This window comes from Acinetobacter sp. LMB-5 (genome assembly GCF_001541635.1).
Taxonomy (GTDB): domain Bacteria; phylum Pseudomonadota; class Gammaproteobacteria; order Pseudomonadales; family Moraxellaceae; genus Acinetobacter; species Acinetobacter pittii.
The window spans coordinates 55,716-96,691 of the sequence record NZ_LRDR01000002.1 but is presented as its reverse complement, the minus strand read 5'-3'; the positions used below and the strand labels follow the sequence as shown (position 1 = coordinate 96,691).

General features: G+C 39.4%; 38 protein-coding genes (1 of these 38 only partly in view). 21 read left to right on the top strand and 17 right to left on the bottom strand.

The window, feature by feature from the left end; genetic code table 11:
• Window positions 1-130: 130 nt before the first annotated feature.
• The 3 genes from glyS to AW165_RS03365 form a co-directional block, all read right to left on the bottom strand.
• Window positions 131-2,200 carry a glycine--tRNA ligase subunit beta gene (gene glyS / locus AW165_RS03380; protein ID WP_060464949.1) on the bottom strand — a complete coding sequence of 690 codons (2,070 nt, stop codon included), beginning with the start codon at window positions 2,198-2,200 and terminating at the stop codon, window positions 131-133.
• A complete protein-coding gene (gene glyQ, locus AW165_RS03375; RefSeq protein ID WP_002044989.1) occupies window positions 2,200-3,177 on the bottom strand; it encodes a glycine--tRNA ligase subunit alpha in 978 nt (325 codons plus the stop codon). Before glyQ ends, glyS begins: the two co-directional genes overlap by 1 nt.
• A gap of 700 nt (window positions 3,178-3,877) precedes the next feature.
• Window positions 3,878-4,303: a hypothetical protein gene (locus AW165_RS03365; protein ID WP_046811847.1), complete on the bottom strand. Its 426-nt coding sequence runs from the start codon at window positions 4,301-4,303 to the stop codon at window positions 3,878-3,880.
• Window positions 4,304-4,332: 29 nt separating this feature from the next.
• On the opposite strand from AW165_RS03365, the gene AW165_RS03360 reads away from it, so the two are divergent.
• From AW165_RS03360 to AW165_RS03345, 4 genes are all read left to right on the top strand, one after another.
• Window positions 4,333-4,749, top strand: coding sequence for a lysozyme inhibitor LprI family protein (locus AW165_RS03360; protein WP_060464948.1), 417 nt, complete (start codon window positions 4,333-4,335; stop codon window positions 4,747-4,749).
• A 109-nt stretch (window positions 4,750-4,858) separates the two neighbouring features.
• Entirely contained in the window at window positions 4,859-6,121 is a 1,263-nt protein-coding gene (locus tag AW165_RS03355) for a putative DNA modification/repair radical SAM protein (protein ID WP_033848824.1), read from the top strand.
• Between the two features lie 2 nt (window positions 6,122-6,123).
• Window positions 6,124-6,921 (top strand): TIGR03915 family putative DNA repair protein, encoded by a 798-nt coding sequence (locus AW165_RS03350; RefSeq protein ID WP_060464947.1) that lies wholly within the window; start codon window positions 6,124-6,126, stop codon window positions 6,919-6,921.
• A gap of 132 nt (window positions 6,922-7,053) precedes the next feature.
• Window positions 7,054-8,154: an HPP family protein gene (locus tag AW165_RS03345; protein WP_060464946.1), complete on the top strand. Its 1,101-nt coding sequence runs from the start codon at window positions 7,054-7,056 to the stop codon at window positions 8,152-8,154.
• Between the two features lie 63 nt (window positions 8,155-8,217).
• Here AW165_RS03345 and AW165_RS03340 read toward each other — a convergent pair whose 3' ends face one another.
• Window positions 8,218-8,472 carry a PspC domain-containing protein gene (locus AW165_RS03340; RefSeq protein ID WP_002116779.1) on the bottom strand — a complete coding sequence of 85 codons (255 nt, stop codon included), beginning with the start codon at window positions 8,470-8,472 and terminating at the stop codon, window positions 8,218-8,220.
• A 248-nt stretch (window positions 8,473-8,720) separates the two neighbouring features.
• Here AW165_RS03340 and AW165_RS03335 point away from each other — a divergent pair, with 248 nt between their 5' ends.
• Complete coding sequence (locus tag AW165_RS03335; protein ID WP_014207770.1) at window positions 8,721-9,368, top strand: hypothetical protein; 648 nt, start codon at window positions 8,721-8,723, stop codon at window positions 9,366-9,368.
• A 68-nt stretch (window positions 9,369-9,436) separates the two neighbouring features.
• Here AW165_RS03335 and AW165_RS03330 read toward each other — a convergent pair whose 3' ends face one another.
• Window positions 9,437-11,260 carry an acyl-CoA dehydrogenase C-terminal domain-containing protein gene (locus tag AW165_RS03330; RefSeq protein WP_060464945.1) on the bottom strand — a complete coding sequence of 608 codons (1,824 nt, stop codon included), beginning with the start codon at window positions 11,258-11,260 and terminating at the stop codon, window positions 9,437-9,439.
• A 257-nt stretch (window positions 11,261-11,517) separates the two neighbouring features.
• On the opposite strand from AW165_RS03330, the gene AW165_RS03325 reads away from it, so the two are divergent.
• Window positions 11,518-13,860, top strand: a complete 2,343-nt coding sequence (locus tag AW165_RS03325; protein ID WP_060464944.1) for a hypothetical protein — start codon at window positions 11,518-11,520, stop codon at window positions 13,858-13,860.
• A 48-nt stretch (window positions 13,861-13,908) separates the two neighbouring features.
• Here AW165_RS03325 and aroE read toward each other — a convergent pair whose 3' ends face one another.
• The 3 genes from aroE to ribA form a co-directional block, all read right to left on the bottom strand.
• Window positions 13,909-14,697: a shikimate dehydrogenase gene (gene aroE, locus AW165_RS03320; RefSeq protein ID WP_060464943.1), complete on the bottom strand. Its 789-nt coding sequence runs from the start codon at window positions 14,695-14,697 to the stop codon at window positions 13,909-13,911.
• Window positions 14,698-14,876: 179 nt separating this feature from the next.
• Entirely contained in the window at window positions 14,877-15,827 is a 951-nt protein-coding gene (hemF, locus tag AW165_RS03315; RefSeq protein ID WP_017387002.1) for an oxygen-dependent coproporphyrinogen oxidase, read from the bottom strand.
• Between the two features lie 128 nt (window positions 15,828-15,955).
• Complete coding sequence (ribA, locus tag AW165_RS03310; protein WP_002116908.1) at window positions 15,956-16,558, bottom strand: GTP cyclohydrolase II; 603 nt, start codon at window positions 16,556-16,558, stop codon at window positions 15,956-15,958.
• A 303-nt stretch (window positions 16,559-16,861) separates the two neighbouring features.
• Between ribA and dxs the strand changes: the two genes are divergently transcribed.
• The 9 genes from dxs to AW165_RS03265 all read left to right on the top strand — a co-directional run bounded on the left by dxs (window position 16,862) and on the right by AW165_RS03265 (window position 25,633).
• Window positions 16,862-18,766 carry a 1-deoxy-D-xylulose-5-phosphate synthase gene (gene dxs, locus AW165_RS03305; RefSeq protein ID WP_044100003.1) on the top strand — a complete coding sequence of 635 codons (1,905 nt, stop codon included), beginning with the start codon at window positions 16,862-16,864 and terminating at the stop codon, window positions 18,764-18,766.
• A gap of 121 nt (window positions 18,767-18,887) precedes the next feature.
• Window positions 18,888-19,718, top strand: coding sequence for an inositol monophosphatase family protein (locus AW165_RS03300; RefSeq protein ID WP_002117045.1), 831 nt, complete (start codon window positions 18,888-18,890; stop codon window positions 19,716-19,718).
• Between the two features lie 405 nt (window positions 19,719-20,123).
• The gene (locus tag AW165_RS03295; RefSeq protein WP_016143582.1) at window positions 20,124-21,986 is read left to right on the top strand and encodes a DEAD/DEAH box helicase; all 1,863 of its coding nucleotides are present in this window, start codon (window positions 20,124-20,126) and stop codon (window positions 21,984-21,986) included.
• Between the two features lie 106 nt (window positions 21,987-22,092).
• The gene (locus AW165_RS03290) at window positions 22,093-22,302 is read left to right on the top strand and encodes a hypothetical protein (protein ID WP_005067237.1); all 210 of its coding nucleotides are present in this window, start codon (window positions 22,093-22,095) and stop codon (window positions 22,300-22,302) included.
• A 90-nt stretch (window positions 22,303-22,392) separates the two neighbouring features.
• Entirely contained in the window at window positions 22,393-23,211 is an 819-nt protein-coding gene (locus tag AW165_RS03285; protein ID WP_002116999.1) for an ABC transporter ATP-binding protein, read from the top strand.
• A complete protein-coding gene (mlaE, locus tag AW165_RS03280) occupies window positions 23,208-23,984 on the top strand; it encodes a lipid asymmetry maintenance ABC transporter permease subunit MlaE (RefSeq protein WP_002117010.1) in 777 nt (258 codons plus the stop codon). Before AW165_RS03285 ends, mlaE begins: the two co-directional genes overlap by 4 nt.
• On the top strand, window positions 23,984-24,667 hold the full coding sequence (locus AW165_RS03275) for an outer membrane lipid asymmetry maintenance protein MlaD (protein ID WP_014207762.1): 684 nt from the start codon (window positions 23,984-23,986) through the stop codon (window positions 24,665-24,667). The genes mlaE and AW165_RS03275 overlap by 1 nt, the downstream gene beginning before the upstream one ends.
• A gap of 25 nt (window positions 24,668-24,692) precedes the next feature.
• Window positions 24,693-25,334, top strand: coding sequence for an MlaC/ttg2D family ABC transporter substrate-binding protein (locus AW165_RS03270; protein ID WP_032054643.1), 642 nt, complete (start codon window positions 24,693-24,695; stop codon window positions 25,332-25,334).
• A gap of 11 nt (window positions 25,335-25,345) precedes the next feature.
• Complete coding sequence (locus AW165_RS03265) at window positions 25,346-25,633, top strand: STAS domain-containing protein (RefSeq protein ID WP_005078357.1); 288 nt, start codon at window positions 25,346-25,348, stop codon at window positions 25,631-25,633.
• Window positions 25,634-25,705: 72 nt separating this feature from the next.
• Here the strand turns inward: AW165_RS03265 and AW165_RS03260 are convergent, their stop codons facing one another.
• Window positions 25,706-26,719: a magnesium and cobalt transport protein CorA gene (locus tag AW165_RS03260; protein ID WP_002116978.1), complete on the bottom strand. Its 1,014-nt coding sequence runs from the start codon at window positions 26,717-26,719 to the stop codon at window positions 25,706-25,708.
• 158 nt (window positions 26,720-26,877) lie between these two features.
• On the opposite strand from AW165_RS03260, the gene AW165_RS03255 reads away from it, so the two are divergent.
• Both AW165_RS03255 and AW165_RS03250 read left to right on the top strand, forming a co-directional pair.
• Window positions 26,878-27,459: a TIGR00730 family Rossman fold protein gene (locus AW165_RS03255; RefSeq protein WP_005067248.1), complete on the top strand. Its 582-nt coding sequence runs from the start codon at window positions 26,878-26,880 to the stop codon at window positions 27,457-27,459.
• A 14-nt stretch (window positions 27,460-27,473) separates the two neighbouring features.
• The gene (locus tag AW165_RS03250) at window positions 27,474-27,875 is read left to right on the top strand and encodes an NUDIX hydrolase (protein ID WP_033848810.1); all 402 of its coding nucleotides are present in this window, start codon (window positions 27,474-27,476) and stop codon (window positions 27,873-27,875) included.
• 1 nt (window position 27,876) lies between these two features.
• Here AW165_RS03250 and AW165_RS03245 read toward each other — a convergent pair whose 3' ends face one another.
• Window positions 27,877-28,506, bottom strand: a complete 630-nt coding sequence (locus AW165_RS03245) for a ComF family protein (protein WP_017481676.1) — start codon at window positions 28,504-28,506, stop codon at window positions 27,877-27,879.
• Window positions 28,499-30,544 carry an ATP-dependent DNA helicase RecG gene (gene recG / locus AW165_RS03240; RefSeq protein WP_046811835.1) on the bottom strand — a complete coding sequence of 682 codons (2,046 nt, stop codon included), beginning with the start codon at window positions 30,542-30,544 and terminating at the stop codon, window positions 28,499-28,501. Before recG ends, AW165_RS03245 begins: the two co-directional genes overlap by 8 nt.
• Window positions 30,545-30,564: 20 nt before the next feature.
• On the opposite strand from recG, the gene AW165_RS03235 reads away from it, so the two are divergent.
• The gene (locus AW165_RS03235; protein WP_060464942.1) at window positions 30,565-31,380 is read left to right on the top strand and encodes an NAD-dependent epimerase/dehydratase family protein; all 816 of its coding nucleotides are present in this window, start codon (window positions 30,565-30,567) and stop codon (window positions 31,378-31,380) included.
• A gap of 79 nt (window positions 31,381-31,459) precedes the next feature.
• Window positions 31,460-32,443 carry a putative solute-binding protein gene (locus AW165_RS03230; protein WP_081410525.1) on the top strand — a complete coding sequence of 328 codons (984 nt, stop codon included), beginning with the start codon at window positions 31,460-31,462 and terminating at the stop codon, window positions 32,441-32,443.
• A 46-nt stretch (window positions 32,444-32,489) separates the two neighbouring features.
• Here AW165_RS03230 and plsB read toward each other — a convergent pair whose 3' ends face one another.
• The gene (gene plsB / locus AW165_RS03225) at window positions 32,490-35,063 is read right to left on the bottom strand and encodes a glycerol-3-phosphate 1-O-acyltransferase PlsB (protein WP_005067259.1); all 2,574 of its coding nucleotides are present in this window, start codon (window positions 35,061-35,063) and stop codon (window positions 32,490-32,492) included.
• Window positions 35,064-35,339: 276 nt separating this feature from the next.
• Between plsB and AW165_RS03220 the strand changes: the two genes are divergently transcribed.
• Window positions 35,340-36,212, top strand: a complete 873-nt coding sequence (locus AW165_RS03220; RefSeq protein ID WP_060464940.1) for an acyl-CoA thioesterase — start codon at window positions 35,340-35,342, stop codon at window positions 36,210-36,212.
• Window positions 36,213-36,321: 109 nt separating this feature from the next.
• A complete protein-coding gene (locus AW165_RS03215; RefSeq protein WP_031945274.1) occupies window positions 36,322-37,587 on the top strand; it encodes a dicarboxylate/amino acid:cation symporter in 1,266 nt (421 codons plus the stop codon).
• Window positions 37,588-37,633: 46 nt separating this feature from the next.
• On the opposite strand, the gene AW165_RS03210 is transcribed toward AW165_RS03215, so the two are convergent.
• The 5 genes from AW165_RS03210 to AW165_RS19615 all read right to left on the bottom strand — a co-directional run.
• Entirely contained in the window at window positions 37,634-38,584 is a 951-nt protein-coding gene (locus AW165_RS03210; RefSeq protein ID WP_081035459.1) for a metal-dependent hydrolase, read from the bottom strand.
• 124 nt (window positions 38,585-38,708) lie between these two features.
• Window positions 38,709-39,485: a ribosome biogenesis GTP-binding protein YihA/YsxC gene (yihA, locus tag AW165_RS03205; RefSeq protein ID WP_005067265.1), complete on the bottom strand. Its 777-nt coding sequence runs from the start codon at window positions 39,483-39,485 to the stop codon at window positions 38,709-38,711.
• A gap of 100 nt (window positions 39,486-39,585) precedes the next feature.
• A complete protein-coding gene (locus AW165_RS03200) occupies window positions 39,586-40,023 on the bottom strand; it encodes an RrF2 family transcriptional regulator (RefSeq protein ID WP_002116968.1) in 438 nt (145 codons plus the stop codon).
• An 87-nt stretch (window positions 40,024-40,110) separates the two neighbouring features.
• Window positions 40,111-40,875, bottom strand: coding sequence for a globin domain-containing protein (locus tag AW165_RS03195; RefSeq protein ID WP_014207751.1), 765 nt, complete (start codon window positions 40,873-40,875; stop codon window positions 40,111-40,113).
• Window positions 40,876-40,877: 2 nt separating this feature from the next.
• Window positions 40,878-40,976, bottom strand: the 3' portion of a protein-coding gene (locus tag AW165_RS19615; protein WP_014207750.1) for a hypothetical protein. The gene runs 54 nt beyond the window's last position; 99 of the gene's 153 nt are visible here — the last part of the coding sequence; its start codon lies beyond the right edge, outside the window; the stop codon is at window positions 40,878-40,880.

Genomic DNA, 40,976 nt, shown 5'->3' with positions numbered 1-40,976 from the left:
ATAAGCATCTATACGATAAAAATTTTTAATTGAAGTGGTATTCATTATGATGACTGCGGATTTATTTTTAATATTAAAAAACCCCACTAATCTATAGAGGGGTTCTCATTAATTTACAACTAATAAAGGCTTAGCCCTGCAACACGCTCACATCAGCCACTGCAGTAAACAAGTTACGTAACTGAGCCAATAAACGTAAACGGTTTGCTTTTAGGTCAGCATCATCTGCCATTACCATTACGCCATCAAAGAATGCATCAATCGGCGCGCGAAGTGCTGCAAGCTTAGAAAGGGCAGCTGTGTAATCTTTTGCTGCAAGTAATGGTTCAACCACAGGTGTCACTGCTTGAAGTTCAGCAAATAATGCTTTTTCAGCGTCTTCAACCAAGTTTGCTTCAACTACAGAACCTTCAGGTGTTGCTTCTTTTGCAAGAATGTTCGCAACACGTTTATTTGCAGCAGCAAGTGCAGCAGCTTCAGGTAGTGTACGGAAGTGGTTAACAGCATTTACACGCTTGTCAAAATCAAGTGGAGATTTTGGTGCAAGAGCTTGAACGGCTTGAAGTACGTCAACAGCAACGCCTTGGTCTTCATACTTGGCACGGTAACGACCTTCCAAGAATGCAACCGCATCAGCACGAGTTTTGTCGTGGTCTTTAACGATGTCGCCATAACCTTGAAGTGCAAGATTTACCAGTTCTTCAATCGTTACATCTAATTCATTTTCAATGATTAAACGTAAGATACCAATTGCTGAACGGCGAAGAGCAAACGGGTCTTTAGAACCTGTAGGTGCTTGTCCAATACCAAAAATACCAACAAGTGTATCTAAACGGTCAGCAAGAGCAATCGTTGTACCTGTTTTAGTTTTAGGTAAAACATCACCCGCAAATTTTGGTAAATATTGCTCACCTAAAGCTTCTGAAACTTCAGTGTTTTCACCTTCAATACGTGCGTAGTAAGTACCCGCAATACCTTGAAGTTCTGGGAATTCACCAACAAGCTCGGAGGTTAAGTCGCATTTAGCAAGTAATGCAGCTTTTTCAGCATCTGCTGGGTTTGCACCAGTGATTGAAGATAATGCAACTGCAAGTTTTGCAATACGTGTTGATTTGTCCCAAAGCGTACCAAGCTGTGCTTGGAATACCATGTTTGCTAATTTTTCTTTACGAGATGCAAGCGGTTGCTTTTGATCTTGTAAGAAGAAGAATTCAGCATCAGACAAACGAGGACGAACAACTTTTTCGTTACCTTCAATAATTTGAGTCGGATCTTTAGACTCAATATTTGAAACAGTAATGAAGTAAGGCTGTAATTTACCTTCGCTATTGATCAAACAGAAATACTTCTGGTTGTCTTGCATTGTCGTAATAAGAGCTTCTTGAGGAACAGCTAAGTAGCGTTCTTCAAAAGTTGCACGTAAAGCCACAGGCCATTCAACCAGACTTGTTACTTCGTCAAGTAAATCAGCTGGAACAATCGCAGTTGCATTCACTTCATCAGCTAACTTTTTCACTTGTTCTTGAATAGTTGCTTGACGCTTTTCAAAGTTCGCAACAACATAAGCTTTTTCTAAAGCAGCTAAATAGTCATTTGCATGCACTAAAGTCACAGCTTCAGGTGCATGGAAACGGTGACCATAAGTCACATTGCCAGCTTTGTGATCTTGAATAGTGGCGTCAACAATTTGGTCATCTTTAAGTAAGAGAACCCATTTCACTGGACGTACAAATTCGGTACGGCTTGCAGCAGAACGCATACGCTTAGCAATTGGTAAATTGTCTAATGCGGTTTGTAAAATCTGTGGAAGTAAAGCATCAAGGCTTTGACCTTTCACATCTTTTAAATAACAAACTTTTTCAACTTTACCTGCTTGGAAAGTAGAAAGCTGATCAACTGTAATCCCTTGACCACGCATAAAGCCTTCGAGTGCTTTAGTTGGTTTGCCTTCTGCATCGTAAGCCGCTTGAACAGCAGGGCCGTCAAAACGTTTTTGTGTATCAGCTTGAGCAGCATCGATATCAACAATTTTAAGCGCTAAACGACGGGGGGCTGCATAAGCTTCAATTGATACGAAGTTTAAGCCCGCATCTTTTAAGCCTTTTACCGTTTCTGCCTGTAAGGCATCACGTAAAGTTTTTAAGCTTTTTGGTGGAAGCTCTTCACAGCCAAGTTCGAATAAAACAGTATGTTTGCTCATTAGTTTTTCTCCGCCTTTGCTGCTTCACTTTCAGCTTGTGCTTTTAGCTGTGCCAATACTTCATCACGCAAATGTGGTTCTGCCATTGGGAAGCCAAGCTCTGCACGTGCTTGTACATAACTTTGTGCAATAGCACGCGCTAAAGTACGTACACGTAAAATGTAACGTTGACGCTCAGTCACAGAAATTGCGCCACGTGCATCAAGTAAGTTAAAGGTATGAGACGCTTTAACCACTTGCTCATAAGCAGGAAGAGAAAGTTTTGCTTCAATTAAACGGTTTGCTTCTGATTCGTAAAAATCAAACAGTTCAAATAGTTTCTCAACTGGAGCGTATTCAAAGTTATAAGTCGATTGCTCAACTTCATTTTGATGGAATACGTCGCCGTAAGTCACAGTACCAAATTGGCCTTTGGTCCAAACAAGGTCATAAACCGAGTCAACACCTTGAAGGTACATTGCAAGACGTTCTAAACCGTAAGTGATTTCACCTGTTACTGGGTAACATTCAACACCACCAACTTGTTGGAAGTAAGTGAACTGAGTTACTTCCATACCGTTAAGCCAAACTTCCCAACCTAAGCCCCAAGCACCTAGCGTTGGAGATTCCCAGTTGTCTTCTACGAAGCGAATATCGTGAGTAAGAGTATCAATCCCGATTGCTTTTAAAGAATCAAGATATAGCTGTTGGATGTTGTCTGGGTTTGGCTTAAGTACCACTTGGAACTGGTAGTAGTGTTGCAAACGGTTCGGGTTTTCACCATAGCGGCCATCTTTTGGACGGCGTGAAGGTTGAACGTATGCAGCATTCCAAGTTTCAGGCCCTAAAGCACGTAAGAATGTTGCGGTGTGGAATGTTCCAGCGCCCATTTCCATGTCGTAAGGTTGTAGTACGACGCAGCCTTGTTCGGCCCAATAGTTTTGTAGGGCAAGAATTAAGCCCTGAAATGTATCAATGTGCGAGATGGCGCGACTCATGTAGCATCCACGAATTTATGAGAAAAATTGCCACTAAGTATAAGGATTTTGTGGGGGAGTGGCAAAGGCTAGTTTGGGAATTTCAGATTTGATGGTTTAGCTGCTTTTTTTAAAGTTTTGAGTAGTAAAATCCAATAAGTGATAGCGAAAGTTAGAGAAAATAAACTGACCATACATATGATTTCTATTGGAAGGATTTGCCATGGGTCCATAAATAAAATTGCTAAAATATTTGGAATTAAAAAAGTAAGAAAAATTGCGCTAACAAGAATAGAAACGAAATTAAGGAAATTGAATTTCAATAAAAATAGTTGTAAAAAATAAGCAGGTATAAAAACCAATATGTAATAAATGGCTGCAATAAAGAGTAGTCCGACAGGAGTGTTTAGTAAGATCTCAAAAGAAAAATCTTTATGGATGATTAAAGAGCTTAAAAATATGAATAAAGTAACTATGTATAAATAGATGGGTGTCATGATTAGACAATGCCAAATTTGATCTTTATCTGGATCTAAATTTTGAGTGAAGATTTTAAAACTATTAAAGATAGATATTTTCATTTAAATCAATGTAACTTTGAATCTTGTAATTATGTATATAGTATAAGCAAGGGTAATACATTTGAAAAATATAATCTAATAAAAATGATTAATTACTATCACTATCCTTACAAAAAATGCCAGATAAAAGTACTACGGGATTAGCCTATTTGTTTTCGCCTCAGCCATTCCAAGCCTAGCCAGTAGCAAAAGCTGGTAAATAAAATCATAAGATAAAAACTATAGATCTTATAAATATGCCACCAAGGAGAAGGGAATGAACCGACAAAAATTAAGCGTGTAATAGGGCTAATCAAAATCCAGATGACAGTTGCGCAGATAAAAATACTCATCAGATTTAAACGATTTTTACGCGCGAGAAAATATGAAGTGATATATGCGAAAGGAATAACCAGAAGGCCATAAAAAAGTAAATAAAATAAGAAATGGGCCAGAAAAATAACTGCAACCGAATAAAGACTAAATTCCGCATTGAAGATGATTATTCCTAAGGCAGATATACTCAACAAAGGGATGGGAGCTAGCGCAAGTGCGCGAATGATCATTTTTTTGTTATATTGAAGCATATTAAAAATTATAGAATCGAGAATAAATTATGCTGAAATTTTGCTGCAAACTCATTGTTTTATCCAGCCTTTTTTGTAGTCACTGGTTGTATGCGCAGATCGATGCTGACGAGCAAGACGAGTACAACCAATGTGTAGAGCAGACCATTAAAGAAATGCAGCTTGAGAGTATTAACAATATGGTTGTGCATAGCTGTTCTGAACAAGCTAAAAAGACTTATGAAGAAAAAATAGTTGCTTTGATTGATCAAATTCGTACACAAAGCGAAGAATATAAACAGCCAGAGCGTTATCAAGATATTCTAAAATCTCAACGACTTTGGAAAGCTTATGTAGATCAGGAGTGTAGTAATGCAGGCTCATACATTGGCTCACCGATGTATTCATATTGCCCAATGCAAGAGTATGCCGAGCGTGTAAAGCAACTAGAAGAATATGTTAATTAAGACGGATTATTTTAAACGTCACCTCATGACGCCGAGCGTACTTCACTGGATTAAATTTAAGAATGCAAAATGATATTTTTTAAACGATGCCATAAATGAGTCGTTTGATATGTCTGATCGCATTCGGGAAAAACTACAGATTCTTGCTGATGCTGCTAAATATGATGTGTCTTGTTCATCAAGTGGCAGTGACCGTAAAAATAAAGATAAAGGTTTGGGAGATGCCAGTCATTCAGGAATTTGCCATAGCTATACTGAAGATGGCCGCTGTGTATCTCTCTTAAAAATTCTATTTAGTAATGTTTGTATTTTTGACTGTGCCTATTGTGTTTCACGCCGTTCTAACGACGTCCAGCGTGCAGCATTTACGGTGCAAGAGGTTGTAGATTTAACCATTAATTTTTATCGCCGTAATTATATCGAAGGCTTATTTTTAAGCTCAGGCATTTTTAAATCGGCAGATCACACGATGGAGCGTATGCTTCAAGTTGTAAAGAAGTTACGCCTTGAAGAAAACTTTAATGGTTATATTCATCTAAAAACTATTCCAGGAGCATCGCCTGAACTGATTCATGAAGCAGGTTTATATGCTGATCGGATGAGTATTAATTTAGAGATGCCGACCGAGGTTGGGCTAAAAACTTTTGCACCAGAAAAATCACATCAGGAAGTGCAAAAAGATTTAGGTTTGGTCCGTGACAGGCTCATTCAGCTTAAAGATGAGCGACAAATCATTAAGCATGTGCCGAAATATGTGCCAGCAGGGCAGACCACACAAATGGTAGTGGGGGCCCATCAAGAGTCAGACCAAGATGTCTTGTTTATGGCAGACAAACACTACAAAGAATTTAAACTCAAGCGCGTCTATTTTTCGGGTTATATCCCAATTAATACCGAAAATAATTACTTGCCCGCCGTTGGTTCTGCACCACCGTTGCTTCGTGAAAATCGACTCTATCAAAGCGATTGGCTAATGCGTTTTTATGGTTTTCAGGTCAATGAAATCGTCAATGAAAAACACCCAAACTTAGACCTTGATGTAGACCCGAAATTAAGCTGGGCTTTAAGGCATCCTGAACAGTTTCCAGTAGATTTAAATCGTGCCGATTACCAAATGATTTTGCGTGTACCGGGCATTGGCGTGAAATCGGCTAAGAAAATTGTGCAGGCTCGCCGTTTTGGAAAAATTCATATCGATTTACTTAAAAAACTAGGCGTGGCTTACCAACGTGCAAAATTCTTTATTCGCTGTGAAGACAGTCCTAAATTCCAAAAAGAATTATCCTCAAGTTTTATTCGGCAGCAGATTTTAACGCAGGGATCTTCGAAATATGTGCAGCAACTCTCGCCACAATTAAGCCTTGGGTTTTAGTCATGTTTAATGATGAAGTAGCTTACTATTTTGATGGTTCGATGGTTGGGTTGCTGAGCTGTGTGTTTCGTGCTTTTCAATTTAAAGAATTACAGGTCAGGCTCCATCTGAATGATGCAGCTCAACATGGCTTATTTGCCGATAAAATTGAGGTTGCAAATAACGAGCAGCATGCTGAGCGTGTGTGGTCTGCGCTACAAAAAAAGCTTTCATCTTCTTCGTTAAAACAATTTTATTTTGCATCTTTATCTGAATCTTTAGATGCCTATCAGCATTTATTTAATTATTGTATCTATGTGTTTACTAACCATGTTTCTATAGAAAAAGATTATTCAAATCCAAGTGTTTTAGCGATTGCACAGTGGTCGAAAAAGGTCGGGCGAGAGAAGCATCGGATGGAAGCTTTTATTCGGTTTAAGAAAACCAAGGATGAACTTTTTTTAAGTTTAGTGCGTCCTGATTTTAATGTTTTACCGCTTATTCAGCCACATTTTAAACGGCGCTATCAAGATCAGCGTTGGCTTATTTATGACGAGCAACGCAAGTTCGGGCTTTATTATGATTTATGTGAAATACATGAAGTTTTACTCGAAGCCTCTGAGGTTGACCGCAATTTAAAAAATGGGATGAGTCAAAGCTTTCAGCTTGAGCTTGATGAGCAGGAAGTTTTATATGATCAGCTTTGGAAGGATTATTTTAACAGTGTAAATATTACTGAACGCCAGAATATAAAACTTCATGTGCAATATTTGCCGAAGCGGTATTGGCGTTATTTAAATGAAAAATTGATGGAATATTAAAGTTTTAAAATCATAAAGAATAATTCAGCCAGTTTTCTTATTGTTGAAAGGTATAATTTAAATGCACTTTATGTGGCTTTGGGCGTATACTTTTGCCCGTTATAAATGACGGCATATCCCCTAAGGTGTACTGTGAGTGTTATACAGCGAGAATGGTTACAGATTTTAAAGCCAAATTTTAAGGTTTTACCCTTAAAAGAACGGTTACTTTGCGGTATTGGAGCGTTGTGTGGTTTAGCAATTTCCTCCTTAATTAGCTGGTATGTTCTCGGGGGAATTAATGCATGGTACATCGCCCCAATGGGTGCCTCATCTGTTCTTCTTTTTGCTGTGCCGACCAGTCCTTTGGCCCAACCATGGAATGTAATTGTTGGTAATACCTTAGCCGGCATAATTGGCGTTGCCTGTGCACAGTGGATTCCTGATTTAACTACAGCTTTTAGTGTGGCTGTGGGTTTTGCTATATTTTTAATGATGACTACCGACTCTTTGCACCCACCGAGTGGTGCAGTCGCAATTACGGCTGTGTTGGGCGGTGCTGCAATTCATAAATTAGGCTTTTATTTTATTTTTTATCCAGTTTTACTCAATTCGTTCCTTTTACTTGGGTTTGCTGTTTTCTTTAATCGATTGATTGGGCGACATTATCCGGTTACCGCGCATTTAAATGAACGTAGTAAAGACCCAACGCCAACTCAAAAAGTATCAATTCAGCCGAAAGATATTGAGTATGCATTAGGGCATCACACTGAACTTTTAGATATTAGCCAATACGACTTAGAAAAAATCATTTTAGAAGCTCAGGAACATGCCAATGAGCGTATGGTAAATCAATATATCTGTCAGGATATTATGAGCCGTGATGTGATTAAACTACATGAAGATGACGATATTCATCAGGCACTCGATAAGTTTAAACAAGTGAACTTAATGAGCCTCCCTGTAGTAAATGCAGAAAACCATTTGGTCGGAACTTTAGCGTTATATGAAGTCGTAGAGTGGTTTAAAGGTGCAGCCGATCCAAGAAATTCTTGGCAGCATTATGTAAAACAAATCATGAGCCGTAGAGTGGTTACCGTACTGCCAACTCAACCTATTCAAGATTTGGTGCCATACTTTGTTGAAAAGTCTTTTAATTACATTCCTGTTGTTGAAGATCGTAAGCTTATAGGAATGATTAGCCGTGCAGATATGATTGCTGCATTACAGCAACAGTTAAATCGAAAGCTATAATTTTTAGAATAAAAAAAGCTACGGTTGATTAGGGGATGCAACCGTAGCGACCAAAGTTATGAATTAACGTACTTGTTCTTCATTTACTGTTCGGACGGATTGTCGATAGCCTTCAATATGTTCTGGCTGTTTTTTCGGAATTACTAACCATAAAACCAGATAAACTAAAATTCCTGGAAAGGCAGCACTCATAATTGAGATCAAAACAAAAATGACACGTAGTAAAGTTACGTTCCAACCAAAACGTTCAGCAATACCACCCATTACACCGGCGATCATGCTGTGTCGGTTCGAGCGATATAAACCAGAACTGGCCATCTAATTCTCCTTAAAGATAAAAGTTACAAGAAGCTATTGCTCTTGCTTAATAAAAATATGGAGACGAAATAACGGGTTTAAAGCCCTTTAAAAAGTAAAATAGTTAAAATATGTAAAGGATTGAAAGGAACGAAACCAACATCTACTAAAATGCACCCTTTCAGGGCTTAAGAGTTTAAAGCGGCAATCAGCTAATACTTGATTTGAAGTGTAAATAGAGCTGTTGCTGTTATCTGTGAATAATGTATATGTCTTTGAAGTGGTCTCGTTTTTCAGTTAAGCATGTGGTTGTAGTGGCTGCGATGTGCATGACACTGAGTGCTTGCGATATAAACCATACCAATTCAAAAGATCACTCAACTACAAGTTCTAGTTCTAATCATGAAGAAAACTTAATAAAAAGTAGTACATCTATAAAAACATTGGATTATGTCGCTGGACGAACTTTCTTACCTGAAGATACCTCAGATCAAACCCAAAAATTAAACGCAGCGTCATTGCAATATGTAGGACGATATCATACTCGTATTTCATGCGAGGATGCTTTTGCTGATTGTGAATCAGGCGAAGCAGAGTACATTTTAAATTTATTACCAAATGGGTCGGCTTATTGGAATGTTGTTCATTTTGGTCGTGTGGGAAGTAAAGACGGGGCTAAAAGTGCCGCTGTAAATCAATTATGTCCTACTCTAAATTGGAAAGTGGATGAAAAAGAGCGTGAGTTAACGATTCAATGTCCATTATCTAAAGTTAATTTTTATTTTAATATTGATTCAAATAAAAGATTGGTCACAAATTTAGAAAAGTTACTTTATAGCGACTATGGAAAAAATCGTGAATTTTTAGAGCAAAATTATTTTGTTCCAAATCAGGCTTATGTTTTAACTAAAGAATAGATATCCGAAAAATATAAAAAAGAGCGCAATATAAATTGCGCTCTTTTTATTTCAAAACTTAAAAATCATTAGTAGTCGAAGCTAAAGTGTTCAACTGGTAATGATGTTAGTGTGCGAGATGTTGTCACCATCGATTCTGCATGACCTTGAGCGCGTGGCAATAAACGATCAAAGTAGAAATCAGCAACTTTGATTTTTGCTTTATAGAACTCAGCAGTTTCTTGGCCGTTACCTGCTTCTAATTTTTCAGAAGCAACCACAGCTTGTTGAGCCCAGAAATAAGCCATCATCACGTAGCCTGAGAACATCAAGAAATCTACAGAAGCAGAAGATACGATGTCGCGGTCTTTACGTGCAGCAAGCATGATACGAACTGTTAAAGTGTTCCACTGAGCACAAAGCTTAGTTAAGTCCCAAGCAAAACGACGTAAATATTTATTACGGGCATGTGCAGCACAGAATTTTAAGATTTCAGCAGTGTATTCACGAACTACTTTACCTTTTGAACTTAACAACACTTTACGACCAATTAAGTCGAGTGCTTGAACACCAGTTGTTCCTTCATACAAAGTCGCAATACGTGCATCACGTGCGATTTGCTCCATACCCCATTCTTTAATGTAGCCATGGCCACCGTAAACTTGCATACCGTGGTTAGCAGCTTCTAAACCAAGTTCAGTTAAGAAACCTTTTAAAATTGGTGTATAGAAACCAAGTTTATCATCGTAGTCTTCAAAAGCAGCTTGATCACCACGTGCTAAAGCATCTGTCATTTTGTCAGCGATTTGAGCAGCGTAGTAAATCATAGAACGACCGCCTTCAGCGATTGCTTTTTGAGTTAACAACATACGGCGTACGTCTGCATGGTGAATGATTGCATCAGCAACTTTATCCGGATCTTTTTTACCAGAAAGCGCACGCATTGACATACGATCTTTGGCATATGGTAATGCGCCTTGGAAAGATAACTCAGCGTGTGCAATACCTTGAACAGCAGTACCAATACGTGCTGTATTCATGAAGGTAAACATTGCATGTAGGCCTTTGTTCACTTCACCGATTAAATAACCAGTTGCATTATCAAAGTTGAGTACCGCAGTTGCAGATGCACGGATCCCCATTTTGTGTTCGATTGAACCACAAACAACTGTATTACGTTCACCAACACCGCCATCAGCTGTAGGCATGAATTTTGGTACGATGAATAATGAGATACCGCGAGTACCAGCAGGTGCATCTGGAAGGCGTGCAAGTACGATGTGAATGATGTTTTCAGTTAAATCATGTTCACCAGCAGAAATGAAGATTTTTGTACCGGTGATTTTGTAACTACCGTCTGCTTGAGGTTCAGCTTTAGTTTTTACCTGCCCTAAGTCTGTACCACATTGAGGTTCGGTTAAGCACATTGTGCCGCTCCAAGTGCCTTCAACAAGCTTAGGCATATATGTTTGTTTTTGCTCATCAGTACCGAATTGCAAAATAGTGTTCATACAACCAGAACTTAAACCTGGGTACATGGTAAATGACCAGTTTGCAGTACCCATCATCTCTGATTTAATCAGGTTTAAAGACATTGGAAGGCCTTGACCACCAAATTCTTCTGGGTAAGAAAGACCTTGCCAACCGCCCATTACGAATTGGTCATAAGCTTCTTTAAAGCCTTTAGGAGTAGTTACTTCGCCGTTGTCAAAATGGCAACCTTCTTCATCACCAGATTGGTTAAGTGGCGACAATACGTTTTCACAATAATCTGCCGCACCTTCAAGAATCATATCAACAGTATCTGGATCAGCATTTTCACCATTTGATAAAGTTTTATAGTGAGCAGGGTAATCTAGTACTTCATTCATTAAGAAGCGGATATCGTGTAGCGGAGCTTTATATGCTGGCATGGCTTTAATCCTAATTTTGAATCATTGTGGGATTATCTGTATCGATGATTTGATTATTCACTCACATGATAAAAATACAATGTTAATCGAACCCGAAAGAAATGTCAGAAAAGCGAATTTTGTCGAAAATAAATACACCTGAAATTATAATTTCTGCTACATTCAGGACTTATACTTTTATGTGAAAAAACAACTAATTTTCTTATTTTTAGCAAGTTTTGTTAAAAAGATAAAGCGATAAGGTTTTAAAAAAGGTTATGCATCTAAAATATCTCAGTTTATGTTTATTTAGTTTGGGTTTGACCGCTTGTGCGCAGCATAACCTACGTCCATCGGTAGCATCTACTCAGTTAGATCAAAAAGTCATTCAGGGTATGAATGCAATATATGAATACCCAAGCTATGACTATCGTGGGCATTTTAAAGTTAGTGTTGATCCAAATCAGTCAAAAAAAATAAATAATGTAGAAAAAACAGTGCAGCTAGATGCTGCAGTGCAAAAAAAAGTAGATCAATATTTACGTGAACAAAAAATTAATTTGAATAAAAAACAGAAGCAGGCGCTGTATGCCGCAATTGCAAATGAGCAAGCGGACTCGGGCATTTCTGGTGAATCACGCTCAGAAAAAATAAACGCCGTATTAATTAATTTATTAAATGATCTTCAATTTAGTTACGATGGTTCGGTTCATTATCGTCAAAAAATGGGGTCTTTAAACCTTACAGCAAGGTATGAAAAACCGACACTTTTGGTACAGGCAAAATTGCCAATGGTACTTGATCTGAAGGATTATAAATTTTACGTTAATTATTTCGGATTAATGCCTTATCTGGTCAATAAAGATAATCAAAATAATTTAGCGTATGTCGATTTTTCAAAGTATAAAAATCTGTTTACGAATGTCGATATGAAGAAATTCGTTGAATATGCGAAAGCTTCTGGTGCTGTATCTTATCGTTTGGCTGAACCACAAAATTTACAGCGTTTATCAGTTAGTGATGCTGAGCGTAAAGCGGGGATTGTAGAAAAAATTCGTTTAAAAGATACTGTTGAAGCATTATTGCTACAATCGGAGCTCTATAGTCAGGTCAATGCTAAATATCTGCAAAAAAATGTTTTCGGTTTTGATGAAGAAAAGATTGCCGAAACTATAGCAACTGAATTAGCTGCTTCAGAAGCGAAGAGTAAAGAAGGTAATGCTGATGGGCAAAAAGTTTCTTCTGAAGATGCAGCCGCAGTTAGCCAACAACTTTACTCACTGATTAATGCTCATTTCGGTAATGCTCTAGATTCAGAATATGGTGATGAAGACCAATCAAGTGCAGTTCAAGCTGGTGCAGCCGAAGAGGATGCTTCTGATACGGCCCACGCCGAAGATGTTGCTGTAGCAGATGCTGAAGAAGTGACACAAGATGAAGAAGTGGCTTCACTTACAGAAGATCAGTGTGTCGAATTACAGTCTCAAAAAAGTTCCGTTGCCTTAGGTGATATTAATTACTGTCAAATTTACGGTATTGATGTGCTTGATCAGAGCGCTGGAAATACCGAAAAAACTCAGATTAAAGCTCGTCAAGCTGCGTTGAAACAAACTTTTGCTGCTTATGATCAAAGCCAATTTGTTGATGATGAGGCATTCAAAGCTCTATGGATCAAGCATAAAGCAGAAATTGAACAAGCTTTACCAAAACAAAGAAATCCGGTTGCGATTGATGTCGGACTGGATGAAAAGGGCCGTTTAGTCAACGCGGATTATGATATTGCGTATACACCAGCTGAATTTAACCATCGCTTTAATATTAAAGCAGACATGCAAATTCTCAATTATGGTAAAGCGACCCCAATTAATCAGCAGCAGCTTAAACAAGCTAAATCGGTTGCAGAGGCAAGTAAGGGTTCTTTATTTGAAAACTTTATAAAAGGGTTTAGTGAAAAACTTGGGCAGGGTGATGTCTCTGAGCATCCAGTTGGTGCACATAGCGATGTACAAGATTTAGACTCGACTCTGGCACTGTTGGCTAACCAAACTTATGATGCAACACATGCTTATGACAAAACATATAAGGCTGTGTTTATTGCAAAATTGACTGCTGAAAAACCGTCATATATTCATTATTATTCAGTTCAACAGTTGCAAGAAATTGCCGAGGTTTATGCTTATTGGTTCTCTGAAGAGGAAACTTATAACCCTCAAGGCAAAGCTTTAGAACGTATTGAGGCGTTACAGAAAAAACATCATCTTGAGCAAGAAGATCAGTTTGATAATGACTTAGGCCGAGCTGTGGACCATATTGTGATCACAACAATACAAGGTGAAGCTGGGCGTGAAGCATGGCAAAAACTACAGAAACAATATAAGCAACCTGAACAGCTTTTCTCAAAACAGTATCAATTAGAGTTTGAAAAACAAAATGGTAGTTCTGATGAAGAAAAACATTTGTTGTCAGAAACAGCTGATATTTTAGGTAAAGTTTATGTCGCTGCTCGCAAACAGCAACTTACGGAAAAAACAATTCAGAATTTAAAACCTGAACATAATGAATTTATTGATTATGAGATTTTCCGAGATGTTTATAAGCAGATGGTTACAGCTAAAAAATAATAGATGAGATAAAAAAAGAACCTACTTCGTGTAGGTTCTTTTTTTGACTTATAGAAAATCTTTTAATTCTGGCTTTACGCCATTCCAGATATAGAAGGCTTCAATGGCTTGGCCAACGAGCATGCCAAAACCTTCTGCATAAGGCACATTGCGTTGTTTTGCTTGATCAAGGAAGCTAGATGGCTTGCCATAGGCCATCTCATAGGCATATTTGAACTCTAAATTTTCTGGTAGTTGTAATGTATCACCAGACAGGCTTGCAGAAGTTGCATTAATTACAATATCAAATTTCCCTTCTAGTTCATTTAGAGAAACTGCTTGCAATTGAGCTTGAGGAACTGCTGCTTTTAGGTCATCTACAAGTTGTTCAGCACGAGCAAGAGTCCGGTTTGCAATCACAATCTTTTTAGCACCAGCCTGCACAAGCGGGTAAATAACACCGCGAGTTGCACCACCGGCCCCTAAAATTAAAATAGCTGTATTTTCTAAGTTCCAATCTAAAGCTTGAATTGCGGCAACTAAGCCTTGGCCATCTGTATTGTCACCATGCAATTTGCCATCTTGCATCCAAAGTGTATTTACAGCTTTGGCAATTTGAGCACGTTCAGTCAGCACATCACACAAAGCAAATGCCTGTTCTTTAAACGGCACGGTAACGTTCATGCCACTCCCGCCACTTTCAAAGAAACTACGCATACTCGGCTCAAAACCATCAAGAGGGGCAAGACGTTTTTGGTAGTCTAGGTCAATACCTGTTTTTTGAGCGAAAGCATGATGCAATTCAGGAGAGCGTGATTGTTCGATGGGGTTGCCAATTACTGCAAACTGTTTGGTCATTCTTATATCCAAAATTTTAAAATGGCATGAGGCAGATAAAGTCTGTACTGAATTTTCAGCAGGCCTCACTATAAGCCAAATTTTAATAAGAAAAAATATTTGAATGAGATTCAGAAAATTGGAAATAAAAAAGGAGATTCTTTAGGGTGGAAGCCAAAGAATCTCCGAAAAGCAAAAAATTAAGCGACTTTTTCTTTTAGGTTTAACCAGTCACGAGGTTTTAAGTAATAGTCGGTTAAACGTTTTTCTGGTGAGTCTTCATCCCATTCTGGACGATATGACCAAGCTGCAAGATTAGGCAGGCTGACTAAAATAGACTCAATACGTCCACCTGTTTGTAAGCCAAACAATGTTCCGCGGTCATAGACTAAATTATATTCGACATAGCGACCACGACGGTAAAGCTGGAACTCTCGTTGAGCTTCGGTATAAGGCTGTTCACGATGTTTTTCAAAAATTGGCAGGATGGCATTTAAATAACCATTACCTACAGCTTGAATATATTTAAAGCAGGTTTCGAAATCCCAGCAATTTAAATCATCAAAGAATAAACCACCGACACCACGCTGTTCATCTCGATGTTTTAGATAGAAATAGTCATCACACCATTTTTTATGTTCAGCATAGACATTGTCACCAAAAGGCTGGCATAGGTCATGTGCGGCTTGATGCCAATCGATAACATCCTGTTCATCTGGATAGAACGGTGTTAAGTCAAAACCGCCACCAAACCACCAAATTGGATCTTGTCCTTCAGGCTCTGCAACAAATAAACGTACATTGGCATGGGAGGTTGGAATATTCGGGTTTTTAGGGTGAATCACTAATGACACACCAAGCGCTTGTGCTTTAGCACCAGCAATTTGAGGATGTCTTTCTGTAGCAGAAGCGGGCAGTTTACTAATGTTGATGTGAGAAAACATCACACCACCTTTTTCAATCACAGTGCCATTTTGTAAAACTCGTGAACGACCACCACCACCTTCTGGACGCTCCCAATCATCAATAATAAATTCACTCGTACCACCGCCAGCTTTTTCTTGTTGTTCTAAACCAGCACAAATACGAGCTTGTAAATCGAGGAGAAATTCGCGGACACGTTGAATATCTGTTGAAGTCGGATGTTGCATAGTGACCCTCAAAGATGATTGAGATAGGAGATAGATACATCAAAACACAAAACCATAAAAAAAGTAAGGGATTTTTAAGAAATGTCTTAAAAATCCCTTCCAATTATTTTTAAATTTATAATTTTGTTTTAGAAATCATCTTTTTGATAAAGGTGATCCATGCGTTCACGTTTAGTTTTTAAATATTGTTCATTAAAAGGATTACGTCCAACCGTTAACGGAACACGACCAACCACATTAATACCTTGATCCTTGAGTGCCTGAATTTTCAAAGGATTGTTAGTAATTAACTTAACTTCTTTTACTTTTAAATGATCAAGCATAATGCTACACATGTCATAACGGCGTGCATCAGCAGGTAAATTTAAAAGTAAATTTGCATCTACAGTGTCGTGACCTTGATCTTGTAAGGCATACGCACGAATTTTATTTGTAAGTCCAATACCACGGCCTTCTTGGCGTAAATATAAAATAACGCCTTGACCTGCTTCGTTAATGAGCTTTTGAGTTGCCTGTAATTGAGGGCCGCAGTCACATTTTAATGACGCAAAAGCATCACCTGTTAAGCATTCTGAATGAACACGTACTAAAACAGGGCCTGTGGGTGGATTTTCTAACCCTTTAGAAAGTGCCACATGTTCTTCACCTGATACTGGATCTTGAAACACAGAAATATTGAATTCACCAAAAGCGGTCGGGAGTTTTGATGTTGCAATGAACTCTATAGGCACAGATTAACTCATCTTTTAACCGAAAACGGTTTAAAGTATAGCGTAATGCTGGGAGATTGGTCGAATTGTCATAATCATTTTGAGCACTAAGGTTTTCTTTTTTGTATAAAGAAGACGATAATAGTTGATAAATAGTCAGATTATTCAGGATAATCTGCCAACCATACCCATACTGTATGAGAGACTGCTTTGCATGACCTCGTTCGCAAATGTGGCTGATTGAAGGTGACTTCATTCGATTGTATGATCGACCCATTTTGACCCAGCTTAGGATTTGCCAGGCTTATAAAGGCTTTGCCACATATGTTGTATACCGAAATTCCAACTCAACGCCCTGTTACGCCATTGTTAGATGCAATTGATCATCCTCAACAATTACGTCAGCTCGAGCATAGCCAATTGGTTCAAGTGGCTGATGAGTTGCGTCAATATATTTTATATGCAGCAGGCCAGAGTGGTGGCCATTTCGGTGCTAACCTCGGCGTGGTTGAGCTGACGGTTGCGCTGCATTATTGCTTTAATACTCCAAATGACCGTTTAGTTTGGGATGTAGGACATCAGGCGTATCCACACAAAGTCTTGACTGGTCGCCGTGAGCAAATGACAACAATCCGTGCTAAAAACGGTTTGGCAGCATTTCCAGCTAGAGAAGAATCAGTTTTTGATACTTTTGGTGTAGGGCATTCATCAACTGCAATTTCGGCAGGTTTGGGAATGTCTTTAGCACGTCGCTATCAAAATGACCCATGTGAAGTCGTTTGTATTGTGGGTGATGGCGCAATGACAGCAGGTATGGCATTTGAAGCCATGAACGATGCTGTGGCACACGATGCCGATTTAATTGTTGTACTTAATGATAATGACATGTCGATTTCTTGCAGTACAGGTGGTTTTGCTAAGCATTTAGCTGCAATTTGGGAAAAAGGCCATTTAGTTAACGTCGATGAACATGGTGAGGCGTATGTACAGCCACATCCGAAATGGACGTACAACTCTCGTTTACATCAATCAGCAACAGATGCGGCCGATAATTTATTTAAAGCGATTGGTTTCGATTACTTCGGCCCTTTCGATGGGCATGATGTAAATCAACTTGTTCAAGTATTTAACGCATTAAAAAAACGTAAAGGTCCACGCTTAGTCCACGTCTATACTAAAAAAGGTAAAGGCTTTACTCCGGCAGAAGCAGACCCTATTACCTATCATGCAATTGGCAAAATTAATGCAACTTCTGCAGGTAAAACACCACCAAAATATTCTGATGTATTTGGTCAATGGTTGTGTGACGAAGCTGCACAAGATGAACGTTTATTAGCGATTACCCCAGCCATGTGTGAAGGTTCGGGCATGGTTAAGTTTGCTAAAGAATTTCCAAAACGTTTCTTCGATGTTGCAATTGCCGAACAGCATGCAGTAACACTTGCAGCGGGAATGGCGTGTGAAGGGTTAAAACCTGTTGTTGCGATCTATTCAACATTCTTACAGCGTGGTTACGACCAGCTTATTCATGATGTTGCATTACAAAATCTTGATGTAACTTTCGGGATTGATCGTGCTGGTTTGGTGGGTGAAGATGGACCAACTCACGCAGGTGCATATGACTATGCATATATGCGTACAGTACCAAACATAGTCATCATGGCGCCAAAAGATGAAAATGAATGTCGTCAAATGCTACATACCGCTTATGCTTATAATGGACCAGCAGCAGTACGTTATCCTCGTGGTGCTGGGGTAGGCGTTGAAATTCAGCAAGAGCTAACTGCTATTGAGTTAGGTAAGGCAGAAGTAGTTGCTGAAATTAAATCTGCTTGTGATGAGCAGATTACGATTTTAGCGTTTGGTAGTCGCGTTATGGTTGCCATAGAAGCTGCTGAGCAGTTTGCACAAAAACATGATGTTGGCGTGCGTGTTGTAAATATGCGTTTTGTGAAACCACTGGATGAAAAAATTATTCGTGATTTGGCTGAACATACACAATTATTTGTAACTGTTGAAGAACACGCAATTATGGGTGGTGCAGGCAGTGCAGTAAATGAGTTCATGGCACAAGAACAAATTGTTAAACCTATCATTAATTTAGGTCTGCCAGATTTGTTTTTGCAGCAAGCGTCACATGGTCAAATGCTACAAGATTGTGGGCTAGATGCTAAAGGTATTTTGAGCTCAATTGAACGAGCTTGGCTTAAGCTAAATCAGGTGGTTTAAGCCTTTAATAAAATTTTTGAAACATTTTTTCCCATAAAGCGCATTCATTTGCTAAAATGTATGCGCTTTTATGCATTATTCTTTGTCAAAATCTTCAAATTTGTATTGTAGTGGGTGTTCAATGGAACCTATGGTGGTTATGGCTGCGCGTGCGGCTCAAACAGTTGGTCAAGAGCTTTTAAAAGCGCATCAAAATCGTCATAAACTCGATTTGCAAGTTGAAGAGAAAGGCATTGATGGCCCAGTAACACGTGTAGATCGTTATTTGGAACAATTGACGATTGATACATTACGTAAAAGTTATAAAAACCATAGCTTCTTAGGTGAAGAGTTCGGTTTGCAAGAAGGCAAAGGTCACGATGCAGACTGGTGCTGGGTAATCGACCCGCTTGATGGCACGCAAAACTTTATTAATGGTTTCCCTCATTTCTGTATTTCTATTGCAGTTCAGCATAAAGGCGTTACTCAACACGGCGTAATCTACGACCCAGTACGTGACGAATTATTCTCTGCAAGTCGCGGTCGCGGTGCGGTGATGAACCAACGCCGTATCCGTGTAAATGTAAAAGATACTTTAGAAAATACATTCTTGGCAGTAGGCCATCCTTACCGTGCTAAACGTGCTGGTGAGATTGTATCTTACGCAGAACAACACTTTGCTTCGTTATTAGCTGTTACTCAAGCTGGCGCACAAATTCGTCGTGGTGGTTCAGCTGCTCTAGATTTAGCATATGTTGCTGCTGGTCGTTTTGATGGTTTCTTTGAACTTGGTTTAAAACCATGGGATATCGCTGCTGGTGAGCTTATTATTAAAGAAGCGGGCGGTGTAGTGGTTGACGCACGTGGTGGTAATGAGTCTCTTGAAAACGGTCAAGTGCTTGCAAGTTCACTCAAAATGCTAAAACCTTTAATGCAAACTGTAGTTCCAGCTTGGGGTCAAGCTGCAAAATAATTTAATTATTTATAAATAAAACCCTCTATTATCAGAGGGTTTTATTTTTTAAGTAATTGGTAAATTTTAATTAGTTCAATAAATATGAAGAAAGTTGATTAAAACACATGACTTTTAATTTCTTTCTGCTATAATCCGCCCACGCACTTAAATTTCCGTTCATTACCTGAACATTCTGTTCTATTCATTGTAAGCGCACGCTGTCCATAGAGAGGACCATTTCTTGCGCCCCGATCGCTCAGCGATTCTTCAGGTTCGGCCGTAATCAAGCGTGCGTTTAGTCCACATCGTCGTTACTCGGATTGCTGCTGAAAAAACGTTTCAGCTAACTTTGCTTTGCCGCTTTGTGCCGATGTCTATTTTGTATTTATTAAAAATGGAGCACCCACTAGGGTGAAACTCTCTATGAGCAAAACTTTTGCCGAATTTTCTTTGCATGAAACCTTACAACAAGCGCTTGAAGGTTTAGGTTTTACTACCCCGACTCCTGTGCAAGAACAATCTATTCCTGCAGCTTTAGAAGGAAAAGACCTTCTAGTATCTAGCCAGACCGGTTCTGGTAAAACTGCGGCATTTTTATTACCGACATTACATAATTTAGCTGGTCAAGAAACTTTTGTTCCGTTCAAAGAACGCATGAAAGCTGTGACCCAACCTAACATTTTAGTTTTATGCCCAACACGTGAATTGGCTCAACAAGTTAGCCAAGATGCGATTGCTTTCGTACGTCACATGAAAGGTGTTCGTATTGCTGCAATCATGGGTGGTATGCCTTTTGGTAAGCAAATCCAACAACTTAAAGGCGCGCAAGTTATTGTTGCGACTCCTGGTCGTTTATTAGATTTAGTAAATCGTCGTCAATTAAAGTTAGATAAAGTTGAAGCTTTAATCGTTGACGAAGCTGACCGTATGTTAGACCTTGGCTTCTCTGAAGATTTAGAAGCGATCAGCGATTTAGCTGGTAACCGTCGTCAAACATTAATGTTCTCTGCAACTTTCGCTGACCGTATTATTCGTCTTGCTGAGCGCATGATGAATGAACCTGAGCGTATTGCAATTGAAACAGGTCACAGTACAAACACTGACATCACCCAAACTTTACACTGGACAGATGGTTTCGAACACAAGAAGAAACTTCTGACTCACTGGTTGGCTGATGAAACTCTTGATCAAGCTGTTGTATTCGCGAGCACTCAAGAAGATACAGATATGTTGGCTGAAGAACTTGCAGAAGCAGGTCACTCTGTAGTTGCACTTCACGGTGCAATGCCACAAACAGTTCGTAACCGTCGTTTACGTAGTATTCGTGAAGGTCGTGCAAAAATTTTAGTAGCAACAGACGTTGCTGCACGTGGTCTTGATGTACCGACAATTTCTCATGTAATTAACTTCGGTTTACCAATGAAACACGAAGACTATGTACACCGTATTGGTCGTACAGGTCGTGCTGGTCGTACAGGTCAAGCAATTACTTTAGCGACTTATCGTGAACGCGGTAAAATCCGTGCGCTTGAAGACTATTTAGATGCACGTTTAAGTGTTTCTGAAATTGAAGGCTTAGAGCCATCTCCACCTCCTGCTCGTTCAGGTCGTGATGGCGGTGGTCGTGGTCGTGGCGGCAACGGTGGTCGTGATGGTCGTCGTGGTGGCGGTTTTGGCGGTGGTCGTCGTTTTGAAGGCGAAAGCAACTTCAAACGCCGTGAAGGTGGTCGTGATGACCGTCCACGTCGTAGCTTTGATGACAAACCACGTGGTGAACGTCCATTCGGTGGTGAAGATCGTCCACGTCGCGAGTTCAATTCAGATCGCCCACGTCGTGAAGGTGGTTTTGAAGATCGTCCACGTCGTGAGTTCAACTCAGATCGTCCGCGTCGTGAAGGTGGTTTCAACGATAAACCGCGTTTTGACTCAAATGATGACAACCGTGGTAACCGCGTAGATTACAAACCACGTCGTGAAAATGGTTTTGGTGATCGTCCAAAACGTAGTTTCGGTGGTGAAGATCGTCCACGTCGTAGTTTTGATGATAAACCTCGTGGCGAGCGTCCATCATTTGGTGGCGAAGATCGTCCACGTCGTGAGTTCAACTCAGATCGTCCACGTCGCGAAGGTGGTTTTAACGATAAACCGCGTCGTAGCTTTGATGATAAACCACGTGGTGAGCGTCCAGCGTTTGGTGGCGAAGATCGTCCAAAACGTAGCTTCGGTGGTGAAGATCGTCCACGTCGTAGTTTTGATGATAAACCGCGTCGTAAATTCGACCGTTAATCAAAAGTTCGTTTAAAAAAAGGCCAGTAGAAATACTGGCCTTTTTTATTTTCCAGTTTTGTTATAAAATAACAAAGTGTGAATTGGTTCAATTTTTTATTAAATAATGAGTAAAAGTAAACGAAAAGAAACAATAATGGCACAGTTGAAGAACTTATTAGTTCAGCACGGCTTGCCTTATCTTTTTATTGCACTTGTTTTGTGTAATGGGGTTTATTTTGCCTATGCTTTTATAACTGGAAGTTCTATTGAGCAGTTTCAAATTTCTGAATTAACCTCTTTTTACGAACATACCTCTTCTATTTCTACCAACTAACTTAGCTTTGCTTTTGTCAAAATAACAACAAGTTTGCCAATTTTCAGTGTTATAGTATGCGTGCATAAAAGTGCAGGAACGATTGCCATTATGAATAATAAAACTCCTCTCTCGACTCAACCACTTATTGAAGTGAAAAATTTGAGTTTTAATCGAGGGGAACGCGTCATTTATGACAATATTAGTTTAAATATACGTCGTGGCCAGATTACGGCTATTATGGGACCTTCTGGTACAGGTAAAACAACATTATTACGTCTGATCGGTGGACAGTTAGTTCCTGATCAGGGCGAAGTTCTGCTCGACGGTAAAGATATTGCAAAAATGTCTCGTCAGGAACTTTTTTCAGCCCGTGCGCGTATGGGAATGTTATTTCAGAGCGGTGCTTTATTTACGGATATGTCGGTCTATGAAAATGTCGCATTTCCAATTCGAGCACATACCAAACTTCCTGAAAATCTAATTGCTGAACTGGTTGCATTAAAACTGGAATCAGTTGGTTTGCGTGGTTCTGAACAATTAATGCCTACAGAACTCTCAGGTGGTATGAACCGTCGCGTTGCTTTGGCACGTGCGATAGCGCTTGACCCTGATTTAATCATGTACGATGAACCTTTTGCGGGGCAAGACCCCATTGTAAAAGGTGTATTGACACGTTTAATACGTTCATTGCGAGAAGCTTTAGATTTAACCACAATTATTGTTTCGCATGATGTTCCCGAAACCCTTTCTATTGCTGACTACATTTATGTTGTAGCAGAAGGAAAAATTCAGGGGGAAGGAACACCAGAAGAATTACAGGCATATGCTTCTCCATTTGTGCGCCAATTCTTAACAGGTTCGGCAGAAGGACCTGTTGAATACCAATTTAGTCATCAAGCCTATTTAGATAACGAGGTTCGTCCATGAATACGATTGCCTGGTTAGGTAGACTCGTTATTGAGCGGATTCGAGGGATTGGTGTTGCGGCACTAATGCTCTTACAAATTGTTTTTTCTTTTCCTTCATCTGGTGGGTTTGGACGATTTATTTACCAAATGCATCGGGTAGGGGTGATGTCTTTGTTAATTATTACTGTATCGGGCCTATTTATTGGTTTGGTACTGGGTTTACAAGGATATTCAATTTTAGTGAACGTCGGCAGTGAATCAATGCTAGGCACAATGGTGTCTTTAACATTGCTGCGTGAATTGGCACCTGTGGTTGCTGCGTTATTATTTGCTGGTCGAGCAGGTTCTGCATTAACAGCAGAAATTGGTTCAATGAAGCAAAGTGAACAACTTGCCAGTATGGAAATGATCGGGGTTGACCCATTAAAACAAATCGTATCACCACGTCTTTGGGCGGGAGTGGTCAGTTTACCGATGCTAACTGTCATTTTTGCTGCGATTGGTATTGTGGGCGGTAAAATGGTAGGTGTCGATTTTCTTGGCGTCGATGAAGGCTCATTCTGGAGCGGTATGCAAAACAACGTGCAATTTGGGCATGATGTCGTAAATGGCATTATCAAAAGTATTGTGTTTGCTTTGTTATGTACATGGATTGCGGTATATCAAGGATATGCGTGTGATCCGACTCCAGAAGGAATCGCAACTGCAATGACGAGAACAGTTGTATATTCTTCATTATGTGTTTTAGGTTTTGATTTCGTGTTGACTGCGGTCATGTTCGGAGGGATTTAATGAAATCACGTAGTAGTGAGCTGGCCGTAGGTATCTTTGTTATTATCTTCGGTATTGCCTTGTTCTTTTTAGCCATGAAAGTTAGTGGCCTTGTTGGTACTAATTTAAATGATAGTTATACCATGAAGGCTCAGTTTGATAATGTCAATGGTTTAAAGCCTCGTGCTAAAGTAACGATGAGCGGTGTCACGATTGGTCGTGTTGATTCAATTACTCTTGATCCAGTTACGCGTTTAGCTACCGTAACATTTGATTTAGATGGGAAGTTGACAAGTTTTAATGCTGAACAGCTAAAAGAAGTTCAGAAAAATGCTTTAGACGAACTCCGTTATAGTTCTGACTACACGCAAGCTTCTCCAGAGCAACAAAAAGCAATGGAACAGCAACTGACCAGTAACATGAACTCCATCACAAGTATTGATGAAGATGCTTATATAATGGTAGCAACAAATGGTTTGTTGGGTGAGAAATATTTGAAAGTCGTTCCGGGTGGTGGTTTAAACTATCTTAAACGTGGCGATGTGATTTCAAATACTCAAGGAACCATGGATTTAGAAGATTTAATTAGTAAATTCATTACTGGCGGTGGTGCAGGTAAAGTTGCCGCTGGTTCAGCCTCAACAGATGCAGGTACTCCTGCAAGCACTAATAATGATAGTGCACAAACATCATTTGTTGAGTAAAAGATTATTTGAGGAGTAGTTCCAGGTGAATACGTTGTTTAAACAAACCCTGACAGCAAGTCTTTTGTCTACGATGATTGCAGGTACAGCATTTGCTGCGCCTTCAGAAGCACCACCTGATTTTATTAAGCGTGTTGCTGATGGTTTGATCGCTCGTTTAAAAGCAGATCATGCAAAATTGCAAAGCAATCCTGCGTTGGTGAAAACGATTGTACGTCAGAATTTGGACCCGTATGTTGATTCACAAGCGTTCACTCGTATTGTGATGGGTACTTATGCGACGAATCAGTATAGTACAGCTGCACAACGTGCTCAGTTTGAAACGAATTTCCGTAATACATTAATTGAAAATTACGGCAGTGCATTTGCTAAATATACGAATCAAAGCTATACCATGCGTCCTTACAAGGCAACTGCGGGTAAAAACCCGGTAGTGACATTGGACTTTAATCACAATGGTGAAAAAATTCCTGTCTCTTTCCAGTTAGCTGACAAAGGTACTCAATGGAAAATCCGCAATATCAATGTTTCTGGTATTGATCTAGGATTACAGTTCCGTAATCAGTTTGCTGCAACAGTGAAACGCAATGGCGGTGATTTAAATAAAGCAATTGCAACGTTCCAACCTGATGCAGACGCAGCTGTTAATAAAAACAAACAGAAATAAGTAGGTGACGAGTGGTTCAGTATCTCAACCAACAATTGGTTGTTTCGGGAAAAATTGATTTTGAAAATGCGGAACAACAGTATCAAGCAGGTTTAGCTATCATAAAGAAGCAGCAAAGCTTCCCACTTGTGGTGGATTTAACTGAGCTTGAGCATGGTAGTACTTTGGCATTGGCTGTTTTAGTTCAATGGTTACGAGAGACTCCAAAAAATACTGGTTTGCATTTTAAAAATGTCCCTGAAAAAATGCTGAAGATCATTCAAGCCTGTCATTTGCAGGATGATCTGCAAATGATCTGATGTTTTTGATGTAAAAAAGCACCTATATTTAGGTGCTTTTTTATGCTCGAAATTAGCATTTTATTACAAAGCTTAGATCCATTTTTTCCAGCGGAAATAAATGATCGGCCCAATAAAGAAACCCATAATAATCAGCAAAACAACAAAGAAACTGGTCGTACCATGTGCAAAAGGTAATACGTCTGTGTTCATACCGTAAATACTGGCAATAAGCATTGGAGGAGCTAACATACTTGGTAAGATCGAGAATCGACGAATCGTGTCATTCTGTTCGGTGTTAATGAATCCAGACGTCGTATCAAGTAAGAATCGTACTTTTTGGAATAAGAACGCATCATGTTCTACCAGTGAGCGCACATCTTCACTGAGCTCTCGAATGTCTGCGTCATAAATATGACTGCCTAAAGCACGTGGACGCGATAAGAAAGTAAGTACACGTCGTAAGTCAATGAGACAAAGCTGTGCTTTTCCTAGCATGTCTTCTTGTTGAGCTAGGCGTGTAATCATGTCATCAAGATCTAGAATTTTTTCACGTTGGTGGTTATTAAGAACCTCGGTGGAGTATTTTTCTAAATCTTTGTGGATATCTTCTAAGATATCCGCAAGCTCATCGAGTTTTGCTTCAAGAAGGCCTAATAAAATCCATGTAGGATCTTTATAGTCCATGTCATAGTCATTTCGGCGAGCACGGGCACGAAAGGCTCGAAACGCAACTAGTTTTTCTCCACGCATCGTAAAGAGACGGTCTTTATGTAAAATGAAAGCTACGGTTTGCACCATGGCAAGCATATGTGATGACTCTTCAGCGTCGCCATCCACCTGATAATTTTTATTTTTCGTTAAAAAATAAGTACTGATGTGCAAAATACCGTCATCATCACGGTAAAATCGCGCAGAAGATGAAATGTCTTCAAGCGACTTTAGTGTTGGTAAATTTTGGTCATAGGCATCTAATACCCATTGTTGCTCTTCTTGCGAGGGTGCAATAAGATCAAGCCAGACTAATTCGGGATGTAGATCAAATCCACCATTGATGGTGGCATCTTCCAGACTTCCGCGTTCTGTGGCATAAAAGGCTTCAAGCATGTGTCTTTTTTCCTCACGCAGTCTGATGGAAATGGATGGGTGTATTTTAGACAAGGATTTGCCGAAAAACACTTGCCAATACGCTATTTTGCAAAAAAAAACTCTATCGATAGTTTAGTTTGTCAGCATGACAGTTCAATAAAACGGTTTTTTACACTATGAAATCAATTTGTATTTTCTGTGGTTCATCTCTTGGTTCAAACCCAATTTTCCAAAAAATTGCCCAAGCTACAGGCGAGGCTATTGCAAAACAAGGGAAGACCTTGGTTTATGGTGGTGGTCGCTCAGGCCTAATGGGTGTGGTGGCCGATAGCGCCTTACAAGCAGGTGGACAAGTCATTGGCGTGATCCCTCGTGCTTTAGTTGATCGTGAGTTAGCTCATCCGGGCCTAACCAGATTATATGTGGTTGAAAATATGCATGAGCGTAAAACCAAGATGGCGGATCTTTCAGATGGCTTTATTGCCTTGCCGGGTGGCGCTGGTACATTGGAAGAAATCTTTGAACAATGGACGTGGGCGCAATTAGGGATTCATCAAAAGCCATGTGCTTTTTTAAATGTAGCGGGCTTTTATGAAGATTTACTTAAAATGATTCAAGGAACGGTGGATAATGGATTCAGCCAAGCACGGTTCGTTGATAAATTGATCGCATCAGACAAAATTGAAGATATTCTTCAACAATTCGAGCAATATCAGGCTCCTGCTCCAAAATGGACAAATGCAGATGTCCAACCATAAACGAGGTTAAATAGGTGAAAACAATTACGGTCGCTGCCGCAGTGATCTTAAATGAGCAAAATCAGTTGTTGCTTGTAAGAAAGCGTAATACACACACTTTCATGCAAGTGGGTGGCAAGCTGGAACCTAACGAGGCGCCAGAGATCACCATGCAGCGAGAAATTTTAGAAGAAGTCGGAAGCTCTTGTGTGATTGAGCAATTTATTGGTCATTTCGAAACAGCAGCTGCCAATGAGCCAGATCATATTCTGGTGAGTCATTTATATCTTGTTCAGCTTGATCAGGCCCCTAAAATTGCAGCCGAAATTGCAGAAATGAAGTGGATAGATTTAAATGATTCGGAAACTCAACTTGCACCATTGACCCGAGAAATTGTCATTCCTTGGTGTGAAGAGTATTTATCTACAGTGCAATAGCTTAACTCTTCGGCGTTGCTGCTAGGCACGCCGTATGAATGGATGTGCAGCCTAATTGTTTAAGTGCCTGACTGAGCGCATGAACAGAGCTTCCCGTGGTTATCACGTCATCAATAATGAGAACGCGGCGATAACGTCGTTTCTCTTGATGATGAGGTAAAAATTGTTGTTCTATATTTTCAAAGCGTTCTAGCCGAGTAAGTCCTTTTTGAGAGTGCTCGTTTAAGCGTTGAATTGGTTGCCAAACAGGTATTTTTAAGTGTTTGCTTAATATATTGGCGAGTACTAAGGATTGATTGAAACCACGCTCGATTAAACGTTGATTGGAAATTGGCATAGGTACGATCGCTTGTACCTTGGGAAATTTTAATTGTTTTAAAATTTCACCTAATAAGATCTGATAATGTAATTTTTGTTCATATTTAAACTGCTGAATAATCCGGTTAACCGGATAAGCATAATTACAAGCCACAAGAACAGAGTGATTATTACGTTGAATCGTTTGTTTAAGCCAAGGTAGCTGTTCCCAACAGTCTTTACAGAGCGAGTATTTTTCTCGCGTGCCTAACTCGCACAATGAGCAAGGTGAAAATAACTGAATAAGATGTTGGAAGTTTAAAAAATTAAACATAGGCGTAGCGAGGCGCCTCAGGAAGCCAACGTTTTAATAGAGCATCTGCCTGTTCTGGATAATCTTTTAAAACTTGCTGTGCCACATAGTGGGCTTGACTCAGTAGGTGATCATCCCGCTCTAAACGAGCCACTCTAAATCCCATATCCCCAGTTTGTTTAGTTCCTAATAATTCACCCGGTCCACGTAATTCCAGATCTTTTTCTGCAATAACAAAGCCATCATTACTTTCTCTTAAAATAGAAAGTCTCTCTTGTCCATTTTGAGAGAGAGGCGTTTTGTATAAAAGTACGCAAAAACTAGCTTGAGCACCTCGACCTACGCGACCTCGTAATTGGTGTAGCTGAGAAAGCCCTAAACGCTCGGCATTTTCAATCACCATAATGGAAGAGTTAGGAACGTCTACTCCAACTTCAATCACTGTTGTTGCGATAAGAAGTTGTAATTCATTATTTTTAAATGCTTGCATGACGGCTTGCTTTTCATCAGCTTTCATTTTGCCGTGTACCAAACCAATATTGAGTTCAGGAAAGCGTTCTTTCATCTCTTGGTAAGTTGCTTCTGCTGCTTGAGCATCTAAAGTCTCAGACTGCTCAACCAATGTGCATACCCAATAGGCCTGTTTCCCATCTCTGCAATTTGAAGCAATACGTTGAAGCACTTCCTCTCGACGATCAAGAGGAATCGTAACTGTTTGAATTGGGGTACGGCCTGGAGGTAACTCATCAATTATAGATGTGTCTAAATCACCATAAGCACTCATTGCTAGAGTTCTTGGAATAGGGGTAGCCGTCATCACGAGTTGATGTGGAGTGAACTGCTCAGCACCTTTATTGCGTAAAGCTAAGCGTTGATCTACGCCAAAACGATGTTGTTCATCAATAATTACCAGCCCCAATTTAGCGAAGCCAACATTGTCTTGAAATAAGGCATGGGTACCGACAATAAGTTCCGCGTGGCCTTCTTTAATCTGTTGTTCTGCTTGGGCACGGGCTTTACCTTTTTGTTTGCCAGATAACCATGCCACGGTTACACCCAATGGTTCAAACCAACGTTTAAAGTTTAAATAATGCTGTTCTGCAAGAATTTCAGTAGGAGCCATTAATGCAACCTGCCAATCTGCTTCTAAAGCATGACAAGCGGCTACAGCTGCAACAAGGGTCTTTCCAGCACCTACGTCGCCTTGTACTAGACGTAGCATAGGTTGATGTTGTTTTAAGTCATTTAAAATTTCTTTAGATACACGTTTTTGTGCATTGGTCATTTGAAATGGTAAAGCTTCTAATAGTTTTTTAGCTAATACTTTACTGCTTGAAAATGCAGGTGAGGCAATTTGTCGAATATAAGCACGGCGATTAAGTAAACTAATTTGGTGCGCAACCAACTCTTCAAAAATAAGCCGTTGCTGTGCAGGGTGCGAGCCTTGAGCCAATTGCAGCATGTTGGCATCAACTGGAGGCTCATGAATGTAATACAAAGCCTCTTTAAGCGCATAGCCATTGGTATATTGCTTTGGGAGTAGCTCTGGTAAGGCGTCGCTATGATGCTTTAAAGCTTGTTTAACGTATTCGCGTAATTTGGGTTGAGTTAATCCATCCGTACTTGGGTAAATTGCTGTAAGCTGAGTTTTTGGTAGAGGCGTATGTTCATGAATGAGCTGAATTTCAGGATGATACATCTCAAGGCCGCGAGCACCTACACGGACTTCACCAAAAATACGTAAGCGATGACCGGGTTTTATTTTATCAGTCAGGTTTTTATAAATATGATAAAAGCGTAAGGTGACTTTACCGAATTCATCTTGCACCAAGGCTGCCATAGATTTTCGCTTTCCCGGAGGGAAATCAATTGATTTGACTTCTCCTTCGAGTAAATAGCTCCGCCCAACCACAAGTTGATTCATTGGAATAATCGTACTGCGGTCTTCATAATCACGTGGCAGATGAAACAATAAATCATCTGTGGTAAAAATATTTAGTTTTTCGAGTAGGGCTGCTGAAGCCGATCCAACGCCTTGTAACTGATGGACTGAAGTCATGTCCCCTCAACGAGTTTTCTATGCATATATTATTTATCGGTTATGGTAAAACATCTCAGCGTGTTGCTAAACAACTATTTGAGAAAGAACATCAAATTACCACAATCAGCCGTAGTGTAAAAACGGATAGTTACGCAACACATATTGTTCAAGATATCTTTAAACTTGATTTAAGTAAAATTGAACCTGTGGATGTCGTATATATTTTACTTTCTCCAAACGAGAGTACGGTTGAGGGCTACCAACATACTTATGTAGATAGTATTGAACCGATTCGAGGTGCATTAAAAATACATCCAGTAAAAAAAATAATCGTTGCCTCTTCTACGCGGGTGTATGGTGAAAATGCAGGGGAGATCATTGATGATTTTAGTGAAATTCATCCAAATGATGCTCAAGGCCATATATTGCGTAATATGGAGCTACTCTGGCAAAAATATTATCCAACTCAATCTGTAATTGTTCGCCCTACAGGTATTTATGGAACTTCCATTGCCCGTTTAAAGAAAATGGCTGAAAATCATCAAAGTTATCCAAATATACATTATAGCAATCGAATACATATTGATGATTTAGCGAGATTTTTGGCTTTTATGGCTGATTATGAAAGTCATCAAACAAGCTATATTGTGACTAATAATCAACCATTACCTTTGCATGAAGTTATAGTGTGGTTTCAAAAACAATTGGGATTGCCAGAATTAACTTTAGAATCAAACCAAATTTCAGGTAAAAGAATTTATGCAAAACATTTACCTACAACAGGTTTTCAGTTAGAACATCCAATTTGCTTTAATGACTATTTATTATGTTTAAATGTTCATAGCACTAAATGAAATTTTGATTAAACTTTAAATAAGAACATAAATACCTGATGAGGCAGTCAAATTGCCGATAAAGATAAAAAGGTTGAAAGTGAAAAAAATTTGTTTAGCTCTTATCTTGAGCGTAACAGCTGTTGTGAGTTGGGCTGAGGATCAGGTGTGGTGTGCCTATGATCCTATCGGGTCCCAAGGGGATATTACTCGCCGTTTAAATGACATTCGGCTTTATGCCCAGCAATATCAAGTCAAATTTAAAGTGGTTACCTATCAAAAAGAACAGCAGGCCATACAAGCTTTTGATGATGGAAAATGTTCAGGTTTAGCTGCATCCAATTTCAATACTTATCGTTATAACCAATTTATGGGAAGTACCGCGGGTATAGGACTTATTCCTAATAACCGTACGGCCAAAAGCTTTTTGCAGCTTTTAAATCATCCTACAATCGAGAAAAGGTTAGTTTCTAAGAATTATGAAGCTATAGGAATGATTCCAATTGGAACTGCTTACATGGTTCTAAAAAATAAGAACCTCTCTAGAGTCGCTCAATTAAGAAATCAGCGTATTGGGGTGCTACCTAACAATCCACCACAACAAGCACTGGTACGAAGTGTAGGTGCTCAGCCAGTTTATGTCGATTTATCTAACGCGATTGCACAGTTTAAGCAAAATAAAATCGATATTATTGCTGCCCCAGTGTATGGATTATTGCCGTATAACTTACAAAAAGAATTTGGACCAGATACTCAAGTCATTAATTTTCCTTTGGCATATTTCGGTGTCAATTTAATTATTAAGCCGCAAGCTTATCCTGCTAATTTTGGCCGGAAAATTCGAGGATGGTTCGTTCAAAATAGCCAATTGCTGACGAATCGTGCGACACAATGGGAAAATCATTTACCTGCTTATTATTGGGTAGATGTCTCTTTTTATGAGAAGCAAAGTTATGACGTAATGGTTGCCAAAATACGTAATCAGTACGTTCTTTCAGGTTATTACGATGCTTATTTCGTTCAGCTTATGAAGCGCTTACGTTGTATGGACGATCCACGTTATTTTGAATGTCCAATTCGCTAATAAAATAAAAGGCAACCGAAGTTGCCTTTTATTTTGACTGAAGAATTTAAGCTTTTTTGCGTTTTAAACGGCGTTTAGCTTGTTGAGATGCCATTGCTTCAAGAGCATCTTTTAATTCTTCGTCAGTAAAGGTGGTGATGTGCTGTAACATTTGTAAGGTTACTTCATCAAGCACCAACTGTGCGCCAGCAGCCATTTGACGGAAGTTGTCATCAAACTCAATTTGGCCTTGATCGTTAGTGCGAATGTAATTTTGCTGCGTAAGTACTTTTAAGAAGCTTTGGAATAAAGCTTTATCGAAGAACTCTGGCGAATTAAATTCATAGAGAACTGATAAACGTTGTCCTAATAAATGACTTAATTCTTCAACTTGTTTAGCAGAGATATTACCTGAACCACGTTGAGTAATGAGCGCAAGTGTCATGTAGTAACGCTCAAGACTTTGCTTAACTGGCGTTGCTAAAACAACAAGCTGATTATGCTCTTCTGTATTTGGCGCAGAGCTAATCAAGTTACCTTCATCGTCTTGTTGAATAAGGTTAGATTGAACTAGAGCATCTGCATATTGCTCAACTTGTGCTTTAAGCTCGCTGCTCTTCCATTTAAGGAATAACTCAGCTTTCAAGAATGGATAGAGCGTATAGATGACATTAGTTAAATCTGAACGACTGATTTTTCCATTATGCTCAACAAGCGATGCTACTAGAGAAGGTAAAACAAAAGCGTGCAAGATGTTATTACGGAAGTAAGTCAAAAGAACAGCTTGATTATCTTCAATCGCAATAATATCGCCAAGCGCATGCTGAACGCGTTTAATGAGTTTAAGCTTTAAACCATACGCAATAATTTCTTTACCAGAAAGTGGTGTTACTTCCATACGTTGGTCATATGGGAAGTTTGATGCCAAGTTGCGGTACGCTTCAAGCTGCTTAATACAGATCTCTTCATCAAGTGTATGCTTTGGAGTTGCAAGCAAAATAATAGAAAGTAAAGAAACAGGGTTAATCACCACCGCTCGGTTAATATTTTCTAAAATTGCATGTGCAGAGCTATTTACTGCATCTGAAACAGCTTGAGGAATTGGGTCGTCATTTTTCTCGATATAAACGTTTTCTGCATTATGTTGCTTAAGCAGATCATCAAGGAAAACGGGTTCACCAAAGTTCACGTGGACTTTACCAAAGATACGTTCAATTTTTCGTAAGGTTTTCACAATACCAAAAATAGATTCGGCTTCTTTTGGCTTACCTTGCATTTCGCCTACGTAAGTTGAGCCTTCCATGAGTCGTTCATAACCAATATAAGTTGGTAAGAAAACGATCGGTTTGGCACGGCCACGTAAATGGCTGTGAACTGTCATGGCAAGCATACCGGTTTTAGGCGGTAATAAACGTCCAGTACGTGAACGTCCACCTTCAATAAAGTATTCAAGAGGCGTGTTGCGTGACAAAATACTATATAGATATTCTTTAAATACAGTAGTGTAGAGTCCATTTCCACGGAAGGAGCGGCGAATGAAGAATGCACCGCCACCACGTAGAAGCTGTCCAACAAAAGGTAAGTTTAAGTTATCGCCCGCAGCAATATACGGAACCATTAAGCCACGTTTATAGATGACATATGACAATAGTAAATAGTCAATGTGACTACGATGGCACGGTGTATAGACAACTTCATAGTCTTTCGCTAGTTCACGAACCGTACTAAAGTTATGTACTTCTACGCCGTCATAAAGCTGGGTCCATAGGCGTGTTAAGGCAAGATCGGCAAAGCGCACTGCTGAGTGCGAATAATCCGATACGATTTCATTCACATAGCCAATCGCACGGCGTTCAGCTTCAAGCATGCTCACTTTTCCGCGAATACTTTCACGGCGGATTGCTTCTTGCACATCACGAGATTTAACAACCGATTGCATGACATTGCGGCGATCCGACAAATCGGGGCCTAACACGACTTCACGCTGACGGTCTAAATAATCATTTAACGTACTTACAATATAAGTTGCTGGTGAAAGATTTGGATAATGCTGCTGTGCATATTCAACCAATTCACGTAGCGATTGTGGTTCATGAAATTCTAAATAAGACTGACGGCCATGCAAACCAATATTAACCAGCTGCTTAACTGTGCTTGGTGTTGCCCATGTGTCTGAAAATAATAATTTAAACCAAGAATCTTCTTTATCTGGCGAACGGCCCCATAAAACTGTAACCGGAACAAGCTCTATATCAAGTTCAGGGTTTTCTTGTAAAACTTCAATCAGTTTTATTAAACGCGGTGGAAAAGCATGAGGAGGCGGATTCAGTAAATTATTTTCATCATTGTGCTGTAAAAATAAAACTGATGCTTTTTCCTGATGAGTACCCACAATGAGTGGGTCTAACGCAGGTTTTAAATTTAAACGACGCGTTTCTCCATCAACCACTAAAGCATTGCTTCGAGAGTGGTTTTGTAAGACGTAACAAACCACTTTTTGGCGGTCAGTTTTTGCTTCTGTTTCTGTTGTTTCTGATACTGGTTCAGTAGGAACTTCCCCAAGAACATGTGGTGTTACCACGAGGTCAAGTAGTTTACTCGAAAGCCGACGATACATTTGACCAAACCCACTCTTGGACATAAGAACTCCTACTTCTTAAAGACAAATCCCAGCACCAAATGCAGAGGGTAATTATTTTGCGGCATTTATTAAAAAAAACAATATGCTACTTTCTTATAAATTATAATGCTTTTGGCATATTTTATCGTTAAAAATCGTATTTTTAGCTGTTATATGAGCAATGTTCGTCAGAAGTTGACTGATTGTTCCATGTTCAAATAGTTTTTTATGGCACAATAGATTCTACACATCTGTACTTTAATACGATTTTTTACCTGAAATATGAAGGTATCTCTCATGAATGCGTTAACCCAAGAACTTGTTGATCTTCTTACTTTAGAAAAGCTAGAAGAAAATATTTACCGTGGCATAAGCCGTAATCTTGTCGGTAAACGTGTCTTTGGTGGGCAGGTTTTGGGTCAGGCTTTACGTGCGGCATCTTATACAACCGATCGCCCAGCGCATTCTTTGCATGCATATTTTTTATATGGTGGCGATATTAATGCCCCAATTATCTATGAAGTAGACCGTTTACGTGATGGGAAGAGTTTCGTAAGCCGTCAGGTTCGTGCCATTCAACACGGACGAGTTATCTTTTCGGCGATGGTTTCTTTTGCTAACCCCGAAGAAGGCTTGAACTATCAACATCAAGAGCCAGAGTATCCCGCACCAGAGACTCTTAAATCTGAAAATGAGCTCAAAGAAGGTATTTTAAATTTCGTACCTGAAAATGTTCGTGCTAGTTTCATGCGTGAGCGCCATGTGGAAATTCGCCCAATTGATCCGGTAAATCCGTTTCAGCCTCAACCTGAAGCTCCTTATAATGCGCACTATATCCGCACACATGACCGTATTCCAAACCAATTAGATGATATTGCTTTGCATCAAGCAATTGTTGCGTTTTATTCAGACTTTACCTTAATGACAACTGCTTTGAGACCGCATGGGCTTAGCTATATTTCTCCAAGTTTGCAGTGTGCGAGTATTGATCATGCCATTTATTTCCATCGCCCGCTGCGTGCCGATGAATGGATGCTTTACGATATGGAAGCAACCGTTAGCGCAGCTTCTCGCGGCTTGAACTTTGGCCGTATGTGGCAAAATGGCCAACTTGTATGCAGTACCGTGCAAGAGGGTTTAATTCGTTTGCGGGAAATTGAAACGCAATAAGCTTATTTATAAAGCCATCTCATGAGATGGCTTTTTTATTTTTAATTGAAACGATGTGACAAAAAATTGCTCGTATGAAAAGCAAGCTCATGTCATATTTGCAAAAGGATTGCCAACTGAAAAAAATAATGCTGATATGAACTTAAACACACAAATTCTTATTGCTGCCATTTTAGGCTTAGCCTTTGGTTTTATATTAACGTTGTATCCCGATACTGCGTTTGTAAAACATAGTTTATATGGGTTAGGAATATTAAGTAGTGTCTTTATTGGGCTGCTTAAAATGTTGTTGGTGCCTTTGATTTTTAGCTCGATTGTTGTGGGTGTCTCTAATTTGCAGGCGGGAGGACAGTTAGGTCCAGTCTGGAAAATTACCTTTTTATGCTGTTTGACTACAACAACATTGGCTTTAATTTTAGGTATAAGTTGTGCTCATCTATTTGAAGTAGGACGTGGTATAGATATCTCTATTTTCCAAACGTCTATGCAAAACTATCAGGCACCAGATAGTTTAAATCCTGCAAGTTTTTTCACTAATTTTATTCAAAATACATTAATCAACCCATTTAAAGCGTTTAGCGACGGTAACGTTTTAGCGGTTGTGGTGTTTGCGCTATTTGTTGGTGTTGCTTTAGTCCATGGCGGTGAGCGTTTTAAAAGTATTCGCGTATTAAGTCATCAATTTTTTGAAATGATGATGATGCTAGTCGGCTGGGTAATGAAGCTAGCACCTTTGGGTATTTTTGCCTTATTAGCAAAGTTAATGGCAACGGAAGATATTTCGGTACTCAGTCGTTTGGCTGAGTTTGCTGTTGTAGTGACAGGGACTACCATTTTTCATGGTGCTGTTGTTTTACCGTTGCTACTTTGGATTTTTGGCCGCATGAGTCCTTGGACTTTTTTCAAAGGAACACGTACAGCGCTAATTACAGCATTTGCAACCAGCTCTAGTTCTGCCACAATGCCCCTTAGTATGAAATGCGCACAGGAAAACTTAGGTGTTCGTCCGCAAACAGCTGGTTTTGTAATTCCTTTAGGTACACAGCTTAATATGGATGGCACTGCACTATATGAAGCAGCCGCTGCATTATTTGTCGCAAATTTGGTGGGGCTAGACTTAAACCTGACACAACAAATTATTGTGTGTTTAACAGCAATGATTGCATCACTAGGGGCCCCTGGAATTCCAAGTGCTGGTATGGTTACCATGATTATGGTTTTACAGTCTGTAGGTTTACCGGCTGAAGCAATTGCAATTTTACTTCCGATTGACCGTCTATTGGATACGGTAAGAACAGTGGTAAATGTGCAGGGTGATATGATGATTAGTGTGGTTGTCGATCGTTATACAAAAGATAAAGATATCAGTGTCTAATCTCCTAAATAAAAAAGCAGGATTTAAAATCCTGCTTTTTTTATTTTTAAGCCGCTTGTAACTCGGCTCTTTTTGCTGCTGGAGATTGAGATAAATAACTTACCGCATCTTCAGTGCTGCCTTCCTTGACTGGATCATACCAAGGCATGAGGTAATCAATTTGTTGAGCAATAAGCCAGATTGGGTTTGGTAAAACCTGATTATCTTTTCTGCTAATTTTATACCACTCTACAGCAACCCATACTGGGAAAAATCTAGATTTAGCAGCATCAGCAAAACGTGGATCTTGTTTCATAATATGTGCAGCGCCATCTACCCATAATCCAAGCACCAGTACAATCACTGCAAGGCTTAAATAGTAGCGTGGAATATATCCACCACCCAAATGGCGATATAAATCAAAAGCAACGGTACGGTGTTCAATTTCTTCTGAACCATGCCATTTAACCAGATCGACCATTTCAGGGTCAGCGCCTAATTCTTCCCAACGCTCATTATAGAGTGCATATTTCCCTAATACACAGGTCATATGCTCAACAGTTGCAATAACGCCTAAACGGAAAAGGTCCCATTGCGCTTGTAGAAATTGAGGGACTTCTTTATCAAATGGTTTATCTGCTAAGGCAGTGGTAAATAGATAATTCATAATGTCCAGATTTCGCTGGATATCAATATTACGTGCGCTTAAATATTCTTTATTGGCAGAAGTATGCGCATTGGCATGCATAGCTTCTTGGCGGATAAATGCTTGCACATCCTGTTTAAGTTTTTCATCTTTAATTTGCGGTAAAACTTTATTGTACAAACGGCAAAACCAGAATTCTCCGGCAGGCAAGATGTTATTAATTTCATTAATAAAATAACTTGCGAAAGGCTGATTTGGAATCCAGTCAACAGGGGTATCTTTCCAGTCAAATTTTACTTTACGTGGAAGAATTTTATAGTCAATAGAAGAACCTAAAGCCTTGTTCTTCAAAAAAGATAACAATTTCATCATTTAGTCCTGATTTTTAACTCGATGAAGTTATAACGAGTATAAAAAAAGCCCCTACATTTGTGTTTAGCAATAGGGGCCAATTTGAAAATAAATTTAATAAAGAAATTGTATCTGTTTTGACGATTTACTCTTCAGCATCCTCATCTGATGCTTCAGGGATCGCGTCAACGTCAAATTCCGGCTCTTGATCAAGCGTAAAATGTAGGCGTCCAGCCATAACACTTGCTAGCTCTTCTAAACCTAATTTATTAAGTGATGAGAAAAGTTGAATCGAGAAATCAAGCTTCATTTTTTTCAGTTGTTGCTTAACTTCTAATAGTACTTTGTTTGCAGGGCCACGATTAAGTTTGTCTGCTTTCGTTAAGAGAATATGAACAAAGAGATGACGTGAATAAGCCCACTCTAGCATCATCATGTCGAAATGCTGTAGAGGATGGCGAATATCCATTAGTAATACTAAGCCTTGTAAGCTTTTACGATGGATTAAATAGTTCTCTAATTCTTTTTGCCATACTCGTTTCATATCTTCAGGTACGGCTGCATAGCCATAGCCAGGAAGATCGACTAACCGTTGATCAGGATTGCCTAAACTAAAGAAGTTAATCATCTGAGTACGGCCGGGTTTTTTAGAGGCGCGCGCTAACTGTTTTTTATTGGTTAATGCATTGATAGCACTAGACTTACCGGCATTTGAGCGTCCTGCAAAAGCGATCTCGTAGCCACTATCTTCAACACAAAGTGCCAATTTAGGTGCACTCATTAGAAACTCAGCTTGGCGTAACCAGTTGAGTGATTGCACAGCATATGCCGTGATCGCTGGATCTGGTTTCTTTTCATAGCTGATCTTTTGCTTGGGTGCGAGTCTGGCTTTGGTGTCTTTCGATTTTTCACTACGACGCATAAAAAATAACTTTTTAAATGAGAGGGCTCGCGCCTAGTATAAAGGAGCTTGGGTATTCTTGCTAATTTTCAATAAGTCGACTTATCAAAATCAGTAGAGCTTAGATTTGTAAAAATGCAATAGGGGAGTTGGCAGGAGCAGATTTTGATTGCTGCAAAACTTCTCCGAGTGTGTATTGGTCTAGACTTTGATAAAAGCTTTCTAAAGCCTGATCTAAAATACCTTTTAAACCACAGTGACTGCGTAATACACAAGGTGGTGTATTACATTCAACGATTTGATTGTCGCCCTGTAATATTCGAACGATTGAACCTAAATTTGAGTTAAGTGCATCTGGATTTAAGCGAATTCCGCCGCCTTTTCCACGAATGGTAATAATCCATTCCTGCTTGCCCATGAAGTGAACAACTTTAACTAGATGGTTTTGTGAAACATGCAAATCTTTCGCGATTTCTGCAATCGTGTAGGGTGCATCACTTGGGCGTGCAACATACATTAAGAGTCGTAATGCATAATCGGTAAATTTATTAAGCTGCATGATCACCAAAAATGGAAGAGATTAAAAGGATGATCATCTTAGCCTGAAAGTCTAAATAAGAAAACTTTCAGGCAAGAGGTTTTTACATTACAGCGTTAAAGGGGCTGAAACCTGTACTTGATCACCAACTCTATAATGCTCAAGTAGAATATTAGCAACTGAAAACTCAGTATGATTTTCTTCAGGCTGCACTTCAAAGTGATACGAGTTATCTTCTTGAGCTTCAGTAAATTTAAAAGCTTTCGGTTGTTCAAGTTGTTGCTCGGGAACTTGTACTTTAACTGAAATAAAGGCATTTGCTGGGCTAGTCAGTACGTCTTCATGGTCAGTTGCTTTTAAAGTGAAGCGTTTGCCAGATTCCAAAGGATCAATTTGAGTAATTTCAAATGAACGCCAGCCAGCCCATCCACCTTTTAAGCTTTCAAGTTGTTCATATTTTTGTTTTTCAACACCAATCAAGATATCAGCCAACTGTAAGTATGCTTGTTTCCACGCTTCAATAAGCTCTGATTCGAATGGCACGTTGAGTACTTCACTAATTGAATGAAGCAAGTTGTCCCCAACAATTGCATATTGGTCTGGTTGAATATCTAAGCTCACGTGTTTAGTGGTGATGCGTTCTACCGCTTTAGCGAGCACGGTAGGGTTCTCAATATTTTCTGCATAAGCAAGTACAGCAGCTGCAAGAGCACGTGGCTGACGTAAGCTGGTTTGGTCATCTAAATTAAAAACATTTTTTAATTCGGGATTGTTATTAAGCATGCGTTTATAAAAGTATGTAGTCAGCGTAACGCCGTGTTCACGTAAAACCGGTACAGTAGATTTAACAAGTTCAATTTGTTGTGGAGTCATGGCTAGACCTTATTTATCTGGCTATATAAGATGTATTTAAAATACATCTTTAAAAAATTAATGGCAATAACTTTTTTATAAAAAACCATAAAAAAATTAGG

Coding starts and splice junctions, on each gene's coding strand:
- glyS (WP_060464949.1), bottom strand. CDS start 2,200: ATGAGCAAACATACTGTTTTATTCGAACTTGGCTGTGAAGAGCTTCCA.
- glyQ (WP_002044989.1), bottom strand. CDS start 3,177: ATGAGTCGCGCCATCTCGCACATTGATACATTTCAGGGCTTAATTCTT.
- AW165_RS03365 (WP_046811847.1), bottom strand. CDS start 4,303: ATGCTTCAATATAACAAAAAAATGATCATTCGCGCACTTGCGCTAGCT.
- AW165_RS03360 (WP_060464948.1), top strand. CDS start 4,333: ATGCTGAAATTTTGCTGCAAACTCATTGTTTTATCCAGCCTTTTTTGT.
- AW165_RS03355 (WP_033848824.1), top strand. CDS start 4,859: ATGTCTGATCGCATTCGGGAAAAACTACAGATTCTTGCTGATGCTGCT.
- AW165_RS03350 (WP_060464947.1), top strand. CDS start 6,124: ATGTTTAATGATGAAGTAGCTTACTATTTTGATGGTTCGATGGTTGGG.
- AW165_RS03340 (WP_002116779.1), bottom strand. CDS start 8,472: ATGGCCAGTTCTGGTTTATATCGCTCGAACCGACACAGCATGATCGCC.
- AW165_RS03335 (WP_014207770.1), top strand. CDS start 8,721: ATGTCTTTGAAGTGGTCTCGTTTTTCAGTTAAGCATGTGGTTGTAGTG.
- AW165_RS03330 (WP_060464945.1), bottom strand. CDS start 11,260: ATGCCAGCATATAAAGCTCCGCTACACGATATCCGCTTCTTAATGAAT.
- AW165_RS03325 (WP_060464944.1), top strand. CDS start 11,518: ATGCATCTAAAATATCTCAGTTTATGTTTATTTAGTTTGGGTTTGACC.
- aroE (WP_060464943.1), bottom strand. CDS start 14,697: ATGACCAAACAGTTTGCAGTAATTGGCAACCCCATCGAACAATCACGC.
- hemF (WP_017387002.1), bottom strand. CDS start 15,827: ATGCAACATCCGACTTCAACAGATATTCAACGTGTCCGCGAATTTCTC.
- dxs (WP_044100003.1), top strand. CDS start 16,862: ATGTTGTATACCGAAATTCCAACTCAACGCCCTGTTACGCCATTGTTA.
- AW165_RS03300 (WP_002117045.1), top strand. CDS start 18,888: ATGGAACCTATGGTGGTTATGGCTGCGCGTGCGGCTCAAACAGTTGGT.
- AW165_RS03295 (WP_016143582.1), top strand. CDS start 20,124: ATGAGCAAAACTTTTGCCGAATTTTCTTTGCATGAAACCTTACAACAA.
- AW165_RS03290 (WP_005067237.1), top strand. CDS start 22,093: ATGAGTAAAAGTAAACGAAAAGAAACAATAATGGCACAGTTGAAGAAC.
- AW165_RS03285 (WP_002116999.1), top strand. CDS start 22,393: ATGAATAATAAAACTCCTCTCTCGACTCAACCACTTATTGAAGTGAAA.
- mlaE (WP_002117010.1), top strand. CDS start 23,208: ATGAATACGATTGCCTGGTTAGGTAGACTCGTTATTGAGCGGATTCGA.
- AW165_RS03275 (WP_014207762.1), top strand. CDS start 23,984: ATGAAATCACGTAGTAGTGAGCTGGCCGTAGGTATCTTTGTTATTATC.
- AW165_RS03260 (WP_002116978.1), bottom strand. CDS start 26,719: ATGCTTGAAGCCTTTTATGCCACAGAACGCGGAAGTCTGGAAGATGCC.
- AW165_RS03255 (WP_005067248.1), top strand. CDS start 26,878: ATGAAATCAATTTGTATTTTCTGTGGTTCATCTCTTGGTTCAAACCCA.
- AW165_RS03245 (WP_017481676.1), bottom strand. CDS start 28,506: ATGTTTAATTTTTTAAACTTCCAACATCTTATTCAGTTATTTTCACCT.
- recG (WP_046811835.1), bottom strand. CDS start 30,544: ATGACTTCAGTCCATCAGTTACAAGGCGTTGGATCGGCTTCAGCAGCC.
- AW165_RS03235 (WP_060464942.1), top strand. CDS start 30,565: ATGCATATATTATTTATCGGTTATGGTAAAACATCTCAGCGTGTTGCT.
- plsB (WP_005067259.1), bottom strand. CDS start 35,063: ATGTCCAAGAGTGGGTTTGGTCAAATGTATCGTCGGCTTTCGAGTAAA.
- AW165_RS03220 (WP_060464940.1), top strand. CDS start 35,340: ATGAATGCGTTAACCCAAGAACTTGTTGATCTTCTTACTTTAGAAAAG.
- AW165_RS03210 (WP_081035459.1), bottom strand. CDS start 38,584: ATGATGAAATTGTTATCTTTTTTGAAGAACAAGGCTTTAGGTTCTTCT.
- yihA (WP_005067265.1), bottom strand. CDS start 39,485: ATGCGTCGTAGTGAAAAATCGAAAGACACCAAAGCCAGACTCGCACCC.
- AW165_RS03200 (WP_002116968.1), bottom strand. CDS start 40,023: ATGCAGCTTAATAAATTTACCGATTATGCATTACGACTCTTAATGTAT.
- AW165_RS03195 (WP_014207751.1), bottom strand. CDS start 40,875: ATGACTCCACAACAAATTGAACTTGTTAAATCTACTGTACCGGTTTTA.